This is a genomic window from Streptomyces sp. NPDC028711 (assembly GCF_055565415.1).
Genome location: NZ_JBVHUJ010000001.1, coordinates 676,114 through 733,784, shown reverse-complemented (window position 1 = coordinate 733,784; position 57,671 = coordinate 676,114). Strand labels below are relative to the sequence as shown.

At 71.9% G+C, this 57,671-nt stretch carries 38 protein-coding genes and 1 pseudogene (2 of these 39 only partly in view); 16 read left to right on the top strand and 23 right to left on the bottom strand.

Annotated features, from left to right (window positions below; all coding sequences use genetic code 11):
* Positions 1 to 134 (top strand): annotated as a pseudogene (locus ACZ4VK_RS03275) (ROK family protein); its annotated part reaches 268 nt to the left of the window's first position; the annotation flags it as partial.
* Positions 135 to 362: 228 nt separating this feature from the next.
* Here ACZ4VK_RS03275 and ACZ4VK_RS03270 read toward each other — a convergent pair.
* From ACZ4VK_RS03270 to ACZ4VK_RS03255, 4 genes are all read right to left on the bottom strand, one after another.
* Positions 363 to 1,304, bottom strand: coding sequence for an alpha/beta hydrolase fold domain-containing protein (locus ACZ4VK_RS03270; protein WP_468347904.1), 942 nt, complete (start codon positions 1,302 to 1,304; stop codon positions 363 to 365).
* A gap of 31 nt (positions 1,305 to 1,335) precedes the next feature.
* Positions 1,336 to 2,538 (bottom strand): glycoside hydrolase family 1 protein, encoded by a 1,203-nt coding sequence (locus tag ACZ4VK_RS03265; protein ID WP_468347902.1) that lies wholly within the window; start codon positions 2,536 to 2,538, stop codon positions 1,336 to 1,338.
* Positions 2,539 to 2,579: 41 nt separating this feature from the next.
* On the bottom strand, positions 2,580 to 3,848 hold the full coding sequence (locus ACZ4VK_RS03260; protein WP_468347900.1) for an MFS transporter: 1,269 nt from the start codon (positions 3,846 to 3,848) through the stop codon (positions 2,580 to 2,582).
* A 368-nt stretch (positions 3,849 to 4,216) separates the two neighbouring features.
* Positions 4,217 to 6,322: an alpha-galactosidase gene (locus ACZ4VK_RS03255; RefSeq protein ID WP_468347898.1), complete on the bottom strand. Its 2,106-nt coding sequence runs from the start codon at positions 6,320 to 6,322 to the stop codon at positions 4,217 to 4,219.
* Between the two features lie 75 nt (positions 6,323 to 6,397).
* Here ACZ4VK_RS03255 and ACZ4VK_RS03250 point away from each other — a divergent pair, with 75 nt between their 5' ends.
* From ACZ4VK_RS03250 to ACZ4VK_RS03220, 7 genes are all read left to right on the top strand, one after another.
* Positions 6,398 to 7,573, top strand: coding sequence for an ROK family protein (locus ACZ4VK_RS03250; protein WP_468347896.1), 1,176 nt, complete (start codon positions 6,398 to 6,400; stop codon positions 7,571 to 7,573).
* A 56-nt stretch (positions 7,574 to 7,629) separates the two neighbouring features.
* Positions 7,630 to 8,910, top strand: a complete 1,281-nt coding sequence (locus ACZ4VK_RS03245) for an ABC transporter substrate-binding protein (RefSeq protein WP_468347894.1) — start codon at positions 7,630 to 7,632, stop codon at positions 8,908 to 8,910.
* A gap of 17 nt (positions 8,911 to 8,927) precedes the next feature.
* A complete protein-coding gene (locus ACZ4VK_RS03240) occupies positions 8,928 to 9,905 on the top strand; it encodes a carbohydrate ABC transporter permease (RefSeq protein ID WP_468347892.1) in 978 nt (325 codons plus the stop codon).
* Between the two features lies 1 nt (position 9,906).
* The gene (locus tag ACZ4VK_RS03235; protein WP_468347890.1) at positions 9,907 to 10,752 is read left to right on the top strand and encodes a carbohydrate ABC transporter permease; all 846 of its coding nucleotides are present in this window, start codon (positions 9,907 to 9,909) and stop codon (positions 10,750 to 10,752) included.
* Between the two features lie 73 nt (positions 10,753 to 10,825).
* Positions 10,826 to 12,232 carry an RICIN domain-containing protein gene (locus ACZ4VK_RS03230; protein WP_468348832.1) on the top strand — a complete coding sequence of 469 codons (1,407 nt, stop codon included), beginning with the start codon at positions 10,826 to 10,828 and terminating at the stop codon, positions 12,230 to 12,232.
* A 26-nt stretch (positions 12,233 to 12,258) separates the two neighbouring features.
* Positions 12,259 to 14,433, top strand: coding sequence for an NPCBM/NEW2 domain-containing protein (locus ACZ4VK_RS03225; protein WP_468347888.1), 2,175 nt, complete (start codon positions 12,259 to 12,261; stop codon positions 14,431 to 14,433).
* Positions 14,434 to 14,770: 337 nt separating this feature from the next.
* On the top strand, positions 14,771 to 16,204 hold the full coding sequence (locus ACZ4VK_RS03220; protein WP_468347886.1) for an alpha/beta fold hydrolase: 1,434 nt from the start codon (positions 14,771 to 14,773) through the stop codon (positions 16,202 to 16,204).
* A gap of 190 nt (positions 16,205 to 16,394) precedes the next feature.
* On the opposite strand, the gene ACZ4VK_RS03215 is transcribed toward ACZ4VK_RS03220, so the two are convergent.
* The 4 genes from ACZ4VK_RS03215 to ACZ4VK_RS03200 all read right to left on the bottom strand — a co-directional run bounded on the left by ACZ4VK_RS03215 (position 16,395) and on the right by ACZ4VK_RS03200 (position 22,548).
* A complete protein-coding gene (locus ACZ4VK_RS03215) occupies positions 16,395 to 16,727 on the bottom strand; it encodes an XRE family transcriptional regulator (protein ID WP_468347884.1) in 333 nt (110 codons plus the stop codon).
* A gap of 527 nt (positions 16,728 to 17,254) precedes the next feature.
* A complete protein-coding gene (locus ACZ4VK_RS03210; protein WP_468347882.1) occupies positions 17,255 to 17,938 on the bottom strand; it encodes an RES domain-containing protein in 684 nt (227 codons plus the stop codon).
* 150 nt (positions 17,939 to 18,088) lie between these two features.
* Positions 18,089 to 20,413: a WD40 repeat domain-containing protein gene (locus ACZ4VK_RS03205; protein WP_468347880.1), complete on the bottom strand. Its 2,325-nt coding sequence runs from the start codon at positions 20,411 to 20,413 to the stop codon at positions 18,089 to 18,091.
* On the bottom strand, positions 20,410 to 22,548 hold the full coding sequence (locus ACZ4VK_RS03200) for an AAA family ATPase (protein ID WP_468347879.1): 2,139 nt from the start codon (positions 22,546 to 22,548) through the stop codon (positions 20,410 to 20,412). The genes ACZ4VK_RS03205 and ACZ4VK_RS03200 overlap by 4 nt, the downstream gene beginning before the upstream one ends.
* A 75-nt stretch (positions 22,549 to 22,623) precedes the next feature.
* On the opposite strand from ACZ4VK_RS03200, the gene ACZ4VK_RS03195 reads away from it, so the two are divergent.
* The gene (locus tag ACZ4VK_RS03195; protein ID WP_468347877.1) at positions 22,624 to 24,045 is read left to right on the top strand and encodes a lipase/acyltransferase domain-containing protein; all 1,422 of its coding nucleotides are present in this window, start codon (positions 22,624 to 22,626) and stop codon (positions 24,043 to 24,045) included.
* A gap of 123 nt (positions 24,046 to 24,168) precedes the next feature.
* Here ACZ4VK_RS03195 and ACZ4VK_RS03190 read toward each other — a convergent pair whose 3' ends face one another.
* Positions 24,169 to 26,220, bottom strand: coding sequence for an acyltransferase family protein (locus tag ACZ4VK_RS03190; protein ID WP_468347875.1), 2,052 nt, complete (start codon positions 26,218 to 26,220; stop codon positions 24,169 to 24,171).
* Positions 26,221 to 26,441: 221 nt separating this feature from the next.
* Between ACZ4VK_RS03190 and ACZ4VK_RS03185 the strand changes: the two genes are divergently transcribed.
* A complete protein-coding gene (locus tag ACZ4VK_RS03185) occupies positions 26,442 to 27,308 on the top strand; it encodes a PhzF family phenazine biosynthesis protein (RefSeq protein ID WP_468347874.1) in 867 nt (288 codons plus the stop codon).
* Between the two features lie 19 nt (positions 27,309 to 27,327).
* Here ACZ4VK_RS03185 and ACZ4VK_RS03180 read toward each other — a convergent pair whose 3' ends face one another.
* The 4 genes from ACZ4VK_RS03180 to ACZ4VK_RS03165 all read right to left on the bottom strand — a co-directional run bounded on the left by ACZ4VK_RS03180 (position 27,328) and on the right by ACZ4VK_RS03165 (position 33,893).
* Positions 27,328 to 29,742 (bottom strand): proprotein convertase P-domain-containing protein, encoded by a 2,415-nt coding sequence (locus tag ACZ4VK_RS03180; protein WP_468347872.1) that lies wholly within the window; start codon positions 29,740 to 29,742, stop codon positions 27,328 to 27,330.
* A gap of 128 nt (positions 29,743 to 29,870) precedes the next feature.
* Positions 29,871 to 31,469, bottom strand: a complete 1,599-nt coding sequence (locus tag ACZ4VK_RS03175) for a phospholipase A2 (protein ID WP_468347870.1) — start codon at positions 31,467 to 31,469, stop codon at positions 29,871 to 29,873.
* A gap of 202 nt (positions 31,470 to 31,671) precedes the next feature.
* Positions 31,672 to 33,162, bottom strand: coding sequence for a protein kinase domain-containing protein (locus tag ACZ4VK_RS03170; RefSeq protein WP_468347868.1), 1,491 nt, complete (start codon positions 33,160 to 33,162; stop codon positions 31,672 to 31,674).
* Positions 33,159 to 33,893, bottom strand: coding sequence for an FHA domain-containing protein (locus ACZ4VK_RS03165; protein WP_468347866.1), 735 nt, complete (start codon positions 33,891 to 33,893; stop codon positions 33,159 to 33,161). The genes ACZ4VK_RS03170 and ACZ4VK_RS03165 overlap by 4 nt, the downstream gene beginning before the upstream one ends.
* 466 nt (positions 33,894 to 34,359) lie before the next feature.
* On the opposite strand from ACZ4VK_RS03165, the gene ACZ4VK_RS03160 reads away from it, so the two are divergent.
* The gene (locus ACZ4VK_RS03160) at positions 34,360 to 34,494 is read left to right on the top strand and encodes a hypothetical protein (RefSeq protein WP_468347864.1); all 135 of its coding nucleotides are present in this window, start codon (positions 34,360 to 34,362) and stop codon (positions 34,492 to 34,494) included.
* Between the two features lie 94 nt (positions 34,495 to 34,588).
* Here the strand turns inward: ACZ4VK_RS03160 and ACZ4VK_RS03155 are convergent, their stop codons facing one another.
* Both ACZ4VK_RS03155 and ACZ4VK_RS03150 read right to left on the bottom strand, forming a co-directional pair.
* On the bottom strand, positions 34,589 to 36,643 hold the full coding sequence (locus ACZ4VK_RS03155; RefSeq protein ID WP_468347862.1) for a phosphocholine-specific phospholipase C: 2,055 nt from the start codon (positions 36,641 to 36,643) through the stop codon (positions 34,589 to 34,591).
* A gap of 266 nt (positions 36,644 to 36,909) precedes the next feature.
* Positions 36,910 to 37,326 carry an organic hydroperoxide resistance protein gene (locus tag ACZ4VK_RS03150; RefSeq protein WP_468347861.1) on the bottom strand — a complete coding sequence of 139 codons (417 nt, stop codon included), beginning with the start codon at positions 37,324 to 37,326 and terminating at the stop codon, positions 36,910 to 36,912.
* Positions 37,327 to 37,434: 108 nt separating this feature from the next.
* On the opposite strand from ACZ4VK_RS03150, the gene ACZ4VK_RS03145 reads away from it, so the two are divergent.
* Complete coding sequence (locus ACZ4VK_RS03145) at positions 37,435 to 37,917, top strand: MarR family winged helix-turn-helix transcriptional regulator (protein WP_468347859.1); 483 nt, start codon at positions 37,435 to 37,437, stop codon at positions 37,915 to 37,917.
* A 115-nt stretch (positions 37,918 to 38,032) separates the two neighbouring features.
* Here ACZ4VK_RS03145 and ACZ4VK_RS03140 read toward each other — a convergent pair whose 3' ends face one another.
* From ACZ4VK_RS03140 to ACZ4VK_RS03130, 3 genes are all read right to left on the bottom strand, one after another.
* The gene (locus tag ACZ4VK_RS03140; protein ID WP_468347857.1) at positions 38,033 to 39,514 is read right to left on the bottom strand and encodes an MFS transporter; all 1,482 of its coding nucleotides are present in this window, start codon (positions 39,512 to 39,514) and stop codon (positions 38,033 to 38,035) included.
* On the bottom strand, positions 39,511 to 40,116 hold the full coding sequence (locus ACZ4VK_RS03135; protein WP_468347855.1) for an NAD(P)H oxidoreductase: 606 nt from the start codon (positions 40,114 to 40,116) through the stop codon (positions 39,511 to 39,513). Before ACZ4VK_RS03135 ends, ACZ4VK_RS03140 begins: the two co-directional genes overlap by 4 nt.
* Positions 40,117 to 40,285: 169 nt before the next feature.
* A complete protein-coding gene (locus tag ACZ4VK_RS03130; RefSeq protein WP_468347853.1) occupies positions 40,286 to 41,050 on the bottom strand; it encodes an SDR family oxidoreductase in 765 nt (254 codons plus the stop codon).
* Between the two features lie 123 nt (positions 41,051 to 41,173).
* Between ACZ4VK_RS03130 and ACZ4VK_RS03125 the strand changes: the two genes are divergently transcribed.
* The 4 genes from ACZ4VK_RS03125 (at position 41,174) to ACZ4VK_RS03110 (ending at position 50,304) form a co-directional block, all read left to right on the top strand.
* The gene (locus tag ACZ4VK_RS03125) at positions 41,174 to 44,641 is read left to right on the top strand and encodes an AfsR/SARP family transcriptional regulator (RefSeq protein WP_468347851.1); all 3,468 of its coding nucleotides are present in this window, start codon (positions 41,174 to 41,176) and stop codon (positions 44,639 to 44,641) included.
* 118 nt (positions 44,642 to 44,759) lie between these two features.
* On the top strand, positions 44,760 to 45,206 hold the full coding sequence (locus ACZ4VK_RS03120) for a GNAT family N-acetyltransferase (protein WP_468347849.1): 447 nt from the start codon (positions 44,760 to 44,762) through the stop codon (positions 45,204 to 45,206).
* On the top strand, positions 45,203 to 46,456 hold the full coding sequence (locus tag ACZ4VK_RS03115; RefSeq protein WP_468347847.1) for an MFS transporter: 1,254 nt from the start codon (positions 45,203 to 45,205) through the stop codon (positions 46,454 to 46,456). The genes ACZ4VK_RS03120 and ACZ4VK_RS03115 overlap by 4 nt, the downstream gene beginning before the upstream one ends.
* Positions 46,457 to 46,611: 155 nt before the next feature.
* Positions 46,612 to 50,304 carry a S8 family serine peptidase gene (locus ACZ4VK_RS03110; RefSeq protein ID WP_468347845.1) on the top strand — a complete coding sequence of 1,231 codons (3,693 nt, stop codon included), beginning with the start codon at positions 46,612 to 46,614 and terminating at the stop codon, positions 50,302 to 50,304.
* Positions 50,305 to 50,354: 50 nt separating this feature from the next.
* On the opposite strand, the gene ACZ4VK_RS03105 is transcribed toward ACZ4VK_RS03110, so the two are convergent.
* The 5 genes from ACZ4VK_RS03105 to mreB all read right to left on the bottom strand — a co-directional run.
* A complete protein-coding gene (locus ACZ4VK_RS03105; RefSeq protein WP_468347843.1) occupies positions 50,355 to 51,803 on the bottom strand; it encodes an acyl-CoA synthetase in 1,449 nt (482 codons plus the stop codon).
* 632 nt (positions 51,804 to 52,435) lie between these two features.
* Positions 52,436 to 53,299: an RNA repair domain-containing protein gene (locus tag ACZ4VK_RS03100; protein WP_468347842.1), complete on the bottom strand. Its 864-nt coding sequence runs from the start codon at positions 53,297 to 53,299 to the stop codon at positions 52,436 to 52,438.
* 240 nt (positions 53,300 to 53,539) lie between these two features.
* On the bottom strand, positions 53,540 to 54,715 hold the full coding sequence (locus tag ACZ4VK_RS03095) for a nitrate/nitrite transporter (RefSeq protein ID WP_468348830.1): 1,176 nt from the start codon (positions 54,713 to 54,715) through the stop codon (positions 53,540 to 53,542).
* A 329-nt stretch (positions 54,716 to 55,044) separates the two neighbouring features.
* Positions 55,045 to 56,661, bottom strand: coding sequence for a GAF domain-containing sensor histidine kinase (locus ACZ4VK_RS03090; RefSeq protein WP_468347840.1), 1,617 nt, complete (start codon positions 56,659 to 56,661; stop codon positions 55,045 to 55,047).
* 77 nt (positions 56,662 to 56,738) lie between these two features.
* Positions 56,739 to 57,671 carry the 3' portion of a rod shape-determining protein MreB gene (mreB, locus tag ACZ4VK_RS03085; protein WP_468347838.1) on the bottom strand. 129 nt of this gene lie beyond the right edge of the window, so 933 of the gene's 1,062 nt are visible here — the last part of the coding sequence; its start codon lies off the right edge, out of view; its stop codon occupies positions 56,739 to 56,741.

Genomic DNA, 57,671 nt, shown 5'->3' with positions numbered 1-57,671 from the left:
GCCCTCGCCCGGCGGCTCACCTTCCAGGCCGTCCCGGATGTCACCGAGGCGCGCGACTCGGGGACCGGGCAGGATGCGTGGGCGCGGCGCTCCTCGCGCACGACCTGCTGGAACAGGCATGGGTGCGCTCGTGATCGACGCAGGTGAGGTGACGCGGCTGCTCGGCGTACTCGGAGCCCCGGCCGCGCCCGCGACGCCCGCACGATGACAAGCCGCAGCGGGCCGGCGTCGGCAGGGCCCGCTGCGGCGTTCCGAGGACCGGCAAAGCCCGGACCGGCCGGTTCCGCAGCGATGGGCGGCGGTCGTCAGGTACGCCGCCCACCGCCGGGGACCGGCCGGTCCGGGCTCCCACGGAGAGGGGATCAGTCGCCGCGACCGGTGGCGGCGGCCGCGAGATGGCGGGCGAGGAACGCCACGCTCCGTGCGACGAGCCCCTCCACATCGGGCGCTCCGAGGAAGATGTGGTCCGCCCCCGGCACCCGCACCGACTCGGCCTCGGCGCCGCACGCGGTCAGTCGCTCGGCCAGCAGCTCGCTCTGCGCGCACGGGACGACGGTGTCGTCGGTCCCGTGGATCAGCAGGAACGGCGGGGCCGACGGGTGCACGTACGTGACGGGGCTCGCCGACGCGGCCAGATCGGGGCGCTCCGCGGGCGGGGACCCCAGGAGTGCGGTGTACGGGTGCGCGGGCGCCATTCCGGCCAGGAGCTCCGGGAAGGCCGCGGCAGCGGAAGCGATCTCGGCGACGCCGTACCAGTCCACCACCGCCCGGACCGACGTGTCACCGTCCCCGACGCCCTCCCGCCCGTCCAGATCGCCGGACGCCGTCGCGTTCGCCGGAGTCAGCGCCGCAAGAGCCGCGAGGTGGCCGCCCGCCGACTCGCCCCACACGCCGACGCGCCCGGGGTCGATCCCGAGGGTCTCCGCGAAGCGCCGGACGTACCGGATCGCGGCCTTCACGTCGTGCAGCTGGGCGGGGAACGGTGCTTCGAGGCTGTGCCGGTAGTCGACGGTGACGACGGCGAGTCCCGCCGCCGTGAGGGAGCCGAAGAGCAGCTCGGGTGGGACGGTCGGCGGCGGGTAACGGCGGTCGCCCTCCATCCAGCCCCCGCCGTGGATCCACACCACCGCGGGCACGGGCCGGCCGGCCGGTGGCACGTACGCGTCGAACAGGCGAGGCCGGTAGCCAGGGCTCCTGGCATAGGTCACGCCTTCGTACCGGCGAGTGCCGTCGTCGGCGAGTACGGGCGCGGGCGGCGGGAGGAAGGGCTCGGGCAGCTGTGGGGGCTGGGTGGGGCGACTCATCGGTGTTGTCCCTACGGGTTGATGGCGACGGTCAGGCGGCGCCGGGAAGGTGACGGGAGCGGGCGATGCCGCCGAGCCAGGCGGCGGACGGCTTGGGCGTACGGGCGAAGGTGCGCGGGGCGACGGCGATCAGGCCGAACGTCGGTCCGTACGAACCCCATTCATAGTTGTCCAGGGCGCTCCAGTGCAGGTAGCCACGGACGTCGAGTCCATCGGCCAGCACCGCCGCAAGGCCGCCGAGCGCCTGGGTGGTGTAGGCGATGCGCCGGTCGTCGTCGGCGGTGGCGATCCCGTTCTCCGTGACGATCAGCGGCACGCCGCCGGACACCTCGGCGGTGTGGCGCAGGGCGTGTCCGAGTGCCTCGGGATAGAACTCCCAGCCGGTGAGGGTTCGTTCGGCGTCCTCGGGCACCGGCAGCGGGCCGTCGGGGCCGATCAGCGTGCGCGTGTACGCCTGGACGCCGATCCAGTCGTCGTCGCGCGCCGCCTCGATGAAGACGTCCTCGCGGGGGCGCCGGTGGGCGGCCGCCGCCTCCTCGGCACCGGGGAGCGCCTGGAAGACCTGGTTGGCGATGGACCAGCCAGTGAGGATGTCCGGCGAGATCTCCTTCACGGCGGAGACGGCCCGGTGGTGCGCGTCGATGAGCGCGGCCGTCATCTCCGCGTCGGGCAGCGGCATGCCGGGCGTCGCCGGGCCGCCCTCCTCGCCCTGCTGGATCATCGCGTCCATGGCGGCGACCATGTTGGGCTCGTTGATCGTGCAGACGTGGTGTACGCCGGTGCCGATGACGGGCGCGACTGCCGCCACGTACCGCGTGAACAGCTCCGCCGCGCCAGGGGTCCGCCAGCCGCCGCGCTCGGCGAACCAGCGCGGCGCGGTGAAGTGATGAAGGGTCACCATAGGGCGCAGGCCCCGTGCGAGGGCACCCTCCACCATGCGCCGGTAGTGGGCGAGGGCCGCGTGGGAGAAGCGGCCGGGTTCGGGTTCGATGCGGGCCCATTCGATGCTGAAGCGGTAGTCGGTGAACCCGAGGTCGGCCAGCAGGTCCATGTCCTCGCCCCAGCGGTGGTAGCTGTCGGCGGCGTCCCCGCTCGGCTGCTTCAGCGGGCCACCGGAGTGCTCAAGACGCCACCAGTCGCTGTTGGTGTTGCCCCCCTCGGTCTGGTGCGCCGAGGTGGAGGCACCGAACAGGAAGTCGTCGGGGAGCAGCAGTCCGTCGGCCGTGCGCGGCATGGAAGGTCCTTTCGTAGGGGGAAGGGGTGGGGCCCGAGGCGTCAGCGGACGCGGCGGATGGGCGCAACGCACAGGGCGCCTGCCACGGCGCAGGCGGTCGCGAGCAGGAACAGCCCGCGGAAGCCGAGTGCCGGGACGACGGCCACGGCGATCAGAGGCGCCACGATCTGGGGCGCGGTGTTGGCGATGTTGAGGATGCCCATGTCCTTGGCGGCGTGGTCATGGCTGGGCAGCACCTCGGTGATGAGGGCCTGGTCCACGGCGAGGTACGCGCCGAAGCCGAAGCCGCCCACCGCGAGGAAGGCGTAGAACGCCCACAGCGAGGGGACCAGCGCCAGCGGCAGCGCGGCGAGGCCCATCAGCAGGGAGGCGGCGGCCACGAATGCCTTGCGCCGGCCGAGCCGGTCCGAGAGCGGGCCGGCGAGCGCGATCGACGTGCCGGAGGCGACGGCCATCACGACGCCTCCGGTGGCGATGGCCTGCGCCGTGGCATCGGGGCCGAGCCGAACATGGTCGGTGAGCGTGTACAGCTGGTACATCAGCACGAGGAACAGGCCGAGCATGCCGAGGAAGCGGCTCACCAGCGCCCACGTGAAGTCGGCGTCCCGGGGCGGCAGGAGGCTTCTGAGCAGCGTGCCCAGGGCGAACGGCTCCCGTGGCTCGTGCCGGTTCGAGTGGTCCGGCGCGGCCACGAACACCAGCACCGCGCCCGCCGCCAGCAGCCACGGCACCCAGCGCAGCCCCTCGGCCGGAACGGCCAGGAAACAGCCGGCGACGACCCCGGCGAGGCTCTGCGCGAGCAGCTGACCGGCGCCGACGTACGAGGACGCCTTTCCCAGGTGCGCGGGGCTCACCCGGTCGGGCAGGAGCGCGACGAGCGGACCGAGGAAGGCGTTCAGTGCGACCTGGAACACCATCCACAGCACCACCAGCACGGTGAAGTCACGCACCAGGGACATCGCGCCCAGGGAAACCGCCGCGACGAGACCGCCGCCGAGGATCCACGGATTGCGGCGGCCGAACCGGGAGCGGGTCCGGTCCGACAGCACGCCGCACACGACATTCGCGACGGTGGCTGCGACCGCGCCGGCGGTGCTCAGGGTGGCGTACAGGGCGAGCTTGGCTTCCGCGTCCACCTGCGCGAGCAGCGCCTGGATCAGCGTCCCACTCGCGGCGGCGGGCAGCAGCCAGCCGAAGTGCGCGAGGAGCATCACCGGCCCCAGCCGGCCGAGGCGCGAGCTGACGCTCGGATCGTCCTGAATCGGTGCTTCCGCGGGCGACGCCGAGGCAGAGAGATACGTGTCGGGCATGGCCGGCTCCTTACGCTGCGCTGCCGACGACTTGAGGAACGGGCCGCAGGAGGCGGCCTCAGATCTCACGGTAAGGGCAAAAACTTAGCGTGTCTAGGTTTTAGGGAGGCGGCGGCCCGGGGTGTGACCTGAGGCGCTCCTCCGCTCGTGGATCCACGCGGCGGCATCGGGCGGGCAAGCCGAGAGCACGCGGGCCTCCCCGAGCCCCGTGGGTGCGGGAGGAGTGGTGGGACGCAGCGGAAATGCTGTGGTGAACGGCTGACCCCCGGTGGAGCCGGACGGGCGGGAGACCCCGTCTACCCCCACAGCACTTCGCAGGCGGGATCGCGCGCGGTCCTCCGGCAGCCGGACGTTACTCACGAGTAGGTTCACTGTGTGCCGGTGTGGCGCTCGTCATGCGCCTTCAGGCGGATCAACGCGCTCGCGTAGTCCCCCGCCGGCAGTCGCGTGGGCAGGCCGTGGGTCATGAGGACGGCCCCGTGGTGGATCTCGCCGGTGTCCTCGTCGCGGTAGCGGGCGCTCGCGTCGAGTCCGCGCAGGCGCGGGGGCGCGGAGGGCCGACCGTGGGAGGCCGTGACGCGCCATGTGAGCACGACGGTACGGTCGTCATGGGTGTACTGGACGCCGTCGTCGCCGAGCCGGTACTGCAGGCCGTGCTGCACGACGGGCCGGATCTCCTTGTACCGGGCGACCAGCTCCGCGGCTTCCGCGCGTTCCTCCGTGGACCACCGCGACAGATCGCCGCCCAGGCCGAGGGCCCCGGCCATCGCGACGTGGAAGCGGAAGCGCAGAGGCACCGTCCGGCCGGTGAACGGGTTGGGGCAGTCGGTGACCCAGGCCGCCATGGTCCTGGCCGGGTAGAGCTGGCTGTATCCGTCCTGGATGGCGATCCTGTCGACGGCGTCGGTGTTGTCCGAGGTCCACACCTGGTCGGTGCGAGCCAGGACGCCCAGGTCCGCCCGGGCGCCGCCACCCGCGCAGGCTTCGATGCGCAGGTGGGGGTGGTCGGCACGCAGCCGGTCCATGACGGCGTACACCTGGTGGACGTGCTCGAACCAGAGCAGCTCGGCGTCGTCTCCGCGCTCGGGCCACCCCCCCTGGCTGAAGGGGCGGTTCATGTCCCACTTGAGGAAGTCGATGGCGTGGTCCGTCACGAGCCGGTCGAGCCATGCGTGCGCCCAGGCGGCGACGTCGGACCGGGCGAAGTTGAGGACGAGCTGGTTGCGCAGGGTCGTCCGCTCGCGGTGCGGCATGTGCAGCACCCAGTCGGGGTGCTGTCGGTAGAGGTCGCTGTCGGGGTTGACCATCTCCGGTTCCACCCACAGCCCGAAGCGCATGCCGAGCCGGTGCACCTCGCCGATGAGCGGCGCGAGTCCGGCGGGGAACGCCTCGTCGTGGGGCGTCCAGTCGCCGAGGCCGGCGGTGTCGTCGCGACGGCCGCCGAACCAGCCGTCGTCCATGACGAAGAGTTCGGCGCCGGCCTCGGCCGCGAGGCCGGCGAGGCGCTTCTGGCCCGCCTCGTCGACGTCGAAGCCGGTGGCCTCCCAGGAGTTGTAGACGACGGGCCGCAGTTCGTCCGGTCGGGGCAGGACGTGGAGGGCCTGGTAGGTGTGCCAGGCGCGGCTCGTGCCGCCGAAGCCGGAGGGGCTGTAGAGGCCGGCGAAGACGGGGGTCTGCCACCGCTGCCCCGGGTGGAGGCGCCAGAGGAGCCCGTCGTGTCCGGCGCCACCGGTCCAGCCGACGAGATCGTCCTGATTCCGCCAGGTGGTGATGTGCCAACTGCCGCTCCAGGCGAGGGCGGAGCTCCAGACCTCGCCGGACTCCTCGTCGGCGTCTCCGGCGTCGAGCATGACCCACGGGTTGGTGTGGTGGCCGGTGATGCCGCGCCGGCTGGTCAGGGTCAGCTCGGCGCAGGGCAGGGGGGTGCGGCGGAGCTGGGTTTCGCGGCCCCACGCGCCGACGACGTGGCTGATGCGGTAGTCGGGGCGGTACGGCAGCGTCCAGGCGGCGGAGTCGGCGCGCAACAGGGTCAGGGGTGCGTCGTCGCCGGTGTGGTGCAGCTCCGTCCAGCGCTCGATCACATCGCTGTCCTCGTACACCCGGTAGTGGAGGACGATCTCCAGCGGATGGTGGCGGTCGCGCCAGCGGATGGCCAGGTGCGTGCCGTCGACGGAGTGGTCGAGGTACTGCCACTCGATGCCGCGGCCGCCGTCGGCGAACCGGATCTGCAGCGCGGACGGGCCGTAGCTCGCGCCGGCCTCTGTCGGGTACTCCTCCCGGCCGTGGGCCGTGCCGGCGAAGCTGCTGGCCGGCGGCGGCGGTGAAGGAGCGCTCAGTGCCTGTTCGATGGACAGGGGTGGGCCCCAGTGCGCGTGGCGGGGGGCGTCGTCCTCGTCCAGGCGGAGCGCGTAGGTGCTGTTCGGGGTGGAGAGCAGCCATATCTGGTGGTTTGCGTCATAGGACACCGGCGTCATGCCCGGCAGCGTAGGTTCTCAACTCCTTCAATTCAATTATTGACGGAGGTAATTAATGCCCCTACGGTACGGCGCATGCCTCCCATCCCAGAGTCCCGTGCCCCGATCACCACTCCCGCCGCGGCCGCCGTCTTCGCCGCCGTGCTGACCCGCGGGCCGGTGTCCCGGGTGGAGATCGCACGGCGGACCGGGCTCTCCTCGGCCGCGGTCACCAGGACGGCCCGCCCGATCATCGAGGCCGGATATCTCGAGGAACTCGCCGCGGAGGAGCGAAGTGCCCCTGGCGCGGGCCGCCCGGCCAGCCCGCTCACCATCCGGGCCGACCGCGAGTTCTTCATCGGCGTGAAGATCACCCATGAGGAGCTCATCGGGGTGGTGTGCGACCTGAGGGCCGAGACCCGCGCCACCCGCCACCAGGTCCTGACCACGCGGAGCGTCGACGGCGTGGTCGCCGCCCTCGCCGAGCTGGTCGACGCCTTGCTGGCCGAGTCCGACGACTACCGGCAGCGGATCCACTGCCTCGGCGTGGCGGTGTCGGGCGATGTCGACCGGACATCCGGCGTCGTCCGTTACTCACCCTTCCTCGGCTGGCGGGACGTTCCCCTGGCCGAGCTGCTGACCGAGGCCACCGGCCTCGTCACCACGCTGGAGAACGACGTCAAGGCACTCACCGTCGCCGAGCAGTGGTTCGGCGAGGGAGTCGGGGCGACCTCGTTCGCGGTCGTGACCGTCGGCACCGGCATCGGCTGCGCCCTGGTCGTGGGCGGCAGCCTGGTCGCGGGGGCGTACCACGTGGCGGGCGAACTCGGCCACGTACGCGTCGCCGACCCGGGCCCGGAATGCCACTGCGGAGGCAGCGGCTGCATCGAGGCCATCGCGTCCACCGGGGCCATCGTCACGCAGGCCCGGCTGGTTTCCGGCGACCCCCGGCTTTCCATGGACGATGCCGTCGCCATGGCCAGATCCGGCGACATCGGGGTCCGCTCCGTCTTCGCCAGGGCCGGACACGCCATCGGCCTGGGGCTCGCCGCCGTGGCCAACCTGATCGGCCCCGAACGGATCGTCGTCTCCGGGGAGGGCCTGGCCGCCTACGACCTCCTGGAGGACCAGATCCGGGAGACCTTCGCCCGCCAGGCGTTCGGCGCCGCCTCCCGCTGCGCGCTGATCATCCGTCCGCTGCCCTTCGAGGAATGGGCGCGCGGGGCGGCCGCGGCCGCCATCCAGACCCTCTTCGCCGCCGAGTCGATCTGAACCCCCGGCGACCCGGCTCCCCCCACCCCCCCACCCGCACCGTAAGGAAGACCACGATGAACACCACCCCAAGCGCGCTCGGACGCAGACAGTTCCTCACCGCCTCGGTCCTGATAGCAGGCGGCGCCGTACTCACCGGATGCACCAGTGACCCGATGAGCAGGAGCGGCGGCAACGGCAGTGCCAAGATCACGCTCAACCAGTGGTACCACGCCTACGGGGAGAGGGGCACCCAGGAGGCCGTCAAGCGGTACGCCATGGAGTACACCAAGGCCAATCCGGACGTCGCCGTCAAAATCACCTGGGTGGCCGGCGAGTACGAGACCAAGCTCAACTCCAGCCTGCTCACCGCTGACGCGCCCGACGTCTTCGAGGTCGGCGACTTCCGCCACCAGCTCGTGAAGAACGGCCAGCTGGCACCGCTCGACGACATCCTCGGCGCGCAGAAGTCCGAGTTCTCCCAGGCCGACCTGGACGCGGCCACCGTGGACGGCAAGGTCTACGGCATCAAGATGATCGACGACATCATGATGCTGTTCTACCGCCGCAGCATGCTGGAGAAGGCCGGCATCACCCCGCCCAGGACCTATGCCGAACTGGTCACGGCAGCCGACCGGCTGACCACGAAGAACGTCAAGGGCCTGTTCCTGGGCAACGACGGCATCGGCGACGCCGGCTACCTGATGGCCTGGTCCGGCGGCGGTGAGCTGATCGACGGCACGAAGGTCGCCTTCGACCGCCCGGAGACCGCTGCGGCGATCGGCGAGCTCCGCCGGCTCCACGACGCGAAGGCGCTGCTGCTCGACTTCACCACCGACTGGTACGACCCCGGCGCGATCAGTCAGAACGCCACCGCGATGCAGTGGTGCGGCCTCTGGGCGATGCCCGACATCAAGAAGAACCTCGGCGACGACTTCGGTGTGGTGCCCTGGCCGGCCGTCGGCGCCACGGGACGTCCGACCGCGCGCCTGGGCGGCTGGTACGAACTGGTCAACGCCAAGGGCAAGCACGTGGAGGAGGCCAAGAAGTACGTCCAGTGGCTCTGGCTCCAGCAGGCGGAGCTGCAGAAGGACTGGTGTGTGAGCTACGGCTTCCACGTACCGCCGCGCAAGAGCGTCGCCGCCCGGACCACCGAGTTCTCCGCCGGAGCCGCCAAGGACGCGGTGACCCTCTCCCAGCGGTACGGCAAATCCTTGTCGAACCTGTGGAACACCGCCATGGCCACCGCCTTCGGCGAGGCCGTCGCGAAGATCGCCAAGCAGCAGGTCGATCCGACCGCCGCGCTCGCCGCGGCTGCCGCCACCTGCCGGGCCGAGCTCGACAAGCAGCTCGGCTGAGGACGGGGCCGCAGATCATGGCACTGTCCACCGCACATACCGCGGAGATACCGACGGGCACGGCCCGTACCGACAAGCCTCCTCGCCGCAGGGGGCCCAAGAAGGACAGAGCGGCCATCGGCGCGTTCCTCGTCCTCACCGCACCGATGCTGCTCGGGCTCGGACTCTTCAAGTACGTGGCGATCGGCTGGAGCTTCCTCCTCAGCCTGGGAGAGGCCCGGGGCACCCTGAACCCCGTCCGCTGGGTGGGCCTCGACAACTACGCGACACTGCTGGAGGACCCCGGCTTCCGGTCCTCGCTGCTGACGGTCGTCCTGTTCACCGCCTTCATCGTGCCGGTGACGTTCGCCGCCTCGCTCTCCCTCGCGGTGCTGGTCAACCGGATCCGGCGCGGACGAGGATTCTTCCGTACGGCCTTCCTCCTCCCCGCGGCCGTCTCGTACGTCGCCGCCGCCCTCGTCTGGCGCATGAGCCTGTTCAACGGTCTGCCCTCGGGCATCGCCAACACCCTCGGCGGCCTCCTCGGCTTCGAACCGGTGGCGTGGATCGCCACCCAGCATCCGCCGCTGTACTGGGTCGTCCTGGTGACGCTGCGCCTGTGGCTGCAGGTCGGCCTGTACCTGATCCTGTTCCTGGCCGGACTCCAGTCGATCCCGCCCCAGTTGTACGAGGCGGCCGCACTCGACGGCGCGTCAGGCTGGCGCATGTTCCGGCACATCACACTGCCGATGCTGCGCAACACCTCGGTGGCGATCCTGCTGCTGATGACGATCGCCGCGTTCCAGGCGTTCGACGAGTTCTACAACATCTTCAGCGGCGGCATCGGCGCGGGCAGCGCCGCACCCGTGAACCCGCCGCTCGTCCACCTCTACAACGTCGCGCTCGGAGACCAGAACTACGGCGTCGGCTCGGCGGGCGCCTTCCTGCTCACCCTGCTCATCATCGCGGTCACCCTGGTCCAGGGCCGACTCGTCGGTCTCGGGCGGAAGGACTGACATGACGACGATCACGATGCGCCGCCGTACGGTGGGCACACTCGCCACCTACCTGGCCCTGGGACTGGCCGCCACGGTCTTCCTCCTGCCCTTCTACGTCATGCTGCGCAACGCGCTGATGACCACCGGACAGGTCACCTCGCCCGACTGGCAGTGGCTGCCCGACCCGCTCACCTTCGCCAACTTCACCGAGCTGTTCACCGACCCCGCCGTCCCCATGGCGCGCGCGCTCGGCAACTCGCTGCTCATCGCGGCCGTCACCGCACCGGTCTCGACCCTGCTGGCCTCCATGGCCGGCTACGCGCTGGCCCGGATCCCCGTGCCGGGGCGGGGAGTCGTGTTCTCGTTCATCGTGGTGACGCTGATGATCCCGGGCTCGGTGACCTTCATCCCGACCTTCGTCGTGGTCGGCGCGCTCGGCGGGGTCAACACCCAGTGGGGCATCATCGCGCCCGGCCTTTTCAACGCCTTCGCGGTGCTGCTGTTCCGCAACTTCTACCTGCGCTTCCCCGCCGAGATCGAGGAGGCCGGTCGGATCGACGGTCTCGGCCACCTCGGTGTCTACCGCCGGATCGTGCTGCCCAACTCGACGTCGATGCTCGCGGCGCTCGGCGCCCTGTCCTTCATCGAGAGCTGGAACGCCTTCCTCTGGCCGCTCGTCGTCGGCCAGGACCCGAGCACCTGGACGGCGCAGATCGCCCTGTCGACCTTCCTCACCGCACAGTCCGTCAACCTGCCCGGCCTGTTCGCCGGCGCGGTGGTGACGATCGTGCCCCTCGCCTTGATGTTCCTGGTCACCCAGCGCCACATCGTCCAGGGCATCACCCTGAGCGGCCTCAAGGACTGAGGCCGTTCCCCGACGCGGGCCGGCCTTCCCCACCGGCCCCGACCGACAGAGGAGTTCCCCCGTGTACGACTCCATGTCCCGCTCCTGTCGACGCCTGGCCCACGCCATGGCGCTCTGCGTCGCCCTCCTGCTCAGTACGCTGCTCCCCGCCGGCACCGCTCAGGCCGCGCCCGTCACCGTGCCGGTCGGCGCGCAGATCAGCGACACCGCCGGCAGCCCGGTCCACGCGCACGGCGGCGGCGTGATCAACGTCAACGGCTCCTACTACTGGTTCGGCGAGGACCGCAACGCCGACGACACCTTCCGCTACATCTCGGTCTGGCGCTCGACCGACCTGAAGACGTGGGAGTTCCGCAACCACGTCCTCACCCAGGCGAGCCACCCGGAGCTGCGGCTGGCCAACCTCGAACGCCCCAAGGTCGTGTACAACCCGGCCACGGCCCAGTTCGTCCTGTGGGCCCACAAGGAGAACGGCGTCGACTACACCGAGGCCAAGGTGGCGGTCGCGGTGTCCTCCACCGTCGACGGCACGTACACCTACCAGGGCAGCTTCCGGCCGCTCGGCCACGAGTCCCGCGACATGACCCTGTTCCGTGACGACGACGGCACGGCCTACCTCGTCTCCGCGGCCAACGACAACGCCGACCTCAACGTCTACCGGCTCACCCCCGACTACACCGGCGTGCAGTCGCTGACGCGGACCCTCTTCCCCGGCGACCGCCGCGAGGCCCCGGCCCTGTTCAAGCGGAACGGCGTCTACTTCCTGCTCACCTCCGGCCAGAACGGCTGGCTGCCCACCCAGCAGCAGTACGCCACCGCGAGCTGCGTCGCCTGTACCTGGAGCGCGAACGCCCACGTCGGCGACTCCCAGGCGTACGGCTCGCAGACCGCGTACGTCCTGACCGTCCAGGGCACCCAGGCGACCAGCCACCTCTACATGGGTGACCGCTGGGCCGGCTCCTGGGGCGGCCCGGTCGAGGACTCCACGTACGTCTGGCTTCCGCTGCGGTTCCCGACCGGCACCTCGATGACCATGCCGTACGCGAAGCAGCTGAGCATCGACACCGCCACCGGCACGATCGACCCGATCGGCACCGGCTACGACAAGCTGACGGCGCGCCACTCCGGCACGTGCGTCAAGGCCAACCAGTCGGCCGTGGTCCAGTACGACTGCACCGGCGCGACCGACCAGCAGTGGCGCATCGACTCCCTCAGCGACGGCGAGTCCCGCCTGGTCTCCCGCAGCGCCAACAAGTGCATGGACCTCGCCACTGCCGTCATCACCTGGACCTGTGGCGTCGCCAAGCCCAAGCAGCACTGGGCCGTCCAGGACCTCGGCACCGGCTACGTCCAGCTCGTCAACGGCGTCACCGGCGAATGCGCCGAGGTGGCGAACGCCTCCACCGCGAACAACGCCCAGCTCAAGCCGGCCACCTGCACCGGCGCCACCAACCAGCAGTTCCAGCGCACCTCGCTGTGACGCACCTCGCTGTGAAAGGAACCCTCGTGACCAGACCACGCTTCACGGCCGCGCTCGGCGCCGCGCTTCTGGCGGCCCTCGCCGCAGTCGTCCCGGCCCACACTCCGGCGGTGGCGGAAAGCCTCCCGCCCGGCGGGACGTCCATGCCCACCCATCCCCTCGTTCCGGCCGCCGCCTGGAGCGACGACACCGGCCGCCTGGTGCAGGCCCACGGAGCGGGCGTCTTCAAGGTCGGCTCGACGTACTACATGGTCGGCGAGGACAAGACCGCCGGCCAGACGTACTCCGCCGTCGCCTGCTACTCGTCCAAGGACCTCACCGACTGGAAGTTCGAGGGCAACGCCCTGTCCCTCCAAGCCGAGGGAGACCTGGGCCCCAACCGGGTGGTGGAACGGCCCAAGGTCATTCACAACGACACCACGGGCCAGTACGTGCTGTACGCCCACATCGAGGACAAGACGTACCAGGAGGCGAAGGTCGGCGTCGCCACCAGTCCCACCCCCTGCGGCCCGTACACCTACCGCGGCAGCTCGCGACCGCTGGGATTCCAGAGCCGTGACATCGGGCTGTTCAAGGACGACGACGGCACCGGCTACCTGCTGACCGAGGACCGCGAACACGGACTGCGCATCGACAAACTGTCCACCGACTATCTGACCGTCGAGAGCAACACGGCCCTCGTCGCCGGCTTCGAATCTCCCGCCATGGTCAAGGTGGACGGCCTGTACTACCTGTTCGGCTCCTACCTGACCGGCTGGTCCAGCAACGACAACGTCTACGCCACCGCCTCCTCCCCGGCCGGCCCGTGGAGCGAGTTCAAGAACTTCGCACCCGCCGGAACCCGCACGTTCGACTCGCAGACGTCCTCGATCGTCCCGGTCACCGGCAGCAGCGGCACCACCTACGTCTACGTCGGCGACCGCTGGAATCCCCGCAGACTGTTCGACTCGAAGCCCGTCTGGCTTCCGATCAGCATCGGCGACGGAACCGCGAAGCTGTCCTGGCACGACAGCTGGAGCCTCGACACCGCGACCGGCACCTGGTCTCCGCAGAACGCCGACACCGCGTACGAGGCGGAAGCGGCGGCCAACACCCTGACCGGAGGCGCCGTCAGAAACGGCTCCACCGTGGGATACGTCGGCCACGGAGCAGCCCTGCGCATCAACCGGGTCACGGTGAAGCACGACGGCACCTACACCGTGAAGATCAGCTACTCCAACGGCGACGCCGCCGACCGGAAGGCGACGCTCCGGGTCGACGGCGCGGCACCGATCACGCTGTCGTTCCCGCCGACCGGCGGCGACAGGACCGGAGTGGCCACCGCCACCGTGCCCCTGACCGCCGGCACCCACACCCTGGAGTTCGGCAACGCCGCGGGATGGGCACCCGACTTCGACAGGATCGCGCTGCCCAACGGTCCCTCCACGGCGCTGGCGATCGACGGGAAGCCGACCTATCCCGGCTCGCCGGTCGTCCTGACGAACCCGGGCCAGGACAACCCGCTGACGGCGACCTTCACCAACTACGGACCGGTGGACGCGGTCGCCCCCTCGATGTCGATGACGGCACCGAGCGGATGGACGGTCTCCGCCGCGAGCGACGCCCCCAAGGACAGCGTCGGTGTCGGCCGGTCCGTCGCCACCTCGTGGACGGTGAAGCCCCCGACCGGCGCGGCCCCCGGCACGTACAAGATCAAGGCCGCCGCCGACTACCGGTGGAACGGGCAGCAGCGCGCGACCATCAGCGAGACCATCACCGTCACCGTCCCGCCCCCTGCCCCGGCCGGCCACCCCTACGCCAGTGACCTGCCGATCATGTCCTCGGACGCCGGCTGGGGAATCGTGCAGCGCGACCTGAGCCCGGCCGCGAATCCGATGGTGATCGAGGGAGTCTCGTACGCGAAGGGCCTCGGCGCCCACGCCAACTCCACCATCCACTTCTACCTCGGCGGAGCCTGCCGCACCTTCACCGCCGTCGTCGGCATCGACGACGAGGACGGCCCCAGGGGCTCGGTCACCTTCGAGGTCTGGGCCGACGGCAAGAAGATCACCGAGACCGGCGTCCTGCGCGGCACGGACCCGGGCCTGCCCCTGACCGCCGACGTGACCGGCGCCACCGAACTGGAGCTGAGGGCCACCGACGCCGACGACGGAAACCACTACGACCACTCGGAATGGGCCGACGCCCGGCTGACCTGCTGACGACGGCGGGCCTCGGGAGAGCATGAGGCTGGGTGTGCGAGGCCGGAGATGATTCCACGTCACCTACGGCCTCGCGCAGCCCTGGGCACGACCGCGACGGGGGGCAGCGTGGTGCGGAGGTGGTGCGCGACGCCTGGAGTGCGCGCGTCAGCGTGGACGTGGGGCACGGACCGGGTGACGGCGGCCGTTCGGCCGAGCCTGGCTGGCAGGGCGTCAGACGGCGTCGAAAGATGATGCTGATTGGACCCCCAGACGCCCGACCCACTCAGGAGATGCCATGCACATCGGTCCCGACCCACACGAACACCCACCGGGAGGGCGGCGCCGAAGGTGGCGGATGCTCGTGCTGTCCGTCGGTCTGCTCGCGAGCGCGTTCGGCTCGGGCCAGGCGATGGCCGCCGCCGGCGGGCCGGTCGCCGCTCAGTGCGACACCGTACCGACCGGCGTCAACGTCCAGGACCACTGGCTGCGGTTCAGGGTGCCGGCGGGACTGATGCCGGACTCGCGGTTCGACGGGCGCCAGGCAAGGATCCACGTTCACCGCGTCCGGCCGGAGTACGCCAACGGCAAGTGCCCCAGCGTGGTCAACAGGGCCGCGGTGCTGGTTCACGGCAGCCGGGTGCCCGGCACGCCGTCGTTCGACCTGCAGCGCGACGCCCCTGCCGGCGGGACGCTCAGCACGCAGCGGGCACTCGCCAGGGCGGGTATCGAGACGTTCGCTCCTGACCTGCTCGGCTACGGGCGCTCGACGCGCTTCCCGGACGGTCTCGACGATCCCGGCAACGCGAGCCTCCGGCCCTACAACGCGGACGGCAGCTGCTCCTGGCCCGAGGGGTGCGACCGCAGCCACCTGCCGATCTTCGCCCTCGATCAGCAGAGGCTGCTGCTGAACAACCCGCTCGACGGGCAGCGGCGCGCCCACTCCAGCAACAGCTACTTCGGGCGCACCGACGTGTTCGCCCGCGACATCCGCCAGGTCGTCGACTACGCCATCGCGCGTGCGAGGCCCTCGGACGGCAAGGTCACCGTGATCGGCTGGTCGTTCGGCTCCATGGACCTCGCCCGGGCGCTGCACACGTCCGACATCGAAAACAAGATCAACCGTGTCGTCTTCCACGCGTCGAACTTCGAGTCGACGACCGAGGAAGTGGCCCCGCCGGGGGGCTTCACGACCTTCCCGACGACTCTCGCGCCGAAGGGCGCCTTCTTCCCTGGCCCGACGATGCCGACGCCCGAGCGCGAGGCGGCCTGCCAGGGCCACTCCAGCCCCGCCACCCAAGACCAGCTGTGGACCCAGATGATGGAGGAGGACCCCCTGGGCCGCACCTGGGGCGGTACCGACCCCGCGAACCCCGTCGGCTTCAACCGCTCGCCCACGCGCACCGTCTACGGCTGGAACGCCGACGTCGCGAACACGCTGACGACACCGGCGCTGGTCCTCCACGGCCTCGACGACGTCGTGGCGCAGCCGCGCTGGGCGAAGGCCATCTACGACAGCCTCACGGCGGCGCCCCAGAAGGTGTTGGTGCAGGTGGCCTGCGGAAGCCACGTCTTCCACCTCGGCCTCTGCGACGGTCCCCGCTGCAAGCCGACAGCGGGAATCCCGTACGGCGGCCGCGCCGGCGAAGACTTCGTCGGCGCGCATTCCACGTACCAGACGGCGCTGATCGAGTGGATCAAGCAGGGAACGTTCGACGGCGCCGAGAACGGCCACTTCATCGTCAACGAAAGCGGCGTCTCGAACCCAGCCCCAGCCCCGACGAGCAGCTGAGACCGCGTGGTCCCGCCCCAGGGCGGGACCAGTGGTGCGCGACCCGGCCCTGTGCCGGGGTGGAGATGGTCCTGGAGATCACCCCACCCGCCCGAACGCCGAAGGAGCGCAGCGCGCTCGGCGCGACGAAGCGATCGAGGTCGCCCACGACCACACCCGACCCGGCATCTGCCACAGCGTGCCGGCTCGGTCAGAGGTCGCCCTGCCGGTACGAGCGTGCGGCCGCCATGACGTCCTTGAAGCGGTCGCCGGCGAGCGCCTGCAGGGGGGCGTCGTCCTCGAGTTGCGGATTCATGCCCATCATCCAGGCGCGGGCGATGTGCCGGTTCTCGCGTTCCTCCACGTACCGGAACACCTGGAAGGCCGCGCGCAGCCGGACTTCGGAGTCGTAGCGCGGCGCGTTCTGCTCCTTGCACCACCTGCCGACCTGCTTGGGGTCCTTGATGCCGGCGAGGAAGGCCACCGTGCGCTGGCTGAAGGTGTCCTGGAGGAACTGCGCGATCTCTGAGATCGGGAAGTCCATGGATGCCTGGTGAGCGCGTGCTTCGGCTTCGGCCGTGCGTGCTCGCGCAGTCTGCTGTGTCTGCATGTCTCCTCGTTCCTCGCCGACTGCCGGTGAGGGCGCGTCAGCAAGAGGCGTGCCACAGAAGTGGCGTGGCGATGAATACGGGCGCTGGTGGGCGAGGGCTAGGAGAGCCGCTTCTGCTCGCGTCCTGCTTGCCGCTGGGGGCAGCACACCGTCTCGGCCTTGAGGAGGAGTGGGGACGTGCTGAGTGGGACGTGCTCGTGGCTGAGCCCTGGTAATTGATCTATCAGTGTCGTCAACATGGCTTCTCCCTCGTCTTGTTGACTGAAGCGTACCCGCTTAGCACACCCTTACTCCATGGTTTTCCACACGCCAAAACACACCTGAATCCCCGCTTGGAGGGTTCGACGGATGCGTACGGCCTGCGCGTTCGTGGAGATTGTCGGCGGATCGGGCCGGTTCGTCGGCCGTACAGCGTCGACCGGATCGGGTGACAGCGCGTACGGCCGAACGACGCAACCGCGTCAGCGCACGGTGAGCCCGTACTCAAGTGCCACTTCCTTGAGTTCCGCCGACTCCACGTGGATGGCTCTCCGCTCCACTTCGTTCAGTTCGGTGTCGCGGAGTATCGCCCAGCACCTTCTGCCGCCGTAGCCGGATCGGTAGACGATGCCCTCGACGAGCTGGTGACCGGCTTCGTTTCGCCTGCTCACAGCCCACGCCGCGATCTGCCGGGCGACGCGGCGGTCGCGGCCGTGGATGTGCTCGTCGGTCAGCGGCCCGGTGATGTTCCACTCCTGGAGTGTGGTGCTGAGCTCCCGGGTGAGGACCTCTCGTGTCTCCTCCGAGTCCACATCGAGGAAACGGGCCTCATCGGACGGCTTGAGGCGGACGAGAATGCGGTCTTCCCGCCAGCTGGAGGGAATGTGACCGACTTTCATGAGGTCCGTGCTGGAGAGGTCGGCGTCGCCCATCAGGTCGCGGATCTCGGGAGGCACCCGAAACGTCGCGAGGGCTTCCGCGTAGCAGCCGGTGATCTCGCTCGCGCAGTACAGCATTCCGTAGGAGTAGAGGCTGAAGCGGCCGGCACTCGAGCCGCTGGCGGTCTCCGGCTCGACACGGTTGTACTGAAGTGGGGCGTTCGCCCGGCCCAGGCGCCAGACACCCTCCGCGGGGGCGGGGACGAGGGTGACGTTCTGCGTGGTCACGAGAGCCCTCCCGTCTTGTCGGCCGTCCGGTGTGCGGCGGAACCCCGGTCGGTACGGCCGGCAGGTCGGGTTAAGGCTGTGATCATCGTTCCTCGATTCTTCTCAGGGAGTCCGGGGATACCGCGGCCGGTGATACTCGGGGTGGATCATTCAGATCCGGTCAAGGTGTAACCGGAACACGGAGGTCCCGTCGTCGCCTGTGGCCAGCACCAGGGCGGATCGGTCCCTTCTGCCGTCGGTCACGGTCCTCAGTGCTCTGACGGGTCTGCCGGTGACGATCTGAAGGAGCTTTCTGGCCCCCCGGGCCGTTTCCCAGACGTGGATACTGCTCCGTCCCGCGGCGACGAGCACCTGTCGTCGCTCCGTGAGCGTCAGCGCGGTTACCGCGCTGAGTTCGCCGTCTTCCGCGTCGAAGCGACCGACCTGGCTGCCGCTCGCCGCGTTCCACAACTTGAGAGAGCCGTCCTGCCCCGCGCTCGCGAGTGTGTGCATGCCATCCGGCGCCGGGACGAAGGCCAGATCGTTGACGACGAACTGATCGCATCGGATGGTGGGACCGCGCTGTTCGAAGGTGGACGTGTCCCAGACCCGGATGGTGCCGTCCTTGCCGCCCGAGGCCAGCAGCAGACCGTTCTGTGTGCGGCTCGTGGCCAGGCACTGGACGCTGAGATCGTGGTCGGGAAAATCGGCCAGAAGTCTGCCTGTGCGCAGGTTCCACAGACAGATCCGCCCGTCCGGGCCGGCACTCGCCAGAAGGTCCGCGTGAACGTCCGACAGAGGGACGAGCGTCCGCGCGGGGAGATGGTGGCCGGAGAGCTCGTGACGCGGGTCGCCGTGTGGGTCCGCCGGGTCGATCACCAGGATGCGATTGTCTTCGAGTGCGACGGCCAGATGCCGCATGCCCTTGATGCCGGGCCAGGCGAGGGCTGTCACGTCCACGTTGTCGAGGACGGTCCTCACCGACTGCTGCGTCGCGATGTCGCGGATGGCGACGCGGCCGGCGCGGGCCGTGGCCAGCAGGTGCGGAACGGTCGGAGACAACGAACTCGCGGTGATGCGTGCCCGCACGGGCGGTGCCGTGGAGAAGGCCTCCTCGGTCAGTGGCAGGCTCCGCAGGGTGCAGTCGGCTCCTGCCGTGATGAGCAGTTCCCTGGTCCCCACGGTGAGGGAGGAGAGGGCGGTGATGGGCTCGGTGTGTGCGGGCAGGGGATTGCCGATCGGCCGGAAGCCCGGCAGTTCCCAGAGCCGGACCGTGCCATGAGCGTCGGAGGCGGCCAGCGCCATGTGCTGGTCCACCTGGGTGGCCATGAGCGCGGTGACGGCGGACCCGTGGGACAGGTGGACCGTTTGGTGGCCGGTGCTCGCGGTGCCCCCCGTCGCTGCGCCGGTCGTCCCGGCCGTCCCGGTCGTCCCGAGAAGGAGGTTGCCCGCCTCGTCGCCCACGGCGAAGGACGCGGAAGCGGGGAGCGCTACCAGGGCACGGATCCTGGCCGGAGTCCGTAACTGGTGGGTGGACCGCGTGCCGTCGAACGACAGCACTTCGTCGTGCTGGGTGTACAGAAGCCTGTCCCACCCTTCAGGGGTGGGCAGGGCGGTGAGCACCGGTGGATGGGAGAGGTTCTCCGGCAGGGCGACCTCTGTGGCGTGGAAGGTCCCTATGTTCAAGGCCACGAGATGTCCGTCGCTGAAGGCGGCCAGCACGAGCCGGGGGTGGTTCGGGGGCCGGTAGAGGGTCAGCGAGGACACCCATGTTCCGGGGCGGCGAGGAATCGCCTCCGCGAGGTGGCGGCCGTGGCACGCGTCGACGACGTGCACCGATCCGTCGGTGCCGCCGCTGACGACGATGCCTCCCGGCAGGGCGAGCAGGTGCTCGACGATGCCGTCGTGCACGGACAGCGGTGCGTAGGCGTTGCTTCCATCGCGGTGCAGGACATGCAGGTCGCCACGGTCGTCGCCGGCCGCGATCAGAGCGAGACGCCCCCGGAAGTCTTCCACGGCTGCCATGGCCGTGACGGTGTGCCGGGTGATGGCCCAGGGCTGGGGCAGTGTCGGCTTGTCGCTCCACTCCAAGGTGACCGGCGGGTCGACGAACGCGGCCGGCTGTGAGGACGGGGCCTCGGAGTACCCGGCGATGCTGTGAGCCAGCTGCAGGCTGGTCATCAGGGACACGGGGTCCACCGCCCGTGCGAAGGGTTCCAGTCCGGCCCACGTACGGAGCCATCGGCTGTCTTCGGGGTTGCCGTCATCCGTTGCGAGGAGCCGGCGAACCTCCCGGCTGCTTTCCCAGGGGAGGAGTGCCGGCGGTACGTGCGCGTCATCGAGTACATGGCCTCGTGCCGCGTGCTCCGCCAGGTGGCGTCGCAGGTAGGGGTGGGGCGGGACTCCCGGATCGGCGGGTACGAGATCGGCGAGTGCCGCCGCGATCCGGCGGTGGACGTCGGCGTGCGGCTGCCCGCCTTCCTGGTGGTCCGTCATCGGGCACCTTCGTCGGCGAGCAGGTCAGCCTGTGTGTTCCGCAGCAACGACGCCAAAGCTTCGTGCGCGGGCCGGTACACGAGGCGGTCGTCCTCGTGGTCATGGGCCAGGTAGCCGCTGAGTCGGCCGGTCAGCAGCTTCTCGATCATGAGGTCCCACTCCTGGGGAGGAAGACTTCGCTGGAGGAACACTCCCGCGATGTTGGGCCAGATGTTGGACCAGGGCACCCCGGCGCCCTGGGCGAAGGCTGCCGCCCGCAGCAGGGCCAGAGCCACCTCGGCGGGAAGTCCCTCTTCCTCGACTATTTCCAGGTCCCTCTGCAGCAGGCCACGGATGCCCTGCTTCAGCCGGTCCTGCCACGCGGTGTCGCTCGCCATGGCCGCAGGGTCGGGCGCCACCCGCAGTTGTTCACCGGCGAGGCGGGCGTCGATGAACGAAGGACTGATCATCGGCGCGATCCGGGCGGCGACCTGGCGCGCCACGTCGTCCCGGCCGCCCACGCTGATCAACGCGGTGAGGTACTCCTGGATGTGGCTCCGGGCGTCATCACCGTCCGTCCGCTCCACTTCGGCTGCCGGAAAAAGGCCTCTGAGAGCTTTCAGGAGGCCGTACTCCTCGTCCTCGGTGGCGTCACCGGCGGCGCTGGGGAGCGGCCGGCTGGAACGTACGCCCAGGACGAGACGTACGGCTGGGTCAGGACGGTCACGCGACGGTTCCTCCGCCTGGCGTTGCCCGGGGAGACGAGGAGAACAGAACTCGGCGAGGGGCTCGAGAACGCCGCGGAGGACTCGGGCGCATTCGACGGACTCGTCCAGGCCGTCGATGACGAGGGTGACGGGCTTGCCGGAGGTACGTACGACCTCGACGATCTGCTGTGACCAGCGCACCAAGGCGTCGTCCGCCGGCTGCGTCGTCGGCTCCGGCTCGGTGCCGAGAGCCCGCAGGATGTCGGCGGCAACCTGGGCGGCGGTTCGACGGTGCGCCAGAACGGCCGCACTGACGGCTCCTTCAGGAGGAATCGTGTCCGGGGCGGCGAGTTCGAACGCCTCCTTGTAGAGCGGATCCTGACGGAACGAGGCATCGCTGAGCACGACGGCCCGGGCCACGACCGCCGACTTGCCGCTGCCCACAGCCCCGGTGATGAGAAGGACGCCGCGGTCCCGTGTCGGTCCGAGGAAGGCCGCGACACGACGGTTGAGCGTCTCCCTTCCACGGAAATACCATCCGGTGTCGGCCTCGTGGGCACGTCCCGTGGCCCGGTCGAGCCAGTGCTCGGCGGCGGCCAGATCCTCCAGCGCAGAGCCGGCGGCGCGAGGATCGACGTATCCCGGATTGGGAAGGCACGGGCTCTGAAAAGTGGAGCCGCTTCCGTCGATGAGATGGTGCAACCGGAACCGCTGCCGGTCCTCCTCGTTCCGCAGTCCCTTCTCGTACTCGGCGATGAAGTCGGCCACCGCGAGGTGAGGCGTGGTGATGCCGGCGTTCGTCCGGAGCCGCTGATGCACGTCGCGCAGCAGGGTCGGGAACCTGCGCACCTGTACGGTCTGGTCGTGGCCGCACGTCGCGATCACGTCCAGACGGCAGCCTTCGCGGCGGTCACGGCGGATGTTCTTGTACAGGGCGTCGAGCTCCGAGCGCAGGCTGCCCGCGTAGCAGGTGTTGACGATCACCAGCACGTTTTTCACGTGGGAGTCGAGCACCGCCCCGATGATGTCGCTCGTCCTTACGGCGGTCGCCAGCGGCCGCTTGTCGTCCGACCGCGGGAGTCTGAGGAAGTGAACGTCGGACGAGCCGCTGATGCCATGGCCGGTGATGAACATGACGAGCGCCAGACCCTGTGTCTCCCGCACTTCCTCCGCCCGCAGGAAGTCCTCGACGTCGTCCCGCGAGCGCAGCTCCGGGGCCGGTACCTGACGGAAGCCGGCGCGTGCCCCGTCCAGTCCCCACCACTGGGCCATCACGCTCAGCTGTTCGTCGATGCCCTCCGCGAACTCCTCGTCCAGGCCGCCCTCGTCATCGTTCTCGTAATCGCGTACGGCGAGCGTGAGGAGAGTCCGTAATTCCGATGGATCGGCGGCGCTGTCGGCCCCCGCTGACGCGGACTTTCCCGCAACAGGGCCCCCGGCATGAATCATCTCACTAGTGTCGCAGGCATGAACCAGCCGACGCAGGGGTACATCCCTTCTCTGTCATCTCGCGGGGAGCCTCCGGTGGTACCTGCCGTCACTCATGACGCCGTTGTCGTCGTGCCCGGCATCATGGGCAGCGAGCTCTACGACACCGCACAGGACAGGGTCATCTGGGGGCTGGCCGACACCGGTTGGCTCGCCAGGGCCTGGCTCACGCCCACGGGACTGACGTCGCTCGGGCTCACGGGGGAGGAGCGGGAAGGAGAGCTGGGGCGGGTCAAGGCCCGCAGCCTTCTGCGGGTGCCCGCCTGGAGCCCCTTCCTGCGGGGCATCGAGCCCTACCACCACCTCGTGCGGACCATCGAGGACAACGTCGCCCACCGCGACGCCATCATGACCTTCCCGTACGACTGGCGCCTGCCCGTCGCCGCGCACGCCGAGGAACTCGCCACCGCCGCTCGCGAGCACCTCACCCGATGGCGGACCCATCCGGCTCACGCTGCGGCCCGACGCAACGCCGTTGACCAACGAGAGGCACGGCTCGTCTTCATCGCCCACTCCATGGGCGGCCTCGTCACCTACGCGGCCCTCACCCTCGGCGGCGACAGCGACCTGGCGGACGACACCCGCGGTGTGATGACCCTGGGCACGCCTTTCCAGGGATCGGTCGTCGCCACGGCCATCCTCAACGCCCGGCAGGGCGGGCCCCTCCCGCTGCCGCACAACCGCCTGTCCCGGGCCGCCGCCACCATGCCCGGCGTCCACGACCTGTTGCCTCGCTTCCTGTGCCTCGAGGACGGCGCCGACGTCCGCCGCCTCTCAGCCGTGGACGTCGCCGACCTCGGTGGCGACAAGGAACTCTTCCAGGCCTCCCAGGCCTTCTTCGACACCCTCTACGACCGGCGGCCGCCATCCCACCTCAGGCCCGTCGTCGGCATCCGCCAGGCCACCGTTCAATCCCTGCAGCTGGACGCCGGCGTTGTCCGCACCTCCGAATACGGATTCCGCGCCGACACCGATGGCGAACTCAAACGGGACGAGCACGGCCGCCCCACTCGCTTCCCCGGCTGGGGCGACGGCACCGTCCACCGGGGATCCGCGTCACTGATCCGCCGAGTCGTCCCCCTCTACGCACAGCACGGAGCTCTCGCGAGCGGCAAGGAAGCGCGACGCACCATCGCCGACTTCCTGCTCGAAGACGACCACCTCGGCCCCGACCAGGCGGACGGCGGTCTGGGCCTGAGCGTCCCGGACTATGTCACCCCCGACGAGCCGTGGCACCTGTATGTAACGGGCACCGACGACCCCGCCGGAGTCCGCTGCACCGTCTCGGCCGTCGACACCGACCACCTCACCAGGGCGTCGCTGGAGGCGGACAGTGGCAACAGGCTCCGCGCCGCACTCAGCGTCCCGGCCGGCGGCCTGTACCGGGTGACGGTCACCGCCGACTACAGCTCCACACTCACCCAGCTGGTCTTCGCGGGACCGGCCGACCAGGACTGACCGGCCAGGAGCCGTCGCCGCGGCCGGCGCCTCCCGTCGACGTAGTGCCGCCGTGCAGGTCGACAAAACGCCGCCGGGCCGGCGGAAGGCCGGCCCGGCGGTCCCGGAGTCAACAGTGCGGCGTCAGCCGTCCAGTCCCAGTTCGGACCCGTACCGCTCGGTCAGGGCCTGCTCGAGCACCGGTGCGACCTTGAGCGCGAACCCCTCGGAGACGTGGTGCCGGTCCCGGTACACCAGGGTGTCGCCCACCACCACAGGACAGTTCCCGCCCGGGGAGCAGAGCCAGGGGCGCGTCTCGATGACGTCGACACCGGTCTTCTTCCCGGCGTCCCGGACCGCCTGGGTGACGAGCGGAGCGGCGTCCGCGTTCTTCGTGGTGCGCCCGCAGGCCGGGAGGTCGAGCGGCCTGGCGATGGCGCAGTCGAGGGCGTGCTGCGCCAGGTACGGGATGTCGGTCAGGGCCGCCACCCGCGCACCGCTCTTCTGCAGGTCCTGATAACCCTCGACGAGTCCACGGGTCCACTCGGTCCGCGGGTCCAGCGTCTTGTCGGACAGAGGGTTGTGCACCGCGAACGAGGTGAGCACCAGATCGGGCTGGAGAGAGGCGATGTACTCGACCGCCTTGGCGCGCCACTGGTTGCACTGCTCGTACGGACCGCCGCGGCCGGCGTGGACCGTGGTGACCTTGCCCGGCTTGCAGTGCGCCTTGGTGAGGGAGACGAGCCGCCAGTGGTGCTTGTCGGCCAGCGCGTCCATGGCGGGGAACCACTGCGTGATGTGCGAGTCGCCGAAGAGGACGACCAGCCGGTCGCCGTTCTTGTCGCCGTACTCACAGGGTGTCTTCAGCGCCACCGTGTCGGGCGAGGCGTGGCAGCCGTTCAGGAACGGCGTGCCCGGGGTGACGGTGATCTGGTCGATTCTCGGCTGCAGGTTGCCGGGAAGCTTGGCGGGCGCGACGTCCAGCAGGTCGGCCAGCGCCCGCTCCGGCTGGTCCGCCGTGGCGATCGCCTGCCGCAGGTCGGGTCCGTCGGGGCCGGTGTCGACCTTGAGCGGGATCTGGGCGGCGAGCAGGGCGACGGCCGCCGTTCCCGCCGTCAGCCCGAGCCCGAGCGACAGGCCTCGCCACGACGCACCCTTGAAGGCCCGGTGGAACCGCACCGGGTCCTCCACGAACTTCAGGGTCAGCCAGGCCAGGTTCAGCGCGAGCACCGCCGCGAGGAGCTTGACCAGGGCCCGGTCCTCGCCGAGTTCCGCGGGCAGGAGCACGATGAGCGGCCAGTGCCAGAGGTACCAGCTGTACGAGAGCCCTCCGATCCACACCGCCGGCCTCAGGCCGAGCAGCGCGCCGGCGCCGTACCGCGGCCCGCCGTCCTTCATGCCTGCCGCGAGCACGGCCACCGCGCCGAACACCGGCACCACGGCGTACCCGCCGGGGAACGGCGTGGACTCGTCGAAGGCCAGGGCCGCGTACGCGATCGCCGCCAGGCCCGTCCAGCCGAGCAGCGCCGCCACCGGGCCGGGCAGCCGCGCGATCCGGTCGCCCGTCAGCGCGAGCAGGGCGCCGGCGCCGAGCTCCCAGGCGCGGGCGGGGGATCCGAAGTACGCCCAGGAAGGGGACGTCTCGATCCATTCCAGATTAAGGAGGAACGATCCTGCACAGATCACGACAAGGAGGACGGCGAGCACCAGCCGACGACGCGCCAGCCACCGCACGGCCAGGAGCATCACCAGCGGCCACACCAGGTAGAACTGCTCCTCCACGGCCAGCGACCAGAAGTGCTGGAACGGGGAGGGCGGAGCGTCGGCGTTGAGGTACTGGGTCCCGGCGTCCGCCAGATGCAGATTCACGAAATACAGGGCGCTCGCGAAGGCGTCCTTGGTGTACTCGACGAACCGCAGCGGCCCGAGGAAGAGCCAGGCGCCGGCCAGGGTGGCCAGGACCACCACGGTGGACGCCGGAAGCAGACGCAGCGCCCGCCGGGCGTAGAACCGCCGCAGCGATATTCGGCCGGTCGACTCGACCTCACGGAGCATCAGCGAGGTGATCAGGAAGCCGGAGATGACGAAGAACACGTCCACGCCGACGTAACCGCCGGCCAGGCGGCTGATGCCCGCGTGCGACAGCACCACGAGACCTACCGCGACGGCGCGGAGCCCCTGGATGTCCAGCCGCATCCCCGCACCTCTGGGCGCACCCCCCGACGCGGGAACGACGGGCGGCGCGGGGGCCGCCGGCGTCCTTTGGGCCACATCTACGACCTGCACTTGATGCTCTCTCCCCTGCCGACGCACCGGCTCTGGTGCTGGTCGGCGAATATATCCCAAGCCTCCCGCCCGCCTCAGAACCGATCCCCGGCACCGGGAACAATCCGCCGGGCCCCGGAGTTCCGGCGATCATGACGACACAGCCCGCAGTCCTGCGCTACACCGCTTTCTCCTCCGACCCCCTGGGCGGCAACCCCGCCGGCGTCGTGCTCGACGCGGCCGGACTCGACGACGACGCGATGCTCGCGATCGCCGCCGACCTCGGCTACAGCGAGTCGGCGTTTCTGACCGCTCCGCCCGAGGACCTCGGCGGCGACAGCGGGCGTGCGTTCACGATTCGGTATTTCAGTCCCAAGGCCGAGGTCCCGTTCTGTGGTCACGCCACCGTGGCGACGGCCGTCGCCCTCGGCGAGCACATAGGCCCCGGCGACCTGGTGTTCGCCACCCGGGCGGGGACCGTGCCGGTGAGCGTGACCGAGGAGGCCGGTGTCCTGCGGGCCACGCTCACCACCGTCGAACCGCACGTCGAGACGATCGGCGACGCGGACCTCGCCGAGGCGCTCGCCGCCCTCGACTGGCCCGCCGCCGACCTCGACACCGCCCTGCCGCCGCGCATCGCCTTCGCGGGCGCCCGCCACCTCGTCCTCGGTGCGGCGAGCCGGGAGCGCCTCGCGGACCTCGCGTACGACTTCTCCCGGCTCGAAGCGCTCATGCGCCGACTCGACCTGATCACCGTGCAGCTGGTGTGGCGCGAGTCCCGGACCGTCTTCCACGTACGCGACCCCTTCCCGGTCGGCGGCGTCGTGGAGGACCCCGCGACCGGCGCGGCAGCCGGTGCCTTCGGTGCCTACGCCCGGGAACTCGGACTGGTCCCGGACTCCTCGGTCCTCACCCTCCACCAGGGCGCCGACATGGGCCGCCCGGGCGTTCTGACCGTGGAACTGCGCGAAGGCGACACCCGGGTGCGGGTCAGCGGAACCGGAGCGCGCATCGCCTGAGGACGCCCGGTCTCCGGGGTCAGAACCTGAGGACGAAGTTGTGGACGGTGCCGGTATTGCCCGGCATGACGTCGTCGACGCGGAGCTTCCACGTGCCGTTGGCGGTCTTGCCCCGGGTGTCGACGGTGTACGTCTTCTTGATCACGCCACCCTGCTCGGGTGATCCGGAGCCCTTGAGGAGGATCAGCGAGCCGTCCGGGGCGACGAGGTCGATCTTGAGGTTGGCGAGATTGGCGTGCTCGACGTGGACGTAGACCTGTGTACGGGCCGAGCCGGTGCCGGTCAGGCCCGTGACCGTGGTCCAGATCTGCTCGTAGTCGTCGTCCGGGATCTGCTTGACGGTCTGGTTCTCGTACGAGGGGAACCCGAGCGACCAGCCGTTGAGCTGCCCGGTCGAGCCGCCCGCGGAGTCGGTGACCTTCAGGGTCCAGGTGCCGGCGGCCGTGGCGGCGGTGGCGTCGACGCCGTAGGTGGTCTTCAGGGCGCCACCGGGCTCGGAGCCGTACGGCTTGAGGGTGAAGGTCCTGTTGTCGGGACTGGTCAGGGTCAGGCCCAGGTCGCCGATCCTGGTGTGGGCGAGGTCGACGTACACCTGCGAGGGGCCCGAGGCGCTGCCGGTGACACGCGAGACGGCGACGGTGGAGGAGGCGGTGCCCGTGTCGGGGATCGCCTTGACCGCCGTGTTCCTGAACGGGGTGGGGAAGAGCAGCGACCAGGTGTTGAGGCTTCCCACGGAGCCGTTGTCCATGTCGGTGGCGCGCACGCGCCACTCACCGTTGGAGGGCTGCCCGGTGGCGTCGACGGTGAAGTTGCCCGTGAACGAGGTTCCGCTGCCGGTGTTCGTCAGGTCCTCGCTCTTGAGCGGGTACGCCTTGCCCGTGGGCGAGACGAGTTCGAGGCGGATGTCGCCGATCCAGGCGTGGCTGTAGCTGACCTTGACGGAGAGATCGTTCGGAGCGCCGTTCGGGTGCCCGGTGATCAGGATCGGGGAGTGGGCGGGGGTGCCGGGGACCTTCGTGCCCGCGCTGTCCGGGATGGCCACCGGCACGTCGTTGGAGAAGCGGAAGGCCAGCGGCTTGCCGGTGCCGTCGCCCGGCGCGGGCAGGGCGCTGCCGACGGCGGCGCGGACGTCGATACGGGGTGTGGTGGCGCCGGTGTAGGTGAGGGGGGTGCCGGTGCCGGCCAGGCGTGAGACGAGGCCGGAGATCGTTTCGGCGGGGTGGGCCTGCTTGAGCACCGCGAGGGCGCCGGCGACGTGCGGAGCGGCCATCGAGGTGCCGTTCCTGCTGCCGTAGGTGCCGCCGGGCATCGAGGAGACGATGCCGGTGCCGGGAGCGAGCAGGTCGAGCAGCGGGCCGCGGTTGGAGAAGGTGGAGAGCTGGTCGTCGTCGGTGGTGGAGCCGACGGTCACGGCCGTGGACACGCAGCCCGGGTTGGTGACGGCGTCGGTGAAGCCGTTGTTCCCGGCGGCGATGACGGTGGCGACGCCCTCGGCGAGGAGGCTGTCGATGAGCGCCTTGCGGGAGTCGCCGTCGCAGGCACTGGTGTGACGTCCGGCGCCCAGGCTCACGTTCGCGGCGACGACGGGCGTTCCGGCCCTCTTCAGCGCGAGGACCTTCTCAAGGCCCTTGGCCTGGGAGCTGGCGTAGCTCAGGACGCAGGGGCTCGCGCCCGCGCCGCAGTACTTGTCGCTGTCGAACCGGGTGAACACCTGGATGGCCGCGATGTCCGCTCCCGGAGCGACGCCGTGCGCGGGAGCGCCGGTCACGCCGGTGCCGTCACCCGCGACGATCCCGGCCACATGGGTGCCGTGGGAGCAGACGGCGGCCGGCATGGCGGCGCAGGGACCGGCGCCGGTGTCCGCGGTGCCGGGGCCTTCCTCCGTGGTGCCTCCGTCGGGGCAGAGGCTGGAGGCCCCGATGGCGGCGTCGTTGACGGAGAAGCAGGCCTCGGCCGTGACGCGCCCGGAGAGGAAGGGATGGTGGACGGAGACGCCGGTGTCGAGGACGGCGACGGTGGAGCCCGCTCCCGTCAGGCCGGCGGCGGTGGTCGTGGCGCTCCCGATGACCGCGGTGGATTCGTTCAGCGTGGGCGGCGCGGGGACGTCCTCGGTCACGCTGACGACGCCCGGGGTGGCGGAGAGCTCGGTCAGGCCCGCGCTGTCGACGCGCAGGGTGACCAGGGGGAGGGTGTCGTAGGAGACGAGGGTCTCGCCCGCCCGGGAGGCGGAGGAGAGGTCCGCGCGCTGGTCGGTGACGACGTTGACGCGGACGGTGGAGCCGTCCTGCGTGGCGTCGAAGAGCGGAGGGTCGACGGGACCCGCGCCGTCGGCGGTGGGGACGGGGTCGTCGGACAGGGGGGCGCTGTGTGCGGGTATCGCGGTGAACAGCAGGGCCGCTGACACGGCCGTCACCAGAGCCCACGCGGGTCTCATCACTGGTGCTCCATCGAATCGGGTGATCGGGTCGTCGGGTACGTACGAAAGGGCCGGGCGGGGACGCGGAGGGGCCGGGCAGCAGGGCGCTGCCCGGCCCCTTGTCACTCACGAACGGACCGGCGGTCCTAGGTGGCGTTGGCCCCGTTCTTGGGGTTGCCCTTGCTCTTGACTGCCTGGTAGTAGACCCAAGCGGTGCTGCGGCAGGCCGACTTGAGCCGGTACGCGCTGCACACGTCGTCCTTGAGGGTGTTGTAGAAGACCGTGTCCACGGCGCTCTTCTTCGACCTGTCGAGGTAGCGGGGCATGTTCTTGTACGAGTTGCCGATCACGCCGTAGCCGTAGTCGTGCATGTCGCACGCGGAGCGGAAGTCCCAGCCGGAGGGCTTGTCGGAGCTGGAGGTGCAGTGGTCCTTGTAGATGCCCCTGACCGACCGGCCGCTGGGAGTCTTCTTCCAGCTGGGCGTGCGCCAGCCGTAATGGGCGACCTCCGTGGTGCAGCCGCTCTTCGTGTAGCGCATCCAGTGGTTGGCGGCCCAGCACTGGCTCGGAGAGGCCGTCGCGCCGACGGGTTCCTCCGCCGACGGGGTGCCGACCTCGCCGTCGGGGACGCCTTCGACCTCGGAGCCGGGTACGGGGCTGCCGGCGGTCTCCAGGGCCTGGGGCGCGGCCGCGTCCCCGGTGAAGGACAGCTCCCACCGCGTTCCGTCGTCGCCGGTCACCGTGGCCAGGCGGTCGCCGCCGTCGTAGGTGTATCCGGCGAGCTCGCTGCCCTCGGCGGGATTGGTGACCTGCTTCAGCAGGCCGGAGGCGTCGTAGTGGTAGCGGGCCAGGGTCTGCACGGTGGAGCCGGCGGTGACGGTGATGTCCTTGACCTGGCCGGCGACGTCGCCGAGGGCGTCGCCCGCGGCGGTGCTGGTGCCCGCGTAGGTGACACGGACGGTCTGGGCCGGGTCCGTGGCGGTCGCGGTCTCCGACACGGTGGAGACGCGGCCGGCGCTGTCGTAGGAGACGGTGGTCTCGCCGAACGCCTCGCTGCCCAGGGACGTCACACGCCAGGCGTCACCGCTGACGGGGAGCCGGGTCCAGGTGTAGGACGGCTTCAGGGCGGCCGCGGGAACGGCGTTGCCCTGGGCGTCGGTGAAGGTGTCGTCCTCGGCGGCGGTGGTGGCCAGATCGGCGTTGAGCGTCTCCACGACGGTGGTCGCCATCTCACCGGCCAGGTCGTCCCATACGACGGTCTCGACGAGGGTGGAGCCGTCGGCGGCGGTGTAGTCGCTGACGCTGCCGCCGTCGGGGCGCTCGAAGGACCCGGTGAGCTCGTACCGGGTGGCCTCGCCGGTGTCCAGGTCCGTGGTGGTGATCCGCCCGGCGCCCTGGGTGAGGGAACGGTTGAGCTGACCGCCCACGAACTCGGCTTCCCAGCCGGGGCCGAACACGCCGAGGTCGGAACGCCCGGCGGGGGCGTCCTGGGCGAGCGCGAGGCCCTCGGGCTGCCCGGCGATGGTGTGGGAGCGGGCCATGAGCCCGCTGTCCACGTCGTTCTCGTAGACCTGGTAGGTGTCGCTCGCGGAGAGGTAGAGGCCGGGGCCCACCTCCTGGATGTCGCCCGCGGCGAGCGGCTGGTCGGGGACCTCGGAGGTCGTCGATGCCGATGCGAGCTGCTGCGGGAGCAGCAGCGCCATCGAGACGACGGTCACGAGGGAGAGCGCGGCCTTGCGTCGCACGGTGTCACTCCCGTTCGGGTGGATCCTTGGTGATCAACGGCCACGGGCCCGAGGGGAGACGTGCGGGTGTGCGGCAGGGCGGCGAACCGCCCCCGGGTCCCCTCGGTTTCGGGCCGGCACTCCCCGGTGGGGGTGCCGGTGTGAGCCTGCTCCGACGAGGGTCCGCCGGGAACCTCGAATGTTTCAGGTACCGGTCCGCCGCTCAGTGGGTGAGGGTGTCGATGATCGCGGTGAAGGCGAAGCAGTCGGAGACCAGTCGGTGGGAACGTGGGGCGTAGGTGCCGGAGAGGTTGCCCATGCTGTTGATGGAGGTGCAGCCCGTGCGCTGGACGGGGCGGCGGCGGTCCTCGCCGGCGGGACTGAAGTCGGTGCCGCGGAAGTAGGCCACGCCCTCGAGCTGACGCTGGGCGGCGATGTTGTTGTAGACCGACCGGACCGGTCGGTCTCCGGCCCACGAGCAGGTCTCCTTGCCGGACTGCCAGTCGGTGTCGTCGTCGCCGTGCCAACTGCACATCTCCCCGTTGCCGTTGTGCTCGCTGAAGAAGCAGACGGAGTCCTCGGGGCAGCGGTGGTATCCGTAGGCGACCTTCCCGTCCGGGCCGACCGGGGCCTTCGACGCCGCGGGCAGCGCCGCGTACACCGGTGTCCCGTCCTCGTGATTCACGTACGCGTATCCGGCGACCGTCACACACGCCGTCGCCAGGAGGAGGATCGTGAGGACGGCGGCCAGTACGGGGTGCCGGCGCCGGAAGCCGGGGCGGCGGGGCCGGCGTACGGGACCGGTGACGCCCGCGGCCTGCTCCACCCGCAGCAGGAGGGCCTCCGTGTCGTGCGCGGCGGTCCGCTCCTCGTGGGTGCGGGCCAGACAGCCGGAGATGATGTGCCGCCAGGGCTCGGGCAGGTCGGGGGAGAGGCGCAGTTCCTCCGTTCCCCGCGCGTAGCGGGCGGCCGCGTCGCAGCGGGCTTCGGGGGTGGCGCCGGGCAGGGGGTGCGTGCCGGTCAGCACGAGATGGGCCAGGACGCCGAAGGCCCAGATGTCGGCGGTGGGCCGGATCAGTGTTCCGCGGGCACTGGTCTCGGGCCAGAGGAGTTCCGGCGGGGTGTAGTCGCGGGTGGCGAAGGCCGCGGAGTAGGCGTGGGTGCCGTCGAGTTCCGCGGCGGTGCTGAAGTCGGCGAGGCGGGCCGTGCCGTCCTTCATCAGCAGGACGTTGGCCGGCTTGAGGTCGCCGTGCACCCAGCCCGCCCGGTGCAGCTGGTGCAGGCCCGCGCAGACCTGGGCGAGGACGCGGGGGCCGGTGGCGGGGCACGGGGTGCGGTCGAGGACGGCGTCGAGGGAGTCCTCCGCCTGTTCCAGTACGAGCACGGTGGCGCCGTCGAGCTCCGGGTGGTCCGGGTCGTCGACGGTGAGCGTCTCGAACATGCGGATGAGGCGGGGGGCGTGCAGCCGGCTGAGGAGTTCGACCTCCCTCTCGGCGAGTTCGCCCAGGTGGCGGACCTGGCGCGGGGTACGTGTGCCGGTCGCGAGGAACTTCAGCGCCGCGCGGTCCGGTTGACCGTCGGCGGGTGTGGTGGTGCGGGCCGCGTAGACCGTGGCGAACGCGCCGGACGCGATCGGACGGCGTATCTCCCAGCGGCCGACGCGGTAGCCCAGCGGCACGGGGACGACGTGCGAGGCACGCTCGTGTGCCGTCACAAGATCGCCTCGCTGCCGGCGGTGGCTTCGAGGACGATCAGGTCGTCCTCGCGGACCAGGTCGAAGCGGAGCGCGAGGGAGACCAGGGACTCCTTCTTGCCGTTGAGGCGCCGGCCCGCCTCAGCGGTGTCCGGTTCGGGACGGAGGCGGAGCTTGACGGCCAGGTAGTCCACGTTCCAGTAGACGGAGGACCGGTTGGCGCCGGGCCAGGTGGGGCGCAGCCGCTCGACCAGATCGTCGACCGCGGGAAGCGGGGCGTGCGGCGCACCGCGAAGGCGGGGCTCGCACAGGGCGGTAAGCACGGCGAAGTACCGCTTCGTACGGTCCAGGGTGAAGGCCGGGGCCGTGGCGGGGCCGGGGCCGACGGCGCTGTGACGGTAGCTGTGGCTCGGTGCCCAGACCTCGAACCCGAGCAGGTCGCCGGCGGCCGGCAGGACGACTCGGGCGAACTCGAAGGGGACGGGGGCGTCCTGGCGGCCGGGGGCGACCTTGACGTGCTCGCCGGCTCCTTCCGGGTTCTCCACGACGTACGTCTGGCCGGTGCTGTCGTTGCTCAGGATCCAGAACGAGTGGTGTGCGGTGATCGTGCCGGCCGTCCGCGACACACCGGGGTGCGCGATGACGAGGTCGTTCTCCTCCGCTCGCCCGAAGGTGAGGCGTTGCCCGGGACCGATCCTGTGCTGGCCCGCGGGCCCTTCGCAGCCCGGCGGCACCACGATGATGCTGTGCATGGAGTGAAGACCTCCCCCTCGTCCCATGCACGAGGCGTGGGCGTTCACGTGATGAGGGCAGGACGCCCGGTCTGTCCGGACGGTGTGGTCGGTCCTCGTCGAACGGGCCGTCCAGGAGCCATCCGGTGGCGCCTTGCCCCTGTCCACAACTCCGTCGTTGTGCCTGTCGGTCTTGTACGGCGCCGCGGAACCTTCCGCACGGCGGCGACGGCCGGCCGCCGCACGCCGACCGAGCCCGCACGGAGCGAGATCGCGGCGTGGCGGGCGCTCAAGGCGCTCAGTCTAAGGGCCGCGACCGTGTGTGGTCGCGGTGCGTGTCCGTGGGCCCGCGACCGTGGGGTCTCCGGAGTCCGCGGATCCGGCGCCCGGTTCACGGAGGAGTCGAGCCGGAGACCAGGCCGGGGTCTTCAGCCGTACCGGTGCCGCGGCGATCCGGTCGTTGTCGGGGCGACCGCATGACCTTCCGGTGAGCGCCGTGCTCGTCGCCACCGTCCTGGTCCTGGCGGGCTTGGCCCGGGCCGTCGGCATCACCGGCGGCAAGGGTGACGCCGCCGCCCCGGGGAGCGGCCCGGCCGGGCGTCCGGTGGAGGCCCGTTCCTGACCCCCGCTCACCGCGCCCGGTGGCCCGTCCCTTTCGTGGGGGCGGGCCACCGGCCGTCCGTCCAGGCGCCCCGGCCGCGTGCTCCGCGTGAGGGTCAGTACGTCAGGATCGCCGGGTCCGAGTGGCTCGGGAGGGTCGTTTCGATGTGGCCCGCGAGGTGGCGGAGGTAGTCGGGGGACGTGGGGGAGGTGAGCGTGAGGTCGTACCAGTGGTGGGCCGCGGAGACGTCCACCGTGAGGGGGACCGTCGCGCCCTGGGGGACCGTCACCGTGCGCGTGGTGTTCGCGTAGGCGTTCCGCACCGTGAGCTGGGTGGTGGGGCCCGCGTTGGTGAAGGTGAGGTCCAGGGTGGCCGTGGCCGGGTTGTGGCGGGCCCTGACCTCCGGGACGGCCGTCTTGCCGGGGGAGCGGAAGCGGCGGACGAAGCCGTTCGGGCCGTGGACCGTGAGGTCGGTGAGGCCCTTGGAGTACGTGGTGTTCCAGGTGTCCGAGAGGGACGTGTTCGCCGCGGTGGTGTACGTCCACGGGGCGTCCGTGCGGTTCGCCGACGTCACATAGAAGTGGGCGCCCGCCGAGGGGCCTCCGCTGAACGTCAGGCGGTAGATGCCCGCCGCCGTGTCGGCCGCGCCGTCCACGTACGGGGCGTACTTCAGCGGCCGGGTGGGCTTGCCGCCCGGTTCCTGGCGGGGCATCGTGCCGGACGCCGGGGCGGTGGCGAGGAAGTCGGGGTGGCGGCTGCGGTCCGGCGGGTAGTAGCCGTCGGTCGGCGGCAGCGGGGCCGGGCGTGTGTTCGTGTTCGTGAAGTCGAAGGCCGAGGTCAGGTCGCCGCAGACGGCTCGCCGCCAGGGCGAGATCTGGGGCTCGCGCACCCCGAAGCGCTGTTCCATGAAGCGGATGACCGAGGTGTGGTCGAAGGTCTCGGAGCAGGTGTAGCCGCCGGTGGACCAGGGAGAGACGACGATCATCGGGACGCGCGGGCCGAGGCCGTACGGGCCGGCCACGTACCCGGTCTTCCCCGGGAAGTGGTCGAGCGCCGTCGGTGTCGTGGAGAGGCCCTGCGCCGACGAGGCCGGGACGTACGGCGGGACGACGTGGTCGAAGAAGCCGTCGTTCTCGTCGTACGTGATGAACAGGGCCGTACGGGCCCACACGTCCGGGTTCGACGTCAGCGCGTCCAGGGCCTGGGAGATGTACCAGGCGCCGTAGTTGGACGGCCAGTTGGAGTGCTCGGAGAAGGCCTCGGGGGCCGCGATCCAGGAGATCTGGGGCAGCCGGCCGGCCTGGACGTCGGCGCGCAGGTCCGCGAGGTAACCGTCGCCCTTCGACACGTCCGTGCCCGTCCGTGCCTTGTCGAACAGCGGGTCGCCGGGCTGCGCGCCGCGGTAGGTGTTGAAGTAGAGGAGCGAGTTGTCGCCGTAGTTGCCGCGGTAGGCGTCGTTGATCCAGCCCCAGTGGCCCGCCGCGTCAAGGCCGTCGCCGACGTCCTGGTAGACCCGCCAGGAGATCCCGGCCGCTTCGAGGCGTTCGGGGTACGTCTTCCAGCCGTAACCCGCCTCGGCGTTGTTGAGGACGGGGCCGCCGCCCGTGCCGTCGTTGCCGGTGTGCCCGGACCACAGGTAGTAGCGGTTCGGGTCGGTCGAGCCGATGAACGAGCAGTGGTACGCGTCGCAGACCGTGAAGGCGTCGGCGAGCGCGTAGTGGAAGGGGATGTCCTCACGGGTGAGGTACGCCATCGTGGCGGGCGTCTTCGCGGGTATCCACTGGTCGTACCTGCCCTTGTTGAAGGCCTTCTGCCCGCCCGCCCAGTCGTGGTTCAGGCCCTGGAGGAACTCCATGCCGAGGTCGTCGCTCGGCGGGCGGAACGGCAGCGTGACCTTCCCGCCGTTCGCCTGGTTCCAGACGGACTTGCCGCTGGGAAGGGTGACGGGGCGCGGGTCGCCGAAGCCGCGTACGCCCTTCATCGCCCCGAAGTAGTGGTCGAAGGAACGGTTCTCCTGCATGAGGACGACGATGTGCTCGATGTCCTGGATCGTGCCGGTGGAGCCTTGCGCCGGAATGGCGGCGGCGCGCGCGATGCTCTCGGATAGCATCGCGAACGCGGCGGTGCCGCCCGCCAGTTGCAGGAAACGGCGACGGTCGAGGTCGGCCATGGGGGTGTTCTCCTCCGGTGAGTACGGGCACGGGTGGGGGTGCGCGTGCTGCGGCCGGGCGGCTCCCCGGCGAGCGCCCCAAGAAGAGCGCCCGCGGATCACCGCCCGGCGGCCGTCCCATGGCTGCCCGCGGTACGGCGGACGAACCCCTCGTGCCGCTGTGTGAAAGCCCCGGTGCGCGCGGGCGGCACCGGGGCTTTCGTACGGGAGGGGCATGGCCGGTCGATCGACCGGCCGGCCTTCTGTCCGACGGTTCGGCTACTCGACTACTCGACGACGAGGTCGACCTTGATGTTGCCGCGGGTCGCCTTCGAGTACGGGCAGAAGGCGTGGGTCTTCTCCAGGAGGGTGCGGCCCGCCTCGCCCTGGAGGTGGTCCGGGAACTCGGCGCGCATGACGACCGCGAGGCCGAAGCCGCCGTCCGCGGCGTCCTTGCCGATGGAGACCTCGGCGGTGACCGAGGCGTCGGAGATGTCGATCTTCTCCTGGCGGGCGACCACACCCATCGCGCTGGCGAAGCAGGCCGCGTACCCGGCGGCGAAGAGCTGCTCGGGGTTGGTGCCCTGTCCGTTGCCGCCGAGGGCCTGGGGGTGGGCGAGGGGGAGGTCGATGTGGCCGTCGGAGCTGACGGCGCGGCCCTCGCGGCCGTTGGCGGTGGCGACGGCGGTGTAGATCGCGTCCATGGTTCTTCCGTTCCTGTCCTCGGGATGCGGTGGTCCCTCATTGATAGCGCACTATTCAGTTGTGCACAACTTAATCGCGCGTGAGATGTCCTCGCGTATCCTGGAGCCATGGAGACGCTCGACACGGTTCCGGACGAGGACTTCCTCCGGCTCGACCACCAGATCTGCTTCTCGCTGCACGCGGCGACCCGGGCGTTCAACGGCGTCTACCGCGAGGCCCTCAAGGAGCTGGGGCTCACCTACCCCCAGTACCTCGTCATGCTCGTCCTCTGGGAACACGGCGAGCTGCCCGTGAAGGGCATCGGCGAGCGCCTCCGGCTCGACTCCGGCACCCTGTCTCCGCTGCTCAAGCGCCTGGAGGCGGCCGGATACGTCGAGCGGCGGCGCAGCCCAGAGGACGAGAGGTCCGTCACCGTGCGGCCCACCGCCGAGGGCGCCGGGCTGAAGGCCAGGGCCCGTGCCGTACCGCGCCGGATCGCCGCCGCGACCGGCCTCGACCTGGACGAGCTCCGCGAGCTGCGGGAACGGCTCGCGGCGCTGGCCGTCCGGCTCGACGGCGTCGACACGGACGACCTCTCCTCATGCGTCTAGGGGGTGTCCGGCCTGACCGACAAGACACCCACTAGGGGTGCCTTGCCGGTCAGACGCCGCGAGCCCGGCCTGACCGACAAGACACCCCCTCGGACGTGTCCCCACCCCCGGCCCCTCAGGTGCGCGGGACCTTCCGGAGCAGGGTGAGGACCACGACCGCCGTCACCAGGGCGAACACCGCGCTCAGCGCCGACGCCGAGTGCAGCGCCGTCGTGAACGCCTCCCGCGCCTGCTCCCGCAGCCCCTCGTCCGGCAGGGCCAGCGCCGCCCCCACGCTCTCGTGGGCCGCGGCCGGAGCGTCCGCCGGCATCTCGCCCCGGTAGACGGCGACCGCCACGCTCCCGGTGACCGCGATCCCCAGGGCCAGCCCCAGGTCGTACGCCGTCTGACCGGTCGCCGCCGCCGCGCCCGCCTTCTCCGGCGGGGCCGAGCCGACCGCGAGGGCCGTACCGAGGACGCTGATCGGCGCCGCGCCGAACATGATCACCGTGAGGCCGAGTGCCGCCGCGGTCACCCCCTCCGCGAGGGCGATCACCGCGTACCCGGCGAGGGAGACGAGGAGCCCGCCGGCCAGTACGTACGCCGGACGTGCCCGGCGTGCCGCGAACGGCGTCAGCTGCGAACCGGCGATCAGACCGGCCGCCCCCGGCAGCAGCCAGAGCCCCGCCTCCAGCGGCGGCAGCCCCGCCACCGCCTGGAGGTACTGCGGAACCAGGTACTCGACGCCGTTGAGCGCCGTCATCCCCAGGAGCAGGGTGAGGAGCGCGCCCGTGAAGGCCCGGTTCCTGAACAGCCGCAGGTCCAGGAGCGGAGAGGCCAGCCGGTTCTGGCGGCGGACGAAGACGGTCGTGAACGTCGCCCCCAGGACGAACGCGAGCGCCGCCTCGGCCGTCGGGCCGTGCGCGGCCAGCGACTTCACGCCGTACACCAGCGGCAGGACCGCGAGGAGGAAGAGCAGCACACTCGCCGGATCGAGGCGACCCGGGTTCGGGTCGCGGTACTCCGGCAGCAGCAGGGGCGCCGTGACCAGGGCGATCAGCATGACCGGCAGACCCATCAGGAAGACCGAGCCCCACCACCAGGAGGCGAGCAGCACCCCGCCGATCACCGGTCCGATCGCGAGCCCCACGGAGAGGGCGGTCACCCACATCGCGATGGCCGTGGCCCGCTGCCGGGCGTCCGCGAACATATGGCTGATCAGGGCGAGCGTGGACGGCAGGACGGCCGCACCCGCCACTCCGAGGAGGGCGCGGGCCGCGATCAGCGTCCCGGCGTTCGGTGCGTACGCGGCGAGGAGCGAGGCGAGCAGGAAGCCGGCCGAACCGGCCATCAGGAGCCTGCGGCGGCCGAGCCGGTCGCCGAGCGTGCCCATGACCACGAGCGTGGCGGCGGTGAGGAAGCCGTAGATGTCGGTGATCCACAGCAACTGGGCGCCGCTGGGCCGCAGATCGGCCGAGAGGTACGGGGTGGCCAGCCACAGCACACCCAGGTCGGCGGTCATCAGGGTGACGGGGAGCAGGAGGACGGCGAGCCCGATCCACTGGCGGGCACCGGCCCGGGGCGGTGTCGAGGCCTCGGCCGCGAGGGTCGTCGTCATCGCGGCAGCCCTCCGTCCAGGGTCTTCTCGGCGGCGGCGAGCAGCTCGGCGACCCGCTCGGCCCGCAACTCCACGGGCACACCCGAGAGTTCGGTGCCGTGCAGCACGCCGAGGGTGGCGTCGGGGAGCCCGCAGTACGCGGAGATGCCGGTCACCAGCATGAGGTCGAGCGCCTTCTCCATGCCGAGCTCCGCGATCTCCTCGGCCGTACCGCCCATCAGGGCGAGCCACAGCAGCCGCTTCCCCGCGAGCCGGGGACGGCTCCGCCCGTACGCGAAGCCGTAGTTCCACACCCGGTCGATCCAGCCCTTGAGGACGGCCGGCGGCGAGAACCACCACACCGGGAAGACGACCAGGATGTCGTCGGCGGCCAGGATCCGGTCCATATGGGCGTGGACCTCGGGGGAGTAGACCTTCTCGCGGTCCTCCCAGTCCGGCTCGTCGGCCGGGCGGAGCACCGGGTCGAACCCCTCGGCGTACAGGTCGAGCACGTCGACGGTGCCGCCCTCGCTCTCGATGCGGGTGCGCAGCCGGGCGGCGACCTGGGCGGTGAGGGAGTCGGTACGGGGGTGGGCGAGGACGAGGAGAGTGTGGAGGGCCATGGTGTGAGGGTCCTTCGGGTGGGGGCGGGCGTGGGTGGCGCGGTGCGGGTGCTCGCGGGCCCGGGGCGACGCCCGGTGCGGGCGGTGCCCGGTGCGGGCGGTGCCCCGGACGGGGCCCCGGGGGTGCCGGGCCCCGCGCGGCCGGAGGCCGAGGCAGGGCCCCGTGCGGTCAGAGGCCGAGGCCGGAGCCGCCGCTCGCGTCGATGTTCTGGCCGGTGACCCAGCGGGCGTCGTCGGAGGCGAGGAAGCCGACGACGTCGGCCACGTCCCCCGGCTGTCCCACCCGGTCGAAGACGGAGAAGCCGGCCGCGTGCGCCTTGGCCGCCGGGTCGGCCATCCACGGGTGGATGTCGGTCTCGATGGTGCCGGGCGAGACCGCGTTGACCGTGATGCCCCGGGAGCCGAGCGTCTGGGCGAGCGTCAGGGTCAGCACCTCGACGGCGCCCTTGGAGGCGGCGTACGAGGTCATGCCGGGGAAGGCGACCTTGGTGACTCCGGAGGAGATGTTGATGATCCTGCCGCCGTCGCGGAGCCGGTCGAGGCCCTTCTGGATGATGAAGAACGGCGCCTTGGCGTTGACCGCGAACACCCGGTCGTAGTCGGCCTCCTCCACCTCGTGGATCAGGCCGGGCCCGGAGATCCCGGCGTTGTTGACCAGGATGTCGAGGCCGCTGTCCTCCCCGGCCGCCGCGTCGAAGGCCGCCCAGAGGGCGTCGGCGTCGCCGGGGACGCCCAGTTCGGTGCGGAGGGCGAACGCGGAGCCGCCGGCCGCCTCGATCGCGGCGACCGTCTCCTTGGCCGCCGTCTCGTTGCTCGCGTAGTGGATGCCGACCCGGGCGCCGTCCGCGGCGAGACGGAGGGCGATCGCCCGGCCGATGCCCCGGCTGCCGCCGGTGACGAGGGCGGTCTTGCCGTTGAGGGTGCTGCTGCTCATGTCCTGCTCCTCGGTGTCCGCGGCGGGTGTCCGCCGCGCTGTTTCCTGCTGACGGGAACGACTCTGGCGGGCGGCTGTTCGGGTCCGGCTCGGGTCCTGTTCGGGCCGGGTTACGGTGGCCGTATGCGATTCGCGGTGCTGGGGGAGACGGCCGTACGGACCGAGGACGGCACGCCCGTCCGGGTCCCCGAGGTCAAGGTGCGGGCCCTGCTCGCCGCGCTCCTCGTCGACGCGGGCCGGCCGGTCGCCGCGTACCGCCTCGTCGACTCCCTCTGGGGCGACGAACCGCCCGGCAACCCGCTCCGCGCCCTCCAGGCCAAGGTCTCCCAGCTGCGCCGCGCCCTGGAGGAGGCCGAGCCCGGCGGACGCGAACTCGTCGTCACCCGGGCGCCCGGCTACCTCCTCGACGTACCCGAAGGCGCCCTGGACGCCCACCTGTTCGCGCGTCTCGCCGCACAGGCCCGGGACACGGCGGACCCGCGGGCCAGGGCGGAGCTGCTCGGCGAGGCGCTCGCTCTGTGGCGGGGCCCGGCCTTCGCCGACTTCGGCGAGGAGCCGTTCGTACGGGGCGCGGCGGAACGGTTGGAGGAGGAGCGGCTCGCCGTGCGCGAGACGCTGGCCGAGGCGCGGCTCGAAGCCGGGGAACACGGCGCACTCATAGGGGAGTTGGCGGAGCTGGTCGCCCGCCATCCGCTCCGCGAACGCCTGCGGGCCGTGCAGGTGCGCGCCCTGTACCGGGCCGGACGGCAGAGCGAGGCACTCGCGGGATACGAGGAGCTGCGCGCCCTCCTCGCCGACGAACTGGGACTCGACCCCAGCCCCGAACTGACCGCGCTCCACACCGCGATGCTCCGCCAGGACCCGGCCCTCTCGGCGTCGGCACCCACTGCCCCGGGCCCCCGGCCGGTGGCGGCCGGCGAGCTCGTGCGGGGCAATCTGCCCGCGCCGCTCACCGGGATCGTCGGCCGCGACGCGGCCGTCGCCCAGGTACGGACGCTCCTCACCGAGCGGCGGCTCGTCACGCTCACCGGGCCCGGCGGCGTCGGCAAGACCCGGCTCGCCGTCGAGGCCGCCGGGCGGCTCCGGGAGGAGTTCGCGGACGGGGTGTGGCTCGTCGAGCTCGCCGGCGCGCGCGGAGAGCTCGCCGAGGTCGTCGCCACCGCGCTCGAACTCCGCGACGACGGCGTGTGGGGGCTGCGGCCCGAGGGCGAGCGGCCGCTCAGCACGGGGGAGCGGCTCGCCGAGGTCCTGCGCGGCAGGCGCACCCTGCTCGTCCTCGACAACTGCGAACACGTCGTCGACGAAGCGGCCTCCCTCACCGAACTGCTGCTGCGCACCGCGCCCGGACTCGTCGTCCTGACCACCAGCCAGGAACCCCTCGCGCTCGCGGGCGAGACGCTCTGGGCGGTGGAGCCGCTCGACGGAGCGGGCGCGGTCGAGCTGTTCACGGCCCGGGCGGCGGCGTCCGCACCCGGCTTCGGAACGGGCGCCGCCCTCGACCCCGCCGCCCAGGAGGCGATCAGGGCCATCTGCCGCCGCCTCGACGGCATCCCGCTCGCCCTGGAACTGGCGGCGACCCGCGTCCGCGCCCTCGGTGTCCACGGGCTCCTGGAACGGCTCGACGACCGGTTCCGGCTGCTCGACGCGGGCCTGCGCGGCGCCCCCGCCCGGCAGCAGACCCTGCGCGCGGTCATCGACTGGAGCTGGGAACTCCTCGGCGAACCCGAGCGGACGGTCCTGCGACGCCTCGCGGTCCACGCGGAGGGCTGCTCGCTCACGGCGGCGGAGGAGGTCTGCGCGGACGGGGAGACGGGTCGGGGAGCCGCCGGGCATGGGGGCGGTGAGTACGGGCGTGACGGCGGGGGCGGCCGTGAAGCGGTCGGTGGGGGCGGCGAGGTCGGTGTGGGCGGGGGCGGCCGTGAAGCGGTCGGTGGGGGCGGCGAGGTCGGCGTGGGCGGGGGCGGCCGTGAAGCCGCCGGCGGGGACGGCGGTCGAGCGGTCGGCGGCCGTGTCGTCGCCGGGGACGTCTTCGGGCTGCTCGCGCGGCTCGTGGACCGTTCGCTCGTCGTGGCCGTCGACGGTCCTGACGGGCCGCGCTACCGGCTCCTGGAGTCCGTGGCCGCGTACTGCGTCGAACGGCTGCGGGACGCCGGCGAGACGGAGGCCGTACGCGAACGCCACCTCGCCCACTACCTGCGCCTCGCCGAGCATGCCGGGCCCGCCCTGCGCGGCCCTGACCAGCGCCGCGCCCTCGCCCGCCTCGACGCCGACACGCCGAACCTGCGGGCGGCCCTCGAACGGGCCCTCGCCGAGCCCGCCGCCGGACGGAACGCCGAGGTGGCGCTCCGCCTCGTCGACGCGCTCGCCTGGTACTGGATCATGCGCGGCCGCCTGGGCGAGGCGCTGCGCTCGGCGACGGCGGCGGTGACGGCGACGACGGTACTGCCGCCGGACGCGGACGCGACCACCGCGCTACGCGCCCGCGTGGAGGTCTGGCGCACCGGCCTCGCGATCATGGGCGGCGACGGAACGGACCGCCGCCGCCGGATCGCCGAGGCCCTCACCACGTACGACACGGCGGTGACGGCCGCGACCGGACGTCCCGAAGCCCACCCCTGGCCCCGCTGGTTCCTCGCCCACGCGCTCTGCGGAACCGGCAGCCAGAGCGAGGGCCGTGACCTCACCGGGCAGGCGCTCGACGGCTTCCGGGCCCAGGGGGACCGCTGGGGCGAGGCGGCGGCGCTCGCGGACCGCTCGGTGCAGAGGCTGCTCGCCGGCGACGTGACGGGCGCGGAGACGGACGCCGCCCGGTCCGACGCGCTCTTCGCGGAACTGGGTGACGCCTGCTGCCGGCTCTGGTCGGTGTACCCGCTGGCGACGGTCGCCGAGATCCACGGCGCGTACGAACGGGCCGACCGGCTCAAGCGGGCGGGGCTCGCGGCGGCGGAGGGCTTCGGCCTGACGACCGAGGTGCCCGACCTGCTGGCCGGGATCGGGCGTACGGCCCTGCTCAGGGGCGACCTCGCCGAGGCGCGGGCGTACCACGCGGCGGCGCGGGAACGGGCCGTGGAGGTCGGGTTCCGCGCGGGCGAGATCAACGCGGTCCTCGGACTCGGCCTGGGCGCCCGGCGCGAGGGCCTCGTCGAGGAGGCCGAACGGCACCTGCGGGAGGTCCTCGACTGGCACCGGGCGGTCGGTCTCGACAGCGCCAACGCGCTGATCCTGGCCGAGCTGGGCTTCTCGGCGCTCGCGCGCGGCGATGTGGCGGGAGCGCTGAAGCTCCAGGAGGAGGGGTACGGGACGGCGCTGGCCTCCGGCGACCGCCGGGCGGTCGCGCTGGCCCTGGAGGGCCTGGCCTCGGCGCACGCCCCGGCGGGGCGTGCCGGGGGCGCCGCGCTCCTCCTGGGCGCGGCGGCCGCGCTGCGCGCCTCGACGGGCGCGCCGCTGCCGCCGGCGGAACGCGCGGACGTCGACCGCGCGGAGGAGGCGGCCCGTACGGCCCTGGGCGCGGCCGACTTCACGACGGCGTTCACCCAGGGCACGACCCTGCCCCCGGAGGCAGCGGTGGCGGCGGCGAGCCGCCCGGCGTGAGGGCGCGTGCCCTGCGCGCGCGACGGCCCTGCGCCCCAAGGCCCTTCGCCCACAACCGCCCGCCGGCGCCCACCCACCCGTAAGGATCACCACCCACCCCCGCCCCTATACTCACCCCATGCCCGACATCACCATCCGGCGCGCCACCGCCGACGACTCCAAGCGGCTCACCCGGCTCGTCCGGACCTCCCGTGCGTACCGGGGGGACTACGCCGCCATGGTCGACGGGTACCAGGTCGGCGGCGCGTACATCGAGCACCATCCCGTCTTCGTCGCCGTCGACGGGAGCGACCGCGTGCTCGGTTTCTACGCGCTCCTCGTCGACGAGGCCGAACTCGATCTCGCCTTCGTCGCCGACAGCGCCCAGGGTCTCGGCTTCGGCCGGCTGCTCATCGAGCACATGAAGGGGCAGGCCAGGGCCGCCGGGCTCCGGGCCGTGCGGGTCGTCTCGCATCCGCCCGCCGAGGAGTTCTACCTGCGGACCGGCGCCGTCCGCACCGGAACCGTCCCCGCCACGGGCCACATCCACTGGGACCGCCCCGAGCTCCGGTACGACATCGCGTGACCACCACAGAGGAGAAGCGGGACCGCCGCAGGGTCTTCGCGGATCTCACCCCGCTGCGGACGTCCGCGGACTACCGCCGTCTCTGGTTCGGGAGCACCGTCTCCTGGGTCGGGCAGGGCATGACGGCCCTCGCCGTCTCCCTCCAGGTGTACGACCTCACCCGCTCGCCCTTCTCGGTCGGGCTCGTCGGGCTGTTCTCCCTCGTGCCGCTCGTCGTCTTCGGCCTGTACGGCGGCGCCATCGCGGACACCGTCGACCGCCGCAAGCTCGGTCTCTACAGCGCCGGCGGCTCCGCCGTCCTCTCGATCGCGCTCGCCGCCGCCGCGTTCGCCGGCTACGACCGGGTCTGGTTCCTGTACGCGATCGTCGCCCTCCAGGCCGTCTGCGCCGCGCTCAACTCGCCCGCCCGCACCTCGATGATCCCCCGGCTCCTTCCGCCCGAGCAGCTCCGCGCCGCGAACGCGCTCAACTCGATGGTCATGACCTTCGGCACACTCGTCGGACCCAGTCTCGGCGGCCTGATCGTGGGACTCGCCGGCTACCAGACCGCGTACCTGATCGACGCCCTCGCCTTCTCCGCGAGCCTGTACGCCATGTGGCGGCTGCCCTCGATGCTCCCGGAGCGAACGGGGAGCAAGCGGGCCTCCATACTCGACGGGCTGCGCTTCCTCGCCACCCGCCCCAACCTGCGCATGACGTTCCTCTCGGACTTCTGCGCCATGATCCTCGCCCACCCCCGCGCCCTGTTCCCCGCGATCGCCGTGCTCTGGTTCGGCGGTGACGCGAAGACCGCCGGACTCCTCGTCGCCGCGCCCGCGTTCGGGGCGCTCCTCGGCGGGGTCCTCTCCGGCTGGCAGGGCCGTATCCGCCACCACGGGCAGGCGGTCCTGATCGCCGTGGCCTGCTGGGGCACCGCCATCGCCGTCTTCGGACTCACCCGGAACCTGTGGCTCGGGCTGCTCCTGCTGGCCCTCGCGGGGTACTCCGACACCGTCTCGATGATCTTCCGGAACACGATGATGCAGGTCGCCGCGCCCGACGAGATGCGCGGCAGGCTCCAGGGCGTGTTCATCGTGGTCGTCGCGGGCGGGCCCCGGCTCGGGGACTTCCTCGCGGGCTCGGTCGCCGGCCTGGCCTCGCCGGCCGTCGCCGTCACGGGCGGCGGGATCGCCTGCGTCCTCGCGATCGGCGCCCTCGCCCTGTACGCACGCGGTTTCCGCCGGTACGACGCCCTCGACCCGACTCCGTGAGCAATTCTCCCCGAACGGCACGTCCTGTTCTGGCGGTTGGCCGCCACGGCACATAACCGCCAGGAGCGACCGGAGTCAACTCCCGCCCCCAGGGCCAAGACTCCTCGCGGCACCCGGAAACACCCCCGACCCCGGGTCCGCGAGGAGTTCGAACGATGACGTCGAGGACCACACCCTTCGACAGAGGGAGAGCCGCGCTGCTCGCCGCGGGCGTCTCCCTGGTGATGCTCTCGGCCGGGCAGACCGCCGCCGCCGGGGCCGTCACCCCCGCCGTACCGGACACCTTCAAGAAGCCGCCGGCGACGAGCGCCACCGTCACCCTCGTCACGGGCGACCGCGTGACCCTCACCGAGCTCGGCGGTGGACAGCGGACCGTCACCGTCGAGCGGGCCGAGGGCGCCACCGGCGCGATACGCAGCCGGATCGTCGACGGCCGGGTCACCGTCGTCCCCGACGAGGCCCGCCCCTACCTGGCCTCCGGCGCGCTCGACCCGCGCCTCTTCGACGTCACCGGCCTCGTCGAGCAGGGCATCACCGGTGACGTGCCGCTGATCGTCACGTACGGAGGCAAGCACGCGCGGACCACCGCGGAGACCCCGCGCGGCACCGAGACCGTACGCCCGCTGCCCAGCATCGGCGGCGCCGCCGTCACCGCCACCGACCCCGCCGCGTTCTGGCGCGGATTCACCGCCGCCCCGAAGGCCCGCGCCACGGCCGCCCCCGCCAAGGTCTGGCTCGACGGCCGCGTCGAGGCCGCCATGGCCGAGTCCAACGCCCAGATCGGCACCCCGAAGGCCTGGGAGGCCGGGCTCACCGGCAAGGGCGTCAAGGTCGCCGTCCTCGACACCGGCGCCGACCTCGGCCACCCCGACCTCGCGGGCCGGGTCGCCGAGTCGAAGTCCTTCATCGAGGGCCAGGAGGTCGCCGACCGCGACGGCCACGGCACGCACGTCGCCTCCACCGTCGGCGGCAGCGGCGCGGGCTCCGACGGCAAGGAGAAGGGCGTCGCCCCCGGCGCGACCCTCGCCGTCGGCAAGGTCCTCAGCGACGAGGGCTCCGGCACCGAGTCGCAGATCATCGCCGGCATGGAGTGGGCCGCCAAGGACATCGACGCCAAGGTCGTGTCGATGAGCCTCGGTTCCCGCGAACCGAGCGACGGCACCGACCCGATGGCCCAGGCCGTCGACGCGCTCTCCGCCGAGACCGGCGCCCTCTTCGTCATCGCCGCCGGAAACTCCGGCGCCCCCGGCTCCATCGGCTCGCCCGGCGCCGCCGACTCCGCGCTCACCGTCGGCGCCGTCGACTCCGCCGACGAGGCCGCGTACTTCACGAGCCAGGGCCCCCGCCACGGCGATCAGGCCCTCAAGCCCGACCTCGCGGCCCCCGGCGTCGGCATCCTCGCGGCCCGCTCCCAGCTCGCCCCCGGCAGCGGCCTCTACACCGCCATGAGCGGTACGTCCATGGCGACCCCGCACATCGCCGGTGTCGCCGCCCTGCTCGCCGAGAAGCACCCCGACTGGACCGGCGCCCAGCTCAAGGACGCGCTGATGTCGTCGTCGAAGACGCTCGACGCCTCCTCGTACGCGCTCGGCTCCGGGCGGGTCGACGTGGCCGCCGCGATCTCCGCGAACGTCACCGCGACCGGCTCCGCCGACCTCGGCTTCGTCGCCTGGCCGTACGAGACGAACAAGCCGGTCACGAAGACCGTCACGTACACCAACTCCTCCGACGTCCCCGTCGAGTTGAACCTCGCCGTGGAAGGCATGCCCGCCGGCGTCGCCGCCCTCGCCGACACCACCCTCACCGTCCCCGCCCACGGCTCGGCGAGCACCACCGTCACCGGCGACGGCGCCGAGGCCCCCGTCGGCCGCTCCTCCGGCCGGGTCACCGCGACCGCCGGCGGCGCGCCCGTCGCGCACACCGCGCTCGGTCTGGTGAAGGAGGAGGAGCGCTACACCCTCACCGTCCACGTCAAGGACCGCGACGGCGCTCCCACCCCCGCCTTCCTCGGCGTCCAGAAGCTCACACGCGGCGAGGACCCCTTCCCGGCCACGGTCGGCGCGTCCGGCACCCTCGAACTGCGCCTCAAGCCCGGCACGTACACCGTCGACACCTTCCTCGACGTGCGCGGCTCCCACGGCGCCGACTCCCTCGGCCTCGGCTTCCTCACCGAGCCGGAGATCACCCTCGACCGCGACCGTGAGATCACCCTCGACGGCAGGCGGCTCCGCGAGATCCGCGCCGAGGTAGAGAAGCGCACCGAGACCCGGCAGCTCCTCATGGAGTTCGACCGGGACGCCAACGGCGCCTCCTACGGCGGAGCCGTCCAGGTCCCGCCGCTGTACGACTCGATCTTCGCGGCGCCCACCCGCGAGCCGGCCACCGGCACCTTCGAGTACCGGACCGTCTGGCGCCTCGGCAAGCCCATGCTCGACGCGAGCGTCGACGGAGTCCGGCTCTCCGGCGCCACCCCGCAGGCAGGCACGGGCCTCCTGGAGGGCCGCCACCGCCTCGGCCTCGTCGACGCGGGCACCGGCACCCCCGCCGAGTACAGCGGGAAGGACGTCGCCGGCAAGGCCGTCCTCGTCCGGCTGACCGAGGGCGCCGACCCGACCGCGCTCGCCCAGACCGCCCAGGACGCCGGCGCCAGGGCCCTGTTCGTCACCGACGACCGGGCCGGCCGGCTGATGAAGTGGTTCGGCACCGCCGACTACGAAGACCGGCCGCTCCCCGTCGCCACCGTCAACACCGCCGACGCGCACCGGCTCGCGGCCGGCGCGGCACGCGGCGCGCGCGTCGACCTGACCGGCACCCGCTTCACCCCGTTCACGTACGACCTCTCCGAGGGGCACCCCGGTGCCATCGGCACCGACCTGGTCTTCCGCCCCGACGAGGACGAACTGGCCACCCTCCGCTCCACCTTCTACGCGCCGACCAGGCGCGCGGAGCTGGGCGGCGAGTTCCGCTACTCGGTCACCGACACCTTCCCGGTCGGCTTCGGCTTCAAGGAGTGGATCGCCTTCCCGGCCGAGCGCACCGAGTACGTCTCCACCGGCACCGGCCAGCGCTGGCACGAGTCCGTCGACCTCGGCGACTCCCTGGAGCAGCGGTCCGGCACCCCGTCCTACCGGGGCGGCAGCCGGGTCGGCATCGACTGGTTCGGCCCCGTCTGGCACCCCTGGCTGGGCACCGGCCTCGGCTGGGGCCAGCAGCGCACCGGCAACGACCTGCGCTTCAACACCCCCGGCTGGGGCGACTCCGGCACCGACCACACCGGCTTCGGCAACGTGTGGGGCGACGACTCGATGACCCAGTACACCGAGGTGTACGTCGACGGGGTCCGCGTCGACCGGAAGATGAGCTCCGGCGCCTACGCCTGGGACGCCCCGGCGGAGGAGGCCACGTACAAGGTCGTCACCGAGACCGCGCTCGACCAGGACCGCTGGCGGCTCGGCACCAAGGGCCGCGGCGAGTGGACCTTCCGCTCCGCCGAGACCCCGTCCGACCGGGTCACGTACCTGCCGATGCTGAACCTCGGCTTCGACGTGGACACCGACCTCAGCGGCGACGTCCGGGCGGGGAGCCGGCTGCCCGTCGGCATCTTCGCCGAGTACGTCGAGGGCGCGACCGGCACCGGCACCATCAGGGGCGGCACCCTGGAGGTCTCGTACGACGAGGGCGCCACCTGGACGAAGGTCACCCTCACGAAGGCGCGGCACGGCGCCGCCTGGAACGGCACGCTGCGGATCCCGTCCGGCGCCGACTCCGTCTCGCTGCGGGCCGGCGCGAGCGACGACCGGGGCGGCGCGGTGACACAGGAACTGATCCGCGCGGTCGGCGTGAGGTAAGGCTCAGAGCCGGGCTCCTTCCCACGGGGAGGGGCCCGGCCTTCGTACGGTCAACTCCCGTCCACCAGCGCCTTCTTCAGGACCTTGCCCATGTCGTTGCGGGGGAGCGCGTCGAGATAGCGCACTCTCCGGGGCCGCTTGTGCGGGGCGAGGAGGCGGGCCACGTGGTCGGCGAGCTCCGTCTCCGCCGGGGGTGCCGAGGCGTCCGCCGGGACCACCCAGGCGACGATCCGCTCGCCCAGGTCCGGGTCGGGCTCGCCGGTGACGGCCGCCTCGCGAACCCCGGGGTGGTCGAGGAGGACGTTCTCTATCTCGCCCGCGCCGATCTTGTAGCCGCCGCTCTTGATGAGGTCGGTGGCCTTGCGGCCCACCAGGCGGATCGTTCCGTCAGCCTCGCGGACCGCCATGTCGCCGGTGCGGAACCAGTCGCCGTCGAAGGCCTCCGCCGTCGCCTCGGGCCGGCCGAGGTAGCCGGAGAACAGGTTCGGCCCGTGGACCTGCACCTCACCGACGGTCTCCCCGTCGTGCTCCTTCAGTACGGAGCCGTCCTCGTCCACAAGCCGCAGACCGACGCCCGCGAGCGGCGTCCCGACGGTCCCCGGGCGCGGCCCGGCGCCCGGCCGCACGCTGGTGTTCATCAGCGTCTCGGTCATCCCGTACCGCTCCACCACCGCCCGGCCCGTCGCCGCCGTGATCCGCTCGTGGTCGTGGACGGGCAGCGCCGCCGAACCCGAGACGAGGAGCCGCGCCCCCGCCATCGCCGCGACGAGCGCCGGATCGTGGGCGAGCGCGTCCGCGAGCCGGTGGTACATGGTCGGTACGCCGAACAGCATGGTCCCGCCCCCGGCCCCCAGCTCCCGCGCGACGCCCTCCACCGAGAACACGCCCAGATGCCGCACCTCACCGCCCCGCCGCAGCGGCCCGAGGATCCCGAGGATCAGCCCGTGCACGTGGAACAGCGGCAGCGCGTGCACGAGAACGTCGTCCGCCGTCCAGGACCAGGCGTCGGCGAGCGCGTCGAGGGAGGCGGCGATGGCCCGCCGGGAGAGGACGACGCCCTTGGGGGGACCGGTGGTGCCGGAGGTGTAGACGACGAGGGCGGGGGACTCGGGGTCGTGGGGGGTGTGTGTGGTGGACCCGTTGGGCCCGGTGAGTTGTACGTCGATCCGGGGGAGTCCGGCGAGCCCGGCGGGCAGCTCGTCCTCAGGTCCCGCGAGGACCGCTCCGGGCGCGCTGTCGCCGAGGATGTGCGCCAGCTCCCGCTCGCCCGTCCGAGGATTGAGCGGTACGGCGGGCACGCCCGCGAGCAGGGCGCCGACCACGGCGACGGCGGTGTGCGCGCTCGGCGTGGCCCAGACGGCGACGCGGCCGGCGCCCCCGATCCGGTCGGCCAGGGCGCCGGCGGCCCGCGCCAGGTCGCCGTAGGTCAGACGGTCCGCGCCGCAGCGCAGGGCGGGGCGGTCGGAAGGGGCCACAAGGCCGGGAAAGAACAGGCTCACCGCGCGCACTCCTCAAAGTCGAAACGCCCCAGCCATTCTGCCCGCCGCGGCCCCACGTCGCGGGCCTTCGGCCCACTGGCGCGGTACTCACCCGTGCCGCCCACCTCCGCCGGGGCCCTCCGCCCGCCGGCGCGCCGCCCATCCCGTTGTGGGCAATCGTTCCGCTGGGGCGGCGCCCACCCCGTTGTGGGCAATCGTTCCGCTGGGGCGGAACGGGTGGGCACAACGGAACGGCGCCCCTTGCCGGGCCTAGGCTTCCGCGCCTGAACCCGCACCCGTTGTGCGCCGCACTTGCTTGGTGCGGGTCCGGGCACAAGGGGCGGAGGCGCCCGCCGAAGGGCGCCGTCCCGTGTGCCCACCCGTCCCGCCCTGCGGGACGATTGCCCACACGGGGGGTCGGCGGTGCGCCGCCCCGGGCGGGTGGGGCACCGCCCAGCGGGACGATTGCCCACACGGTGGTGGGCGAGGCGCCGCCGCCTCGATGAGCCGGCGCACCGCCTCGACGGCGGCCCGCTCGCCCCGGTCAAGATCGGCGAGCGCCTTCTCGACCGCGTCGCTGCAGAAGGCGTGGGTGCATACTCACGACTTCGCTGCATGCCGACCGGGCTGACCGAAGCCCGTGCCGCGGCTGACTAGACGGGCGGTGAGGGCGAAGGGTTGCCCGGAAGGGCTTGATTCTCCGCGTGACGTACGGAGCCGCTTCCGAGCAGGACGCGGGCCCGGACCCGCATCGGCTCGTCGCCGCGCCGGGAGAGCAGGACCAGCTCATCGACCCGGGCCGTCATGTGGCCGAGGAGGGTCTCAGCCTTGCGGGCGAGGGGGTGCGGGGCCGGGGTACGGCCGAGGGACAGGTGCGGGGTGAAGCCGTGCGACTGCGATCCGCAGAGCGGGAAGCGGAGCTCGAGGGACTCCCGCAGCCGCGCCCAGGGCTCGTGGTCGGCGGCGGCCGGGTCGAGCCAGACGGTGGCGTCCTCGCGATGTCCGAACCAGTGGACGCCCGCCAGGCGGGCGGTGAACGGCGGGGTCTCGGCGAGCGCCGCGGCGACCAGCGGCAGGGCCCGGGCGAACTCGGCCTCGGGGACGAAACCGAAGAGCACGTTGACGTGCGGCGGCCAGCGGCGGATCTGCCGGTCGTGTTCGCGGCGAATGTGCTGGATCGGCGGCCACAACTCTGCCGGCGGCAGCCAGGCGACGGCGGTGCGGTTCGTCGACGGGACGGCGAGGACGTCGCCGGGGGCTGGGGCCGGCACGGGACCGACCTGCCCGGCGAGGGTCTCGTCGAGCCGGTCGATGCCGGAGGCGCGGTCCCAGACGACCTGGCCGTCCGCCTCGAAGAACACCACCCGGTGCCAGGGGATCTCCCCACCCGGTACGAAGTCGCCGAGCAGGACCCGCTTAGGCGGGGCTCCGCGCTCGGCGATCCCCATCACGAACCGCTCGGGGACGAAGCGCGGGTCCCAGAGCACCCGGTGGTAGATCTCGTCGCTGGTGTGCACGTCAGTACCTGCCCTCGACTATCAGGGTGACGCGCGCCCGGACGGTCCTGCAATTCAGCGCCCGGCTCGCCCACCTCGCTGCGGTTACGGCAGGAGAGCGAAAGACAGCGGCGGTTCTCGCCCAGGATTCCCACTTCGGACACCAGGGGACAAGTAACCCACGAGTAGGACTGTTGCCGCCCGCCGTTTGCCGACGTCAGTGCCGGCTGCGGACCCGGTCGCCCCCGACCGCCAGGAACCTCACCGCCTCGTCGCCCCGACCCCCTCCCGTCCCACCTCCCCCTCCGCCCGGACCCCCCGCATCCGCCCGTACGCGTACACGCACCCCGCCAGCGCCAGGTCCGACAGGAGCATGAAGCCGATCGAGTACGAGTCCTTCGCGCTGTAGATCGCCCCCATCACCAGCGGCGGCAGAAAGCCGCCGAGCCCGCCCATCGCGCCGACGATCCCCGTCACGCTGCCGACCTTGGTCTGTGGGGTCACCTGGGAGACCAGGGCGAAGACGGAGCCGCTCGCCGTGCCGAGCCCCGCCGCCATGACGAGCAGGGCGATCGTGCCGCCCGGGTTCAGCCGTGGGTCGAAGGCCTGGACGATCGCGAAGAGGGCCACCACGCCGAGCGCGCCGGCCGTGACGACCGCCGGGTGGACGCGGTCCGAGAGCCAGCCGCCGATCGGCCGGAAGACCACCGTGACCAGGGCGAACCCCGCGGCCTTGGTGCCCGCGTCCGTCGGGTCCAGCGCGTACCAGGTCTTCAGGTACGTGGGCAGGTAGACGCCGAACGCGACGATGCCGCCGAAGCCGATCGCGTACAGCGCCGACAGTTCCCACGTCACCCGCAGCCGGGCCGCCGAGCCGAGGCGGGCCGTGAGGGGCGCCGTGGGCACGGGCCGGTCGGGCCGGTCCGTGATGAGGAACATGGCGAGCACCGCGTACGCGGCGAGTACGATCGCCACCACGACGAACGGCAGGTTCTCGCCGTGCTTCGCGATGCGCGGGGTGAAGTAGCCGGAGAGCGCCACGCCGCCCATGCCCATGCCGAACACCCCGAGCGCAAGACCGCGCTTGGCGGGCGGGAACCAGGAGTTCACCAGCGGGATGCCGATGGCGAACGTGGTACCGCCGAGGCCGAGGAGGAAGGCGACCACCAGCATCAGGCCGTAACTGTCCTTGACCACGGTCAGGAGCAGCACCGGGATGATCGTCAGCGCCGAGACGAGCGGGAACATCACCTTCGCCCCGTACCGGTCGGTCAGAGCCCCGGCCGGGACGCGGCCGAGGGAGCCGACGAGGACGGGCACCGCCACGAGCAGCGACTGCTGGAAGGAGCTGAGTCCGAGACGGTCGCCGTACCAGCTCGCGAGCGGCGCGATCAGGTCCCACGCCCAGAAGGTGAGCGTGAAGCCGATGGTGGCCATCGCCAGGTTGCGGTAGGCGGCCGCTGTCGGGGGAGTGGTCTCGTCGGTCACGACTCCAGTGAAGATCGGCGGGGGGACGGCGGCGCGCCGGACTGCTCCGTACGGGGAGACGGCACGGCGGCCTACGCCACCACCCCCCTAGGGGGGTGTCTTGCCGATCAGGCCGGGCTCGCGGCGTCTGGCACCGCACCTCGCCGCGTTGTCGTCGGTCCACAACGTCCCCCAGCTACCGCTGGGAGGTGCCCCCACCGCGTTGCCTCCCTCCTCCGCCTTGCGAGGCACGGCACCAGACGCCGCTCCCTGATCCGGCCTGATCGACAAGACACCCCCTACGGCCAGGTCACCACCGTCGGCGGCTCGCCGTCGTCCTCCACCCGCAGCCGTACGCCCTTCTCCCCGGCCGACACCTCGACCGTGATCGCGCCGACCCCGGTCCGCCGGTGTGCCGCCGCGAGCGCCCCGCGCAGGGTGGCGAGGAGCTTGCCCGCCGTCTCCTCGTCCACGAGCGTGTCGACCGCCCCGGCGAAGTGCACGGACGGCTGGAAACCGAGCAGGGCCGCGGCCCCACCGGTCTCGCGCAGCACCTTCCCCCGGAAGGAGGTCGGCGCGTCCGCGGGTGGCTGCTGGAGGGCGAAGATGGTCGTACGTACCTCCTGGATCGTCGAGTCCAGTTCGTCCACCGCCCGCTCGAGCAGCGCGTTCTCGTCCGAGGATCCGGCCGCCCGCCGCCGGGTGGACTCCAGCATCATCTCCGTGGCGAAGAGCCGCTGTACGACCAGATCGTGCAGGTCACGGGCGATCCGGTCCCGGTCCTCGAAGACCGCGAGCCGTTCCCTGTCGTGCCGGGCGCCCGCGAGGACGAGCGCGAGCGCCGCCTGCGAGGCGAACTGCGAGGCGAGCAGTCGGTCCACCGCGCTGTACGGGTGGTCGCCGCGCCGCCGGGGCAGGGCGAGGGTGCCGATGAGCTTCCCGCCGCTCTGCAGCGGCAGCATCATCGACGGGCCGAAACGGGACCGGACATGGGTGGTCATCCGCGGATCGGTCGCCGAGTCCTCGACGAACACGGGCTCTCCGCCGAGGAGTTGGACCAGGACGGGCGAGCCCGGCGCGATCGTCGTGCCGACCAGATCGCCCGGGTCGTCCGTGGTCGACGCGGCGACGATCTCCATCCCGCCCGCGGGGGTGGGCTGGAGGACCACCCCGGCCGAGGCGCCGGCGAGGATACGGGCCTGCTCGGCGACGGTCATCAGGGCGTTCTCGGCGGACGCGCCGGTGAGCAGGGCCGTGGTCACCGCGGCGGCGCCCTCGATCCAGCGTTCCCGCTGCCGCGCGGTCTCGTACAGGCGGGCGTTGCCGATGGCGATCCCGGCCTGCGAGGCGAGGACCCGGAGCAGCGCGAGGTCCTCCTCGGTGAAGGCGCCTCCGCGTTTCTCCGTGAGGTACAGATTGCCGAAGACCTCGGTGTGGACCCGGATGGGGACGCCGAGGAAGGCGCGCGTCTCCGGGTGCCCCGGGGGCACGCCGGAGGAGCGCGGGTCGGCCGTCAGGTCGTCGAGCCGCAGCGGCCGCGGGTCCTGGAGGAGGACGCCGAGCAGCCCGCTGCGGCCGTCGGGGAGGCGGCCGATCCGCTGCCGCTCCTCGTCCGTCATGCCGGAGGTGAAGAGTTCGGTGAGCCGGTGGCGCTCGGGGTCGACGACCCCGAGCGCGCCGTGGCGGGCCCCGGTCAGCTCGGTGGCGGAGTCCACGATGTGCTGGAGGGTGGTGCGGAGTTCGAGGTCCGTGCCGACGCTGAGGACCGCTTCGAGCAGCACGGGAAGCCGGGGCGCGTCCGCGTCGTCCGTGCCCTCGGACACCTCGACGTCAGCACTGACGTGCGCACCACCGTCCGCACCGCCGTCCGCGTGCGCTGACGTCTCCTCGTCCGCGTCCTCATCCATGATCGTCATGGTCTCATTGTCGTACTAGTCATACGAATCAGGTGGTTTCCGTGCTTTGATCCTGGCCACCCTCCGGCCCCCGCGCCTCAGGCCTCCTCGGCGAGCGGGTCCCGCTCCGCCAGCGGGTCGAGGACCATCGGCTGGACCTTGCCCTCCAGCATCGCGCCGAGGCCGAGGACCGCGCAGACGTCCGGACGCTCGGCGATGTGCACCGGCATCCCGGTCGCCGCGCGGAGCATCTGGTCGAGCCCCGGCAGCAGGGCGCTGCCGCCCACCATCATGATCCCCCGGTCCGCGAGGTCGGCCACCAGATCCGGCGGGCAGTCCCGCAACACCTTCCCGATGCCGTCGAGGACCGCAGTCAGCGGCGTGTGGATGGCCTCCCGCACGGCGGCGGTGTCGACGGTCACCGAGCGGGCCAGGCCCGTGGCGACGTCCCGGCCGTGGATCTCGGTCCAGGCCGGGCCGTGCGGCGTCAGGCCGTTGCCGCTGAGGGCCAGCTGCAGCGGGCGCACCGACTGGCTCGGCAGCATCAGCTCGTGGTGGTGGCGCAGGTGCTGGATGACCGCGTGGTCGATGGCGTCGCCGCCCACCGGCATCCGCTCCGCCGTGACGATCGCGCCGAGCGAGAGCACCGCGACCTGCGTGGTCGCCGCCCCGCACACCATGATCATGGTCGCGGTGGGCTGCTCGACCGGCAGACCGCAGCCGACGGCCGCCGCGATGAGGGTGTCGACCAGTTCGACCCGGCGCGCCCCGAGACCGACGAGGGTCTCCACGGCCGCGCGCTGCGCGAGCGGGTCGCTGTCGTGCGGGGTGCAGGCGGCGGCGCGCAGCCGGGGCTTGCGGCGCAGCTGGCGGCGGAGCTTCTCGCCGAGCAGGTGACGGAGCATCCGCTGCGCCATCTCGATGTCGACGACCGTGCCGCCCGAGACGGGTCTGACGACCCGGATGTAGTCGGGCGTGCGGCCGGTCATCTTCTCGGCCAGCGCGCCGACGGCGATCAGCGCTCCGGTACG

What these genes read in the sequence shown, in the direction of transcription:
- ACZ4VK_RS03260 (WP_468347900.1), bottom strand. Translation starts at nt 3,848, where the DNA reads ATGCCCGACACGTATCTCTCTGCCTCGGCGTCGCCCGCGGAAGCACCG.
- ACZ4VK_RS03090 (WP_468347840.1), bottom strand. Translation starts at nt 56,661, where the DNA reads ATGACGATCATGGATGAGGACGCGGACGAGGAGACGTCAGCGCACGCG.
- ACZ4VK_RS03240 (WP_468347892.1), top strand. Translation starts at nt 8,928, where the DNA reads ATGGCACTGTCCACCGCACATACCGCGGAGATACCGACGGGCACGGCC.
- ACZ4VK_RS03095 (WP_468348830.1), bottom strand. Translation starts at nt 54,715, where the DNA reads ATGGCCACCATCGGCTTCACGCTCACCTTCTGGGCGTGGGACCTGATC.
- ACZ4VK_RS03230 (WP_468348832.1), top strand. Translation starts at nt 10,826, where the DNA reads ATGTCCCGCTCCTGTCGACGCCTGGCCCACGCCATGGCGCTCTGCGTC.
- ACZ4VK_RS03270 (WP_468347904.1), bottom strand. Translation starts at nt 1,304, where the DNA reads ATGAGTCGCCCCACCCAGCCCCCACAGCTGCCCGAGCCCTTCCTCCCG.
- ACZ4VK_RS03180 (WP_468347872.1), bottom strand. Translation starts at nt 29,742, where the DNA reads ATGAGACCCGCGTGGGCTCTGGTGACGGCCGTGTCAGCGGCCCTGCTG.
- ACZ4VK_RS03190 (WP_468347875.1), bottom strand. Translation starts at nt 26,220, where the DNA reads ATGCGGCTGGACATCCAGGGGCTCCGCGCCGTCGCGGTAGGTCTCGTG.
- ACZ4VK_RS03220 (WP_468347886.1), top strand. Translation starts at nt 14,771, where the DNA reads ATGCTCGTGCTGTCCGTCGGTCTGCTCGCGAGCGCGTTCGGCTCGGGC.
- ACZ4VK_RS03250 (WP_468347896.1), top strand. Translation starts at nt 6,398, where the DNA reads ATGCCTCCCATCCCAGAGTCCCGTGCCCCGATCACCACTCCCGCCGCG.
- ACZ4VK_RS03130 (WP_468347853.1), bottom strand. Translation starts at nt 41,050, where the DNA reads ATGAGCAGCAGCACCCTCAACGGCAAGACCGCCCTCGTCACCGGCGGC.
- ACZ4VK_RS03245 (WP_468347894.1), top strand. Translation starts at nt 7,630, where the DNA reads ATGAACACCACCCCAAGCGCGCTCGGACGCAGACAGTTCCTCACCGCC.
- ACZ4VK_RS03165 (WP_468347866.1), bottom strand. Translation starts at nt 33,893, where the DNA reads ATGCACAGCATCATCGTGGTGCCGCCGGGCTGCGAAGGGCCCGCGGGC.
- ACZ4VK_RS03120 (WP_468347849.1), top strand. Translation starts at nt 44,760, where the DNA reads ATGCCCGACATCACCATCCGGCGCGCCACCGCCGACGACTCCAAGCGG.
- ACZ4VK_RS03135 (WP_468347855.1), bottom strand. Translation starts at nt 40,116, where the DNA reads ATGGCCCTCCACACTCTCCTCGTCCTCGCCCACCCCCGTACCGACTCC.
- ACZ4VK_RS03140 (WP_468347857.1), bottom strand. Translation starts at nt 39,514, where the DNA reads ATGACGACGACCCTCGCGGCCGAGGCCTCGACACCGCCCCGGGCCGGT.
- ACZ4VK_RS03200 (WP_468347879.1), bottom strand. Translation starts at nt 22,548, where the DNA reads ATGATTCATGCCGGGGGCCCTGTTGCGGGAAAGTCCGCGTCAGCGGGG.
- ACZ4VK_RS03110 (WP_468347845.1), top strand. Translation starts at nt 46,612, where the DNA reads ATGACGTCGAGGACCACACCCTTCGACAGAGGGAGAGCCGCGCTGCTC.
- ACZ4VK_RS03235 (WP_468347890.1), top strand. Translation starts at nt 9,907, where the DNA reads ATGACGACGATCACGATGCGCCGCCGTACGGTGGGCACACTCGCCACC.
- ACZ4VK_RS03265 (WP_468347902.1), bottom strand. Translation starts at nt 2,538, where the DNA reads ATGCCGCGCACGGCCGACGGACTGCTGCTCCCCGACGACTTCCTGTTC.
- ACZ4VK_RS03205 (WP_468347880.1), bottom strand. Translation starts at nt 20,413, where the DNA reads ATGACGGACCACCAGGAAGGCGGGCAGCCGCACGCCGACGTCCACCGC.
- ACZ4VK_RS03185 (WP_468347874.1), top strand. Translation starts at nt 26,442, where the DNA reads ATGACGACACAGCCCGCAGTCCTGCGCTACACCGCTTTCTCCTCCGAC.
- ACZ4VK_RS03215 (WP_468347884.1), bottom strand. Translation starts at nt 16,727, where the DNA reads ATGGACTTCCCGATCTCAGAGATCGCGCAGTTCCTCCAGGACACCTTC.
- ACZ4VK_RS03125 (WP_468347851.1), top strand. Translation starts at nt 41,174, where the DNA reads ATGCGATTCGCGGTGCTGGGGGAGACGGCCGTACGGACCGAGGACGGC.
- ACZ4VK_RS03155 (WP_468347862.1), bottom strand. Translation starts at nt 36,643, where the DNA reads ATGGCCGACCTCGACCGTCGCCGTTTCCTGCAACTGGCGGGCGGCACC.
- ACZ4VK_RS03150 (WP_468347861.1), bottom strand. Translation starts at nt 37,326, where the DNA reads ATGGACGCGATCTACACCGCCGTCGCCACCGCCAACGGCCGCGAGGGC.
- ACZ4VK_RS03145 (WP_468347859.1), top strand. Translation starts at nt 37,435, where the DNA reads ATGGAGACGCTCGACACGGTTCCGGACGAGGACTTCCTCCGGCTCGAC.
- ACZ4VK_RS03255 (WP_468347898.1), bottom strand. Translation starts at nt 6,322, where the DNA reads ATGACGCCGGTGTCCTATGACGCAAACCACCAGATATGGCTGCTCTCC.